Source organism: Coleofasciculus sp. D1-CHI-01, from assembly GCF_040218875.1.
Taxonomy (GTDB): domain Bacteria; phylum Cyanobacteriota; class Cyanobacteriia; order Cyanobacteriales; family Coleofasciculaceae; genus Coleofasciculus.
On the sequence record NZ_JAVJQP010000197.1, the window covers coordinates 1 to 57,671 of the forward strand.

The following is a 57,671-nucleotide window of genomic DNA, read 5'->3' on the forward strand; positions in this document are numbered from 1 at the left end:
TAGTAGCCATTGATTCGACCTCTCAATGTTCGTCTTATTTTATATCACCTCAGTCAACTCTCTCCGGATAGAACCTTACCAATAAATGGGCAACAATGGGTAGATGTGTCAAGGGTTTTGGTTACAGTTACTCACCCCAATGGCGTGACCATGAGGTGAAGGATCTGGAATTTCCAGATCTGAGTACAGAGTAATTACTGCAAACCATCCCATTGCCTTTTTGACTACCCGTACTTGCCTAACCACAAATCCGTCAGGGATAGGTCGATGCAAGTTGATTTCCACTTTCCCTAATTTTGGCAGTTGGATGTGCCAACCTGTAACTGGGTTGGTCTTGAATTGTGGGAATAACATCGACTTCATTTGTCCCACTTTCTTGAAGCGGGGGAATCCATAACCCCTCTCCCTAAAGAAGTCCCAAGCATCATGTAACCTTCTAATGTTAGTCTGCAAGACTTGGGAGGGAACAGATTTGAGTCGTGGAAATTCCTTCTTAGCTTTAGGTAGATTGTTTTGTTGTTGGTGGTAGCTAGGAAAGGGATAATCGGCACTCATGATATACTCAAACTCCAAACTACACCTATCCATTGGACACTTGCGAGAAGCAATCCAGTCTTTGATTTCCCGCAACGCATAGTTGTAGGACACCCGCAATGTTTCCAACCACTCATCTAGAAGTTGGGCTTGTTGGTTATCAGGATATAGGCGGTAGGTGTGGTTTAGAATCATAGGTAGGTTCTACCACATTATCATTGAAGTGGTAAATGTCAATTTCGGGGATATTGAATCCCACTCAATTGACTTGGGGAATCCATGGTGTTGCTGAGCTTGTCGAAGCATCCCAACGCTAATCGTGGGACTTATCGCTCCCCAAACCCCTCAGCAGTTAAACATCTGCCATTCTCCTGCACGTTAATCCTGAAAGATTTCCCAGACGAATGTCAAACTCTTTAAACACAATGTCTCAGTCATTATCTTGGTTATACCGAGGTGTTAGTGACATTTTTCCCAACCAACCGGATTCTCAAGACCCGAGTGAGAACCTAGAGCAACGGATTCTCCAAACTGAGCATCCCTTGCGGATCAAGTTGGGAATTGACCCGACGGGGACAGATATCCACTTGGGTCATAGTATTCCTGTACGGAAATTACGGGCGTTTCAGGATGCGGGTCATACGGCTGTCCTAATTATTGGCGATTTTACCGCAAGAATCGGTGATCCAAGTGGTAAGTCGGAAGTCCGGAAGCATCTTTCTGACGAACAGGTGCAGCAAAATGCCCAAACCTACTTGGATCAGGTGCGTCCGATTTTAGATTTTGAAACACCAGGACGCCTGGAAATTCGCTATAACTCGGAATGGTTAAGTAAGTTGGATTTGGCAGAGATTCTCGATTTGTTAGCCACGATGACGGTGGGGCAGATGCTAGCGAAGGAGGGGTTTGCGGAACGATTTAAACAGGAAAACCCCATTTACCTACATGAGTTTCTCTACCCCTTGATGCAAGGGTATGATTCGGTGGCGGTTCAGGCGGATGTGGAGTTAGGCGGAACGGATCAAAAATTTAATATTGCGGTGGGGCGAGATTTACAACGGCATTTTGGTCAAACCCCCCAGTTTGGATTACTGCTGCCGATTTTAATTGGTACAGATGGCGTGCTGAAAATGTCGAAGTCGCTGAACAATTATGTGGGGTTGCGGGAGGCGGCTCAACCCATGTATCAGAAGCTGGAAGGGACGAAGGATAATCTGTTGGAGGAGTATTTTGAGCTACTCACTGACTTACCCTTAGCGGAACTCCCGGCAAATCCCCGCGATCGCCAACAACTCCTGGCTTGGACAATTGTTACCCAATATCATGGTCAAAAGGAAGCAGATGAGGCAAAAGGCGGGGGGGCTATCCCCGAATTTTCCCTCTCCCAAGTCGAGTTTCCCGCTAAGTTGTTTTATATTCTTAATGTCAGTGGGTTGTGCAGTAGTAGTGGCGAAGGGCGGCGACAGATTAAAGGTGGCGGTGTGAAACTAGAGGGCGATCGGATTACGGATGTAGACTGCTCCTTTGATTCCCCAGAGGCTTTAGAGGGCAAGGTTTTACAGGTAGGGAAAAAGAAATCGGTGCGGTTGACATCCTCAGCAGCTAGCGCATAACAGCAAAAGTTTTTGACCCGGGCGTGCAAGCAGGAGGAGCGGGGGAAGCTGGGATGTAGCGCAAATTGACAAATTTGTCAATTTAATCCGTGGAGCAAGTGGTATTATAAAGATAATCAGACTGTGTGTTCCAGAGGAGGTTCGCTCATGTCACCATTATTGCCGCTAATACTGCTATGGGTTTTTCTAGGAATGGCTTTTTTATCGAGCATTTATGCAGAAGGCAGAGCCATTACTTAGCGCTAAAAAACATAGAAAGAACAGCAAAAAGCATAGATCCAACTATCTTTGCTATACTGAGAAGAGAACGAACGTCCGAGGGAGTCGGATTCCTGTAAAGCGGTGCCTCGGAACTGAGTATCGTTCCTCAATAGTTTCGTACAAAACAGGCTATATGCCTGTGGGTCGGGAGAAGTCTTTTCCCTATTAGGGAGAGACACTTCACGCATATAACTACCAAAAAAGGGGAAAGAAATTTCTTTCCCCTTAAACTATCTATGGGTGTAAATTGTAGGGGCGGGTTTAGACGCTCCGGTCTACAACTCACCAATAACGGCTCAACAAAACCCGCCCTTATTCAATTGTAGGGACGGATTTAGCGATAACGACTCAACAAAACCTGCACTGATTGCTCAAAAGTGCTTCACCAAGGTGGTCAGAACGCCTTTTGAGATTGCATAAGTTGCGCGGTTAAATAAAAATGGGATAATCTGTGGCTACTTATCAACAAGCATTTTCCATGTCAGTAGCCGAGCGGATTATCGTCCCCTTAGATGTACCAACCGAAGCCCAAGCGATCGCCCTCGTGGAACAATTACCGCAGGTGAGGTTCTGGAAAGTCGGACTGGAACTATTTGTCAGCAGTGGACCCGCGATTCTTCAGATTCTCAAAGATCGGCAAAGACGGATATTTTTAGATCTCAAGTTTCACGATATTCCCAATACGGTAGCTGGGGCAACACGGGCGGCTGCTGGATACGGGGTAGATTTACTGACAATTCATGCAGTAGCAGGGCGTATGGCGCTCAAAGGAGCGGTAGCAGCAGCGAAGGAAGGAGCAGAAGCCGCCGCTTGTTCACCACCGAAGTTAATTGCTATTTCCCTACTCACCAGTTTGAACTCACGAGATTTAGCCTTTGATTTAAAAGTTCCGATTGAGTTACCTGAATACGCCCTACAGATGGCACTTTTGGCACAAGAAACCGGATTAAATGGTGCAGTTTGTTCGCCTCAAGAAGTGTCTCAGCTTCGCCAAATATGTGGGGATGACTTTCTCCTCGTTTGTCCCGGCGTCCGTCCCAGTTGGTCGGAACAGGGCGATCAACGGCGCTCGATGACACCAGCAGATGCTCTGAAAGCGGGCGCTGATTACCTGGTGATTGGACGTCCCATCACGGCTGCGCCTGACCCCGTTGCAGCTTGGCAAAGAATTTGCGACGAGTTATAGCGCTTTGCACTGATATCGTTATAATCATAAGCTAGATACCTATGGCGTAATGAGTTGAACGGATGGAAAATATGTACGATAACGATTGACATCACGGGTAAGCAGAGGCATATTTGCTATGACAGCATGGGCACCGATATAAAAGTCAGGAAGTGGCGATCGCCGTTCACCTCCATGTCGCCGATATGCCAAAAAGCTTTGTCCTGCTAGAAAAGCGGCTGAATAGGGTAGGGGATCTCGACGAAAAAAATCTTCTGGTAAAGCGTCTTCAACTTCTTGGGGTTGATTGAACCCAATCGATATTTCGGCGTAAATGATCGGATTAATCACTAAATCTCCCTGATTGGCGTAGTCAGTTAGCATTTGCGATGACCAGTCAAACCATTGAGTATCTTCGGTGAGAATATCCAAAATGACATTACTATCTACCAAAATTTCGCTCATCGGTTTTCGCGAGTTAGTTGCATAATGTCATTAGTTGTCAGTCGGTTAGTGGCTTTACCACGAATGGCAGTAATTATTTGTTTTCCTCGGCTAAAGCCTTGAGGCTTGCGAATGTGCAAGGTATTCCCTATTACTTCAAATTGAATTTCTGTCCCTGGTCGAAACCCAAGCTTGTTTTGAATGTCTGGAGGGATAGTAATTTTCCCGTCAGTGTCAATTTTCATGCTTTTTGTCCTTTTAACTAAAGTAGCCGAATTATTAATGAATTCCCTGATCGTTTAGCGATCGCACTATTCTATTTTTTGGGTCGAAATAGTTTCTTGGCAAAGTCTCTTGTAACTCCTTATGAGTCTTAAGTTGCTCCAATGCTTAACAATTGCCTGTTGGCTGGGATTTCAGATGGATGGTGGGACATTTAACACCGATTATATCCTCGGCTCACAAACGCTGAGAATGAAACCGACAAAGCCAAGAGTCCTCCCCTGTACCCCTGCGCTCCTGCACCCCTGTCCCCCTACACCCACACTTCTAGCTCAATCGGCGACTTGTCCGGCTGATCTAGAAACCTTAACCTCTTTGATGCTGCGGGATTTACCTAACTACGCGAATCGGGTGATTCAGCGATCGCGACCTGTAAATGAGGACATCGATATCGATCTATATATAATCGTGGCAGGGCGAGCGGAATTTCAACCCCTGACCCTTGGTCCGGGTTCCTATAATTCTGTGACGACTGCAAACGTAGAACCCCCACAGCAAGTGTTTTTCACCACTCTAGAACGCCAATATGTCCAGGGAGGTGTGATCGAACGAGAGAGTTTTCACTGGCTATTTTTAACCAATACCGATAGTGGATGGCGTTTGGCTCTGATGTTTACGCGCCTAGGTTCACCTTCACCAGAACGCCCACCCACGCCGCCACGAGAGAGTAGCAATGGTATTATGGGTCGAGCCGTGCAGCTCTGGTTGCGAGATTGTCGGGCGGACGCAATTCGAGCCTCATACAGATAGGGGTCTATCTTACAATTTAAGTTAGTGCTGAATCGGTTGGGTTTGATTGAGGGCATCTTGGTAAATACCTCAACTCCAGTCTTTAACTTTCCTTTGCTAGTGCCAGATTAATGCCCGATAATTTGCGACAAACGATTGCTCTTTACGTAGAAGATATTGAATCGCCTGTGGGTAGGCGGGTTAATTTGCTGATCATGGGGTTAATTCTCTTATCTTCAGCAATTTTTGTGTCAGAGACTTATCCCATACCCCCGCTGCTTCGCCTAAGTCTAGATATTCTTGACCGAATTATCTTAATTGTTTTTGTTGCCGAGTATTTACTACGATTTTGGGTTGCTGACTCTAAACTTAATTTCTTTTTTAGCCCTGTTTCGCTTATCGATCTAATCGCGATCGTGCCTTTCTTTATTGGCGTGACGGATATCCGATTTATTTTAATTTTCCGTTGGTTTCGGATCTTACGGTTAATTCGTTTCCTTACCTTTAAAATTTATATTTTTAGACTTAGCAATCAAGATGCCATTATCTTAGCTCGAATATTATTTACATTGTTCACCATAATATTTGTTTACTCAGGATTAATTTATCAAGTTGAACATGGAATAAATCCTCAAAAATTCAAGACATTTTTAGATGCCTTCTATTTCGCTGTAGTAACGATGACCACCGTTGGATTTGGTGACCTCACACCAATTTCAGAAGGGGGTCGATTACTAACAGTGCTGATGATTTTGACAGGCATTGCTCTGATTCCTTGGCAATTGGGCGATTTAGTCAAGCACTTACTTAAAACGGCTAACCAAGTGGAGAAAGTCTGTGGCGGGTGTGGTTTACCTTTTCATGATTCTGATGCTCAGTTTTGCAAAATTTGTGGGACTAAGTTAGGGACTGCTGAATAAGTAGATTGGTAAGGAAAGGGAAACACATAGACAGATCCCCGACTTCTTGGAGAAGTCGGGGAACTTCAGCTTAAGGCTGTACCTCATAAACCTGAAATCTGCTGTAAGCCATTCAGAGTTAAAGAAATATTCCATCTGTCTATAGATATAAATATTTAATTTAAACTTGAAACTTGGGGTAGACGCTATGAATAGAGAATTAGGATTAATATACGGAGGCTAGGCAGAGCATATAGCCCAAAAAAGTGACTTTTATCAACAATAAAGATAACTGATATGCTAAAAAATAATTTGAATAACTTTAAAAAATTACTTAGCCCTATGGGAGTTGCGTATACAAGTCTTTTCCTGACTTTTCCAGCATTAATATTCCTGGTCTCTTATTCTAGCCCTTCATCTAACTATCAAGAATATCCTCAGTATAACACTAACTTAATGGTACAATTACGGCAATTTTTGGCTCAAAATCACCCTGATCATACACCATCCAATAAAATTCTTCTTCCCGGTAAACTCTCAGTTGAGAATGAGTCAGAGGCAAATACTCAGTTATAAATCTTCCATTTCTTGATAGAGTTCCTCTAAATCCTGCTGTTGAGTTCGCCGAGAACGCCGCCGATATTTCTTGGTTTGTAACTTGGGTTCGTACTCAGTTTGTCCCTTTCCTTTTGTTTTTGCCTTGAGAGTTGACTCTGGATCAGCTTGTTGGTTCAACCGTTCTTGACGTGCGATCGCTTCGGCTAAGAACCCCAGATAATGATCATAGCGTTCCCAGTCTCCCTGTACCGCACAGTTAGGTTCATCGCGATGTAAGCAATCACTAAATTGACAACTGGCTAAGGCTAACCGTTGTCGCGCTTCGGGAAAATAATGAATTAAATCAGTGGGCGTACAATCCAAGTCAGGCTGATTAAATCCCGGCGTATCTGCCAATAAACCCCCTTGGGGTAACTCAAATAATTCCACATGGCGGGTGGTGTGGCGTCCCCGTCCTAATTTTCCGGTTACTTCTCCCACGCGCAGGTTAACGTCAGGGGCAAGTTGGTTAATTAAACTGGATTTTCCGACTCCAGACAATCCAGCTAAGACGGTAATTTTCTGGTTTAAGCGATCGCTAAGTTCGGCTAAACCGATATTATTGTAAACGCTGATAAATAGGGGTTGGTATCCCCAGGCGTTCAAACGCTGTTGCCACTGCTGTTGGGCTTCTGGGGTGACTAAATCACTTTTATTGAGACACAAACATACCCGGAAACCCGTCGATTCTGCCTTGACTAAAAAGCGACTCAGTTGATAGGCATCCAAGTTAGGTTCTGCTAAAGCAAAAACTAAGAGAATTTGTTCAGCATTGGCAACAGGAGGACGATCCAGTTGAGTAATCCTAGGAAGAACTTCTGCGATCGCACCTCGATTTCCTGTCCAGTCGGGTTCCTCGATGACCACGCGATCGCCCACCATCACCCGTTGACCAATTTTTTTCAATCGGGAACGACGGGTACATAATAGTGTAGAGACGTAGCATGCTACGTCTTCTTGATCACAATTAGACTCTAATCGAACCTGATAGAAATTCGCCTGAACTGCTAGAACTGTCCCCAATAAGGGGGCAGATAATTCATACGGTGGGATATCGACTACTTCGCTCATGCAGAAGCTTGCGGACGCCGTACTCTTAGGGCAAAGTAGTCTGTGTGATCTTCGAGTGCCTCAATCGGATACCCTGCCATCGTCAGACTATCGGGAACCTGTTCAATGGGTTCCCCTGGATCAAGCCAGACTTCTAATAAAGAACCGGGCGTCATTTGTTCTAGACGTAGCTTAGTCCGCACAAAGTTAATCGGACAAGGTGTTCCTCGCAAATCCAGTTGAGCATCAGGTGTCTGATTAATTGTCGATCCCGTGGGCTTACTCATCCGCGAAACAGTCCTCCCAAAAAGTCTTCTAGCCCTCCTTTACCCGTGCGATCGCCTTTAATTTTTGCCAGCTTCTCCAGCAACTCCCGTTCCTCCGCTGTGATTCGGCTGGGAATATCAATTTGAATCGTAATCAAATGATCACCCCGACTCACCGGATTCCCTAATTTTGGCACCCCATTATTTTCCAACGTTAATACCGTATTCGGTTGGGTTCCGGGGGGAATCTTCAACTCCACCGGACCATCAACAGTATTAACCTGGAGGCGACAGCCCAAAATAGCTTGTAAATAGCTAATTTTCAGATCCGACAGAACATTAATTCCATCCCGCTGAAATTCCGCATCTTCCTCAACAAAGAGGTAGACATATAAATCGCCTGGAGGACCCCCGCGTAATCCAGCATCTCCTTCTTTAGACACCCGTAGCCGAGTGCCATTATCCACACCGGGCGGAATCGTAATTTTTAGCTTTTTGGTTTCTTGTTTGCGACCTGCTCCCCCACAGGTTTCACACTTATCTTCAATCACCTGTCCTTCGCCGTTACAGGTTGGACAGACTGACACTTGCGTGAAACTGCCAAAGGGGGTACGAGTAGCGCGACGCACTTGTCCTGAGCCGCTACAGGTCGAACAGGTACGGGGTCGAGTTCCCGGTTTAGCCCCCGTACCGTTACAGGTATTACAGTTTTCCAGGTGAGGAATGCGAATTTCCTTTTCCCCACCGAATACAGCTTCCCGAAATTCTAGCTTCAAGTCTAGGCGTAGGTCATCCCCTCGCGTCGGTCCACCACGCCGACGTCCCGTTTGCTGACCCATACCCCCAGCAAAACCGCTGAAGAAGCTTTCAAAAATATCAGCAAAACCCATATCCCCAAAATCGGCATAGCCGGCTCCAGCACCAGCACCTGAGGATACACCCGCTTCGCCAAAGCGGTCGTATCGTGCCTTCATTTCGGGTTCGGAAAGGATTTCGTAAGCTCGATTAATTTCTTTAAATCGCTCTTCCGCTCCTTGTTCCTTGTTAACGTCGGGATGGTACTTTCGGGCAAGGCGACGGTAAGCCCGCTTTATTTCTTCTTTGTCAGCGTCGCGAGAGACGCCGAGAGTCTCATAGTAGTCAGGCATAGAGCAATGCGGGAGGGTTGGATTACGTTATGGAGGTGGGTTAATCGGGATAGTTTGTACAGAGAATCGGCTTTATCGCCACCGAGGGCTGATATCCGGATCACCTGCATGTCTATCCATTTTGGATAAAAAACCAGCGAATTACTACTTACATTTAGGTAGGCATTGCCTTAGTCAACTGTTTCATAGTCAGTATTATTTACTGTTTCATCATCAAAGTTCAGAATTAACTCTTCTTCTTCGGGTTCCGACTCAGAAGGTTCACTCACTTCTACAGGTGAGGCAAGTTCCTCCTCGCTTTCGCTAATCTCATCGGGTTCCAAATCGGGCGCACTCTCTTGGTAGACGGCTGCACCAATGGTAAACAGGGTTTGTTGGAAATCTTCCAGTTGCTGTTTAACGTCCTCCACTGCAATCGAGGGGTTTTTGAGTGCAGCTTGTAGCTGTTGCTTTTTCTTCTCTCCCTGCGCCTTCAAGTCCTCGCGTACCAAATCGGCATTGTCTTTTAGGGTCGATTCGTAACTGTAGAAGAGGCTTTCGGCTTGATTTTTCAGTTCCACCAGTTGCATCCGACGGCGGTCTTCTTCGGCAAATTGCTCGGCTTCTTGGCGCATCCGTTCCACTTCACCAGTATTTAATCCACCAGTGTTGGTAATCCGGATGCTTTGCTCTCGTCCTGTGCCTTTATCCGCCGCTGAGACGTTCAGAATTCCATTAACATCAATATCAAAGGATACCTCAATTTGAGGCACACCCCTGGGAGCCGGAGGAATGCCTGCCAGTAGAAACTTACCCAGGCTCTTGTTATCACGAGCCATCGCTCGTTCACCCTGGAGGACGTGAATTTCCACAGAAGTTTGTCCGTCCGTCGCCGTGGAAAAGATTTGCGATTTACTGGTGGGGATCGTGGTGTTACGCTCGATAATTTTGGTGAAAACTTCGCCTAAGGTTTCAATCCCCAGTGACAATGGAGTTACATCCAGTAGCAACAAGTCTTCAACTTCACCGCCCAAGACACCCCCTTGAATGGCTGCACCTAGGGCAACCGCTTCATCGGGGTTGACCGATTTATCGGGTTGGCGACCGCCGAAAAACTTACTAATCGCTTTCTGGACGGCGGGGATGCGAGTCGAACCCCCGACCAGCAGAATCCGGTCAATATCATCAGGCTTAAGTTCGCAATCTTTGAGCGACTGTTTTACGGGTTCAACTGTGCCTTTGATTAAGTCACTCGCCAGTTCTTCAAACTTCGCTCGCGACAATTCCATCTCTAGATGTTTAGGACCTGTTTCATCTGCGGTAATAAACGGCAGGTTGATCGAGGTGTTCAACATGCTAGAGAGTTCAATTTTTGCCTTTTCTGCGGCTTCTCGCAAACGCTGTAGCGCCATTTTATCTGCGCCGATGTCGATGCCTTCTTGTTCCTTGAACTCCTGAATCATCCAGCGCACGATTACGTTATCGAAGTCATCTCCCCCTAAATGGTTGTTGCCAGACGTGGCTTTGACTTCAAATACGCCGTCGCCCAGTTGCATCACCGAGACATCAAACGTACCGCCGCCTAAGTCAAAGACGAGAACTTGGTGTTCTTCGTCTTGCTTGTCCAGCCCATACGCCAATGCTGCGGCGGTTGGTTCGTTGATGATCCGCAGCACTTCTAAACCGGCGATGGTGCCGGAATCTTTGGTCGCTTGCCGTTGAGCATCGGTAAAATAGGCAGGGACTGTAATCACCGCTTGTTCTACGGGTTCACCGAGAAAGTTTTCGGCATCCGCTTTCAGCTTTTGCAGGATCATGGCAGAGATTTCCTGCGGGGTATATTGATGGGAGCGGATCTGGACATCAACCGTATCGTCGCGACCCTTAACACAGTTATAGGGAACTCGCGATCGCTCCTCTACCGTGTCCTCCCATCGACGACCAATAAACCGTTTAATACTATGGACAGTATTTTCTGCATTGGGAACTGCCTGACGCTTCGCTAGTTGACCAACCAAGCGCTCATTCGATTTACCAAATCCCACAATACTCGGTGTGGTTCGTCCGCCTTCCGTACTGGAAATGACGAGGGGCTTACCTCCTTCGAGGACAGCCACGCAACTATTTGTTGTGCCCAGGTCGATGCCAATGACTTTTCCCATAGCGCTTCGGCCTATCTGATCGGTAAGGTTTTCTTTTTAAGGTGATAATCTGTGGCTACAGAACTCACCTGACGTGCGCTCAACCGTTGTTTGGGGTTGATTGTTTTAGAGATGGACACCCAAGGGGGGAGTATCCCCGTGCCGCTTAACTTTCTGGTTCTGTCGAGGTGTCTTCCTCTGAGGTTACCACGGGCTCTGGAGCCGCAGCAACTTTAACCATGGCATGACGCAATACGCGATCGCCCAAGAAATAGCCACGCATCAGTTGTTCGATGACGATTCCTTCGTCATATTCCTCACTCGGCTGTCGCATCACTGCTTCATGGAAATTGGGATCAAACTCTGTTCCTTCCGGACGCATCGGCGAAACCCCAAGACGTTTGAAGGATTCCACCAGTTGTTTGTAGATCCCCTGATAACTCTTATGCACCGCCATCTCCCCATCATTTTGAGGTTTGATTTGCGATCGCGCCCGCTCAAAGTTATCGACCACGGATAATAACTCGCCCAGAGTATTACGCTTTACTTGATGGTCTAAATCTTCTTTTTCTTTAGCCGTCCGCTTGCGGAAGTTATCAAAATCGGCAGCCATCCGCATCGATTGGGTTTTAAAGGCTTCAAATTGCTGATTAACTTCCTCCAGTTGAGCTTTGAGGAGTTCATTTTCCTGCTGCAAGGTTTCGATAACCGCGACATCCTCCTGCTGACCGGGCAATCCGGCAGAGTCCGATTCCGCAGACTCACTCTCCACGCCTTGTCCGGCCGAAGTTTCTGCCGCTTCCGTTGTCACTTCAGCGGTTGCCGCTTCTGCCGTTGATGGTGACTCGACATCGGGTTGTGTGCCAACCTCCTCCTCAGAAGTTGCCTCATTTAAATCGGGGTTATCTGAATTCACGGCCTTCTGCTCATCTGTTTGTTGCAACGTAGTATTTGGTTGTTTGTCTTCGTCACTCATAATTCACTCGCACTAAAAACTCAATCAATCTCCTGCTCCTTCAAGGGATGGCAACATTTACCTTGCCCAGATTAACGGCAAGATTTTGGGTAGGCTAAAGTCCCAGGCATCAAGTCCGGATTGCTACCTCCTCAAATCCTAGTACATACTGGGGAAAATTGTCTGTTGTTAATGCGTCTATTGATTCAATCACAGCTAAACAGGAGTTCTCGCCGTAGAGACATAGCCTGTTACGTTGAGGATTTGGGGGCGGAGGCACTCTAGGAGTCCGAGGAAACGGTTAAGATAAAACTTGAGGCGGTATCCCCATCTATAATAAGGAATAGAGTATTCTATCAGGGTTATAGAGGACTAATTTTGAATTCAGTCAGAATTCTATCACATTTAGATTATCTGAAGACTTGCATTTCACCCTTGCCAGGATATTGGTAACTCCAGCATGTTGGCATCCAACCTTATTCACGCCTCAAAGTGTTTCCCAGCATGGGTACTCTGATCCAAACCCAGTGAGCAGGGAGCCATTCTGAGAGCCGTCAAGCCCTTTTATTCAAATTGGCGGCAAGGCAATGGGGTTACCGTTGTCGCTTCCTCCAGTACGACAAACGCTAAAACTTTTAGGAATTCTGTAATCAAGGAGATAGTCTCACCCACTATGACTCAATCCCCATCATCATCAGCAAGACGTGCCCTTGTTGTCAAAAACGATTTTTCGCCCTTTGGAAATAAACTCGTTCAATCGGGTTATGTTGATGACTCTCAAATGCGGCAGGCATTGGCGGAAAGCCGTAAGTCAGGACGACCTCTGACCGATGTCGTTGAATCAATTACCGGGCATCAGTTGCCACCCGACTTAGTGCGCCAGTACAAGAAACAGCAACTGTTTGAACTCAAAATACTTTACGGTGTTGAATCTCTTGATCCGGAACTTGGTGATATTTCTGGTCACCAAGTCAAGGAACTCATCGAAAGCCTAATTCCCATTGATATCTGTAGTCGCTATCGCTTAGTGCCTTTATCCAGGAATGACACACAGCCGCCATCGGTTCTGGTGGCAATGGTTGACCCGGATAATCTCGATGCCCAAGATGATCTAAACCGGATTCTGCGCCCTCAAGGCGTTGGGCTACGACGGATGGTGATTACCCAGGAAGACTATCAGCATCTGATTAATCAATATCGGGATCACAAACTGGCACAGGAGAAGGAACAGGAAGCTGCCAAGCAGACAAACATCAGTCAGGATCTTGATAATTTAACCCTGTCTGATGCACCAGAGGAAACGACGGAAGAAGACATATCGAAAGTCGCGGGTGATGCCGGTGGTGCCCCGGTAATTAACTTGGTGAATAAAATCCTCGCCAAAGCCCTACAAGAAGACGTTTCTGACATTCACATCGAACCCCAAGAAGAATACTTGCGGGTTCGCTTCCGCAAAGACGGCGTACTGCGGCAAGCCTTCGAGCCCTTACCTAAAACAATCAAAAATGCCGTTGCTGCTCGCTTCAAAATTATGTCAGATTTGGACATCGCTGAACGCCGATTACCCCAAGATGGCAGAATTCGCCGTATGTTCCAAGGGCGCAAGGTTGACTTCCGAGTCAGTACCCTACCCAGCCGTTATGGTGAGAAGATTGTCCTGCGGATTTTGGATAACTCTAGCACCCAACTCGGTTTGGATATTTTGATCACTGACCCAGAAAGCTTAGAAATGGTCAGGGAAATGACAGCACGACCCTTTGGGCTGATCTTGGTCACGGGTCCGACGGGTTCCGGGAAATCCACAACCCTCTATTCTATGCTGGCTGAGCGCAATGACCCAGGTGTCAATATCAGTACCGCAGAAGATCCGATTGAATATTCCTTACCTGGTATTACCCAGGTACAGGTACTGCGAGAAAAAAACATGGACTTTGCCTCGATTCTACGCTCATTTCTACGCCAAGACCCGGATGTAATTCTGGTGGGTGAGACGCGAGATAAGGAAACGGCAAAAACCGCGATTGAAGCGGCGCTCACTGGACACTTAGTCTTAACCACGCTCCATACCAACGACGCGGCTGGCGCTATCCCCCGCCTGGATGAAATGGGAGTCGAACCATTCATGGTGTCGGGTGCGCTTCTGGGAGTTTTAGCCCAGCGCCTGATGCGGAAGGTTTGTACTGAATGTCGCACACCTTACCAACCTACTGCTGCTGAACTGGCTCGATTTGGTTTAGCCGCTTCCAGCGAAGGGGAAGTCACCTTCTATAAAGCCAATACCCTACAACCCGAAGAAATTACCGACGCTCGCTCCAAAGGAACACTCTGTCAAAAATGTAATGGGGTCGGGTATAAAGGACGAGTGGGCGTTTATGAAGTCATGCGGAACACCGAACGACTGCAACTCCTAATCAATGAAGGAGCGCCTACTGAACGGATCAAAGAAGCAGCAGTTGAAGAAGGGATGAAAACCCTATTATCCTACAGTTTAAACCTGGTGCAGGATGGTCATACAACATTGGAAGAAGTTGAACGAGTCACGTTTACTGATTCCGGTCTTGAGGCAGAAATGAAAGCCAAACGTAAGCAATCCCTCTCCTGTAGCACTTGCGGCGCTGGGTTAGAACAGGAGTGGTTAGACTGTCCGTACTGTATGACCCCACGTTTTTGAGACTAAAAGCTGGGACTATTCATCAATTGTTGTTGGCTTCAACCCCCAACAACAATTGATTAGGTAACGAACACTGACAATTAACAACTAATTCTTATTGGAGACAACGCCATGCCAATGGATTTAATGATTGAAGACTTGATGGAGCAGCTCGTTGAAATGGGTGGCTCAGATATGCATATTCAAGCTGGGGCACCGGTCTATTTCCGCATTAGTGGCAAACTCCAACCCTTTGGTGAAGATCCCCTGAATCCCCAAGAATGTCAGAAGCTGATTTTCAGTATGCTCAATAATAGCCAGCGCAAAGAATTAGAGCAGAACTGGGAATTGGATTGCTCTTATGGCGTTAAGGGATTGGCTCGCTTCCGGGTCAATGTTTATAAGGAGCGTGGCTACTACGCCGCTTGCTTGCGAGCGTTGTCCTCCAAGATTCCTAACTTTGATATGTTAGGTCTACCGGATATTGTGCGGGAAATGAGCGAACGTCCTCGGGGATTAGTACTGGTAACAGGACCCACGGGTTCAGGAAAAACCACCACACTGGCGGCAATGATTGATTTAATTAATCGCACCCGACCCGAACATATTCTCACCGTCGAAGACCCGGTGGAATACGTTTTTCCCAACATTAAAAGCTTAGTTCACCAACGTCAAAAAGGTGAAGATACCAAAAGCTTTGCGAATGCGCTCAAAGCCGCCTTACGGGAAGACCCGGATGTAATTCTAGTCGGCGAGATGCGGGACTTGGAAACCATTTCACTGGCGATTTCAGCCGCAGAAACAGGTCACTTGGTCATGGGAACCTTGCACACCAGTTCCGCCTCTCAAACCGTGAACCGGATGCTGGACGTGTTTCCTCCTGAACAACAAGCTCAAGTCCAAGCTCAACTATCCAACTCCTTGGTCGCCGTCTTCAGTCAAACCTTGGTTCCCAAGAAAAACCCGAAACCTGGTGAGTTTGGTCGGGCAATGGCACAGGAAATTATGATTGTCACCCCCGCTATCTCTAACTTGATCCGTGAAGGAAAAGTGTCCCAAATGTATTCCGCCATCCAAACCGGGATGAAAATGGGCATGATCACCATGGAACAGACATTGGCAAATTTAGTCAAACAAGGAACGATTTCCTTTGAAACAGCCGTGTCCAAGAGTTCTAAACCTGACGAATTGCAGCGTATTCTCGGCGGTGCTGCTGGAATGGCTGGTGCTGGTGCCAAAGGCGGCAAAGTTGGTGCTAAGACTCGTTAAGTTATCGGGGTTAGTTCTCTCGTGAACTGGAAAAAATATCACCGGACAACTAACCCTTTCCTTCAACCCTTTTTTCATTCAGACGCAAGCTATGCCTACCTTCATTGCTGAGGTTCGGGATTCCAAAGGAAATGCCAAAAAAGAGAAAGTTAAAGCTCTTTCTACGGATCAAGCCCGTGCCCACTTTCAAAATCAATATCCTAGTGTTGGCAGTATTCAGAAAGCGTTTAGCCTGGAAGACCTAAATTTAGACGCACTCCAGGAAAAAATGACGAGCGTCAGTGTCAAAGACCGAGCCGTTTTTTCCCGGCAATTTGCGGTAATGGTTAATGCTGGAGTCGCCATCGTGCGTTGTCTGGGTATCTTATCGGAACAATGTGACAATCCTAAGCTGAAAAAATCACTGACAGTAATCAGTAGTGAAGTTCAGCAGGGAACCAGTCTCTCAGATGCCATGCGTGAACATCCCGCCTGTTTCGACCAACTCTATGTCAGTATGGTGCAAGCAGGGGAGGTTGGGGGTGTCCTAGATGAAGTTCTCAACCGATTAGCCAAGCTGCTCGAAGATATGGCGCGGCTGCAAAACCAGATTAAGTCGGCAATGACTTATCCTCTGGTGGTTGGTGGCTTTGCTGTACTGGTGTTTTTGGGAATGACCATTTTTCTCATCCCTATCTTTGCCGGGATTTTTGAAGAAATCGGCGGAACATTACCAGCCCTGACTGCCTTTATGCTCTGGTTGAGTGGTGTTCTCAGAAGCTGGTACGCTCTGATTCCAGTTGGGGTGATCATCGTTACCACATTTGCCATCAAGCAGTACTACAAAACCCCACCCGGTCGCCTGCAAATCGATGCACTCCTATTGAAAGTACCTCTGTTTGGTGAACTGAATGAAAAATCATCAGTCGCCCGGTTTTGCCGCGTCTTCGGTACGTTAACTCGTTCGGGAGTTCCCATTCTTAATGCGTTAGATATTGTTCGGGATACCTCAGGAAACCAAGTGATTGCTAACGCGGTGGAAGCTACCAAGCAGGAAATTCAGCAAGGGGGTTTGATCAGTGTTGCCATGCAAAATGAGCAAGTTTTCCCCGGTCTAGCTATTCAGATGATTAGTGTTGGTGAAGAAACTGGGGAATTGGATTCGATGCTGATGAAGGTTGCCGATTTCTATGAAGATGAAGTTGAGCAAACGGTAAAAGCTTTGACCAGTATTTTAGAGCCTGTGATGATTATTGTCATCGGGGGAATGGTTGGTACAATTCTGGTCTCTATGTATCTGCCCATGTTTAAAGTGTTTGAAACCTTGGGTTAAATTGGTCAGCATTTCCCGGATATGGGGCGTCCATGCCTACAACCGTTTGATGGTAGAGGATTTGCCGTGTTGATTCAGCTAATCGTACAGCATGAGGGAAAAAACTTATCCTTCACGCATTACTGAAACGCCGATAAGGAAAGCATTTTGAATGCGTGAATTCCCAGGGAACGGTACTAACAACCTGAGCAACCTCTACTGATTCTCCACTACGGTTCATGAATAGTATTTAAACTAGTCCATAAGACGTTAGTAAATCGCCACTTATTTAAAAATGCCAGTTAAATCCTCTAATTACGAAACAAGTTTAGCCGAATATAGCCACCATGAGGGGGCGTTGGCGCTTCTGAAGCAATATCGACCTTACTTGGAAATGATTCCGAGTATGCGCCGCCCCTCAGAAAGTGTGATCACGATTCCTCTACCGATTGTGCGCCTACGCCATCTCCAATCATCAACAGGACATTCTAATCTAAACAGCTTGAATGGAACGGTTGGCTTACCTTGTGATGTTGCCATGTTGATGTGTGACCCGGAATGGAAAATAAAAATGGGGGTGGAAATTATCATTTTCATTCATCGCCCTCATGAAGATTTTTCAGATTTATTGAGTCGCTGGCGTCAGACGCAAGTGTTGCTTGATAAAGATTATGAGTGGTTGATGCCTCCTCGCCATCAACATGTTCTCAGTGAAGGCGTTGACCGGATTTATCCCTTATTTGTAATCTTCCCGGAAACACCCCAACGGATTCAACAGGGGTTATCGGGTGCTTGTTTACCGTTTGTCATGCAAAGTCCAGATTATGTGACGGAAGAGGAAAAATCAGAAAGCTTCTCTACTGAACGTCCACCTGCTTAGGGATGTAGAGACGTAGCATGCTACGTCTCTACATTCGGTCTTCCCCAATCCCCAATCGCCATAGACTATCGAACAAAATGCGGCATCACTTCAGCCGCCGTCAATAGCCCGTAAATACCTCGTTGATGTAGTGATATCCCGGTCTTCAGGTAGCCAAAGGCTGGACCACAGACATTAGCCGCCATACTGGTTTCATCACCAAGGGTAAAGGTATGGGTTGAGGTTTTCCCCTCAAAGGTGCGTCCGGTTATTTGAACATTTGTGCTTAAGGGTTTTTTGGGATTGCGGGTATCAACAATGCCGCCGACAGTGACGCGATCGCGCGAACATATCCCAGCTAATTCCAACATGATATCATCGGCATGTTCCATATTCTCTAAGGTGAGGATGCCGTTGGTTTGATCCAGAAGCGCTTCCACATCGGCATCGCTCATTTGTTGTGCCTGTTCCACATCGTAGCCCGGAAGGTGGGCAATATCTTCTCGAATCGTGGCGCGATAAGCTTCCCAATTGGCAATACCGACACCAAAGGTAATTTTAACGCTGTGTATTTCAGCATAGCTTTGAGCCGCGATCGCAGCCGCAGCCGTTAACAGTCCTGGTGTAGCACCACATCCCGCCATGTAGGTGATTCCCGCCTCTTGGAGTTCGTCTTTCATGGCGAGTAACTGTTCTACCGCACTGGTGCGCTTCAGGGCGTCTACCAGTACTCCACGCCACCCCGATTGGATAAACTGACGGGCAACCGATGCCATAAACGTATTCGGCAAATTGGGTAGGGCGAGGAAATAGCCATCTACTGCTGCGTTTTCGATTAAGTCGGCAATCGTGTTGTGGCTGAGAGTGCCGGAGGGTTCGAGATACCCCAGTGACCCTTGATTATGATACATTGCGATCGCGCGATCGCAATCTAATCCAGTCCCATTATATGCCCAGCCTTGTTTATCAGCAGCAGCAACCCAAATCATTTCCTGTTTACCAGCCAGCACTCTAGCCGCCGCTTGTCCTAATCCGCCAAAGCCTAAAATCCCGACTCGAATGGGTTTGTTTATGGTATGGTCCATCAAATTCATCAGTTGCATCTCACTCAACAACCTTCCATTATCTCCCCCATCTTCCCCATCTATGAAATAGGGTTTGGAGACCAAACCCCTACAACTCCCATCTTCCCCATCTCCTGATAACTGGTAACTGATAACTGGCAACTGGTAACTGGTAACTGGTAACTGATAACTTCCCCAACGCTCCTGGCGCTTGACTGGGAAGGCAAGATACGCGAAACTTAACAGAAGGTTAGTGTATGATACTAATCAAGTATTAATTTCTGTTACGGTTTAATTCGCTATGATGCGAATAATAACGATAGACTGCTCAACTGGCGAGATAGCTGGTTGTGTACACTCAGAGGCTGTCGCTTAATTGGTGTTACAGCCCAGAACCGGAGGACTGACCCAACCGTTAACAAACTGATGGAAACCTTAGAATTTGTCATTTATCCAGATGGTCGAGTGCAAGAGAAAGTCACGGGTATCGTTGGCGCCTCTTGTGCAGAAGTGACTGCTGCCATTGAAGCTCAGTTGGGGCAAGTCGTCTCAATGGAGCAAACATCGGAATACTTTACCCAACCGACTCAGCAGTCGGCAACGGCAACCGCTCAAGCGACCTACAGCGCTTGGTAAGTTTTTTTGTTCAATTCGCTTTCTTTAACCAAAATGTCACATTTCAGCAACATAAAAACTCAAATCCGCAACCTGACCTCTTTACAATCAGCGTTAACAGACCTTGGCGTCGATTGGAAAGCCGGTCCTAGTCAAGTGCGTGGGTATCAGGGTCAAACCAGAACCGCCGAAGTTGTCATCGAACAAGAGAATAACTACGATGTCGGTTTTGCCTGGAATGGCAAAGAATACGAGCTGGTTGCCGACCTCCAATACTGGCAACAGCCGTTATCTGTCGAGGGTTTCCTCAACCGAATCACCCAGGGGTATGCCTTTCATACCGTGATGAGTGAAACTGCCAAGCAAGGGTTTCAAGTCGCCCAACAAGAAAATAATCAAGACGGTTCTATCCGTTTAGTTGTCCAACGCTGGAGTGCGTAATGTCTGATTTCTCCCCAACACCAGAGCGTTCAGGGTTAGAACCCGAACTTGGCGGCGTCTTCCGAGATGCACCAGAGCGTTCAGGGTTAGAGCCTGAACTCGGTGGTGAGCTGCGGCAGAAAGGTGTTTATGTCGATGAAATCACTTGTATTGGCTGTAAGCATTGCGCCCATACCGCTCATAATACGTTTTATATTGAACCTGATCATGGGCGGGCGCGTGTTTTTCGCCAAGATGGGGACTCAGAAGAGTTGATTCAAGAAGCAATTGACACCTGTCCAGTCAATTGTATTCACTGGGTAGATTACACCGAACTTAAGCAGTTAGAAGACGAGCGACAGTTTCAGGTTATTCCCGTGGCTGGGTTTCCGATTGAGTCGGCTGTCGTGGCTACTAAAATGCGTCGCAAAAAAGCGCTTAAACAGTATAAGTCAAAGTCAAACCCAAAACAATAGGGTGTTTATTACAGTCTTTGGGATATAAATCCTCGATGGTTATTTCCATTGAGGTTTTTTGTTATGTTCGTAGGGGCGCACGGCGTGCGCCCATGGACGGCTTGCGCTGTGCGCCGATAATCTCAGCGTACCTTTAAGCTGTCATGCATTTAAATTGGGTATTAGTAGTGAGCAAGATGCAAAGCCTGCGGCATGGCTTCGCTTAACGCACTACCATCCTTTCGCCGTTATTGATATTAAGGTTTAAATACCGAACAGCTTAGCCCAGTGTATATATAGCAATTCTATTTGAGTCGTGTCCAAAAATCTGATGATTTTCGGGAATGGAGAATGGGAAAGAGTTTCAAATCTTTTTTCTATTTTTTGATTGTACCGCAACCTATTTAGGATTTCTATATAGCAACCGCCATAGCGGTTAGGACACATCATTTAGTAGAGAGACGTTCCGCCGGAACGTCTCTACAATAGTTTGTTCTAATCAATGTGTCTACTACTATAAAAATAATCTGTGTGTAATCGCACAACCCCTACAGGGCGCAAGCCTTGCGCCCCTACGGTATGGGTTAATTTGGAACTGGAAATAATCTACATCTCCCCCTTATTGAAGCGGATGATTTTCGTTGAGCAATTTTTCGATTCTTGCTTCATCTACTCTGGAGATAATCCGTTTTGATTCGTGAATATCGCGGGTGGTTTTGGAGAGGCTAATGGTTGAGCCAACGGAGAAGACTAATCCCATTCCCATAAAGCCTTTTGTCCAACTATCGACGGGGAGATATAAAATCCCGATACTCATAGCCGAGACAGAAATAATAAAAGAAGCCCAGGCTTGAAATACCCAAGCGTTACTGTGGATTTGGTTGTTAAATGGTGATTCCATAGTCCCTTTCTTCATCAAAAAGCGGTGAATTCGATTTATTCAAGAATAGGAATCGCTTGGCTGATAATTTAGGGATAACGGGACAGTTTTTGGAACTGCACAGGGATTGGATAACGGAAAGACTCGGAAAATCGTATCAAGGATTCGTCTATTATTGTGCCAGTTGAGAAATTGTTTAATTGTGCATCGCGTACATAAAAACAATTGTAGGGGCGACCCGCCGGATTCAATTAACATCACCTAACCCTTAATTTTATCGGGTCGCCCGCCGCCCGGTATCGATGTGACACCGAATTGAGAAAAGGGCGAGTCGATATAGGTTAATTCTCACACCGAACAGGTTTTGCAGCGACTCGCCCCTACAGCACTGCTGACTTCAATGGTGATGGGAATTCAGACTTAATTGTCCCCAACGTCTCCTCTGATAATGTTTCAATACTACTAGGCAATGGTACTGGTAGCTTCAGCAATGCTACCCACTTCGGGGTGGGAGATAATCCTCATGGCATCGCTGTGGGAGATTTCAACGAAGATGGTAAACCTGACTTTGTTGTAGCTAACTATAACTCCGATAACATTTCCTTACGCCTCAATACCACCAATTTCCCGCCTGTCGCGAATAACGATACCTTCACCACAACTGAAGATACCCCGATTTCCCTGAATCTATTGGCAAATGACAGTGATTTAGACACCAACGACACTCTCATAATTAGCGCTGTCGATACCGCCAATACTCAAGGCACCGTCCAAATTAATCCAGATAACACCGTTACCTACACTCCCGCTACTGCGTTTCAATCCCTCGCTGTAGGCGAAAGTATCACTGACCAATTTACCTATACCCTGGACGATGGCAATAACCATACCGCTACCGCAATAGTTTCTGTAACGGTTAACGGCATCAATGATAATCCCATCGCTAACAACGATACCGCCACCACCGATGAAGATACAGCTACGACTATTGCCGTTCTCGATAACGACAGCGATATCGAAAACGATACCGTAATAGTTTCTGGCGTTGATACCAATACTACTCAAGGTAGCGTTATCGTCAACGCTAATGGCACAATAACATACAATCCGAATACAGCGTTTCAAGACTTAGGCGCCGGGGAAACAGCAACAGATACCTTTACCTACACGATTACGGATGGCAATCAAGGCACTCATACCGCTACTGTCACCGTAACCCTTACTGGGGTGAATGATGCGCCGATTCTCAGCACTATTAATAAACTGGGTAACGAAGATACTGCAATTTCTTTTAGTCAAACTGATTTTAGTAACGCTTTTAGTGACGTAGAAAGTGACAATCCTAGTCAAATCAAAATTCAATCCCTTCCTGATGCGGGTATCTTAACCCTAAATGGCATAGCGGTTACGGCTGGACAAACAGTTGCTATTGCGGATGTCAATAGTCTCAGCTTTACGCCTAATCCTAATTTTAATGGCACAACTAGCTTTGGCTGGAATGCGTCTGATGGTACAACTTATGGTGCTGGAGAAACGGTTAATATTACGGTCAATCCGGTTAATGATGCGCCTGTTGCTCAAAATGATAGCGTTACCACGGCGGCTGATACCGCGATTGGATTAAATCTGCTCAGTAATGATAGCGATGCCGATAATGATAGCCTGATTATTTCTAATTTAGGTTGGGGGACTGGGGGTTTGGGAACCAAACCCCTACAAAATATATGGGGAACGGTTAGCCAGAATGCGGATGGCACGATTATCTATACGCCTAATCCTGATTTTCAATCTTTAGCTGTTGGCGAAACGGTTACGGATACGTTTGAGTACACTATCAGTGATGGGAATGGGGGTACAGATACAGCTAATGTCACGATAACGTTGACAGGGGTTAATGATGTACCGATTGCCGTAGATGATAGTGCGACTACCAGTGAAAATGGGGCAATTACGCTTAATTTATTAACGAATGATAGCGATGTAGATGATAGCGATACTCTCAGTATTAGCAGTATAGATACAACTCAAACTCAGGGAAGCGTCACCTTAAATACAGATGGCACAGTTACCTATAATCCAGGTACAGCGTTTCAGTCTTTAGTAGCTGGGGAAACGGCGACAGATACATTCAGTTACAGCCTAAGTGATGGGAATGGTGGAAGTGATACGGCGGTTGTAACGGTGACAGTCACCGGAATTGATGAACCGGATATTCCCGTTTTTTTTAGCGATGCCACAAATTTTGCTGTGGGGGATAATCCCTATGGTGAAGGTATGGGGATAGCGGATTTCAATTTAGATGGGAACTTGGATATTGCTGTAGCAAATCTGTCTTCCAACAATGTTTCAGTTCTTTTAGGTAATGGTAATGGTAGCTTTAGTCCGGCTAATAACTTTGGTATCTCCAATAATCCTTTCTCTGTGGCTGTTGGAGACTTTAATGGTGATGAAAAACCGGATTTTGCTGTCACTCGCACTATAGATGGCAAAGTTTCTGTGCGTCTAGGTGATGGCGCTGGTGGATTTAGCTCGGCTGGTGATTTTAATGTAGGGACGAATCCCCACCAAGTTGTCGTAGGAGACTTTAACTCAGACAATAAATTAGACTTAGCCGTTGCTAATTGGGGTTCTAAAAACGTTTCAGTTCTATTAGGCAATGGGTTGGGCGGCTTTAGCGGTGCTACAAACTTTGGGGTAGGGACGAATCCCCGCCAAGTTGCCGTGGCAGATTTTAACTCAGATAGCCACCCCGACATAGTGGTGTCAAATTGGGGTTCTAACACCGTTTCTGTACTATTGGGGAATGGGTCGGGTAACTTTAGTCCAGCCACTAATTTTACTGTAGGCACTCATCCTGGAAGTGTGGCTGTCGGAGACTTTAATGCAGATAACCAACTCGACCTAGCTGTTGCTAATATTGGTTCCAATAATGTCTCCATTTTGTTAGGAAATGGGTCAGGAGGTTTTGGGGTGGCAACTCACTTTGCCGCAGGAACTGGACCCCGTGACATTACTGTTGCCGACTTTAATGCCGATGGGAAGTTAGATATAGCCACAACAAATCAAGATGCAAATACTGTTTCAATCTTGTTAGGAAATGGGTTGGGCAATTTTAGTGAAACCCTTCAATTGGACGTAGGTAGTAATCCTATAGGTATGAATATCGGAGATTTTAATAACGACAGCAAACCTGACCTCGCTGTTGCTAATTTTGGTTCCGATACTGTCTCAATTATCCTCAATACCAGTAATTTTCCTCCCATCGCCCAAAACGATACCATTACCACGGATGAAAATACGCCCCTAATTTTCAATCCCCTCACCAATGACCAATAACCCGATGGCGACAGTCTCACGATTGACCGAATCGAAACCAATTCTACCCAAGGAATTGTCACCCTTAACCAAGATGGAACAATTACCTACAATCCCGATACCGCGTTCAACTATTTAACCACACAAGAAACAGCGACTGACACATTCAATTACGTGGTGAGTGATAGCACCGGACGCACGAATACCGCTACGGTTACCGTTACTATCACCGGAATTAATGATGCGCCTACACTGACAGCCTTTAACAAAATTGGAGAAGAAGATAGTGCGATTACCTTCACCGATACTGACTTTATCAATGCCTATAGTGACCCAGAAGGCGATAACTTTACTGCCATTAAACTGCTTTCCTTACCCCAAAACGGCACATTAACCCTGAACGGTAATCCTGTTGGTGAGGGCGCAAGCGGTGAGGGCGCAAGCCTTGCGCCCCTACAGAGTGGGTATATCTCGATTACTGACTTAAATTCCCTCACCTTTACCCCCGATGCTAACTATAACGGTAATACCAGTTTTGTCTGGAATGCTTCCGATGGGACTAACTATTCCACAGGAACAACGGTTAATTTAATCATCAATCCCGTTAATGATGCGCCTGTCGCTATTGCTGATAACGCCACCACACCAGAAAATACTCCAATTAGTATTGATATTCTCAGTAATGATAGTGATACCCTCGATGGCGATACCTTATATATCGATACTTTTGATATCTTCTCCACCAACGGGGGTACAATTACTCGTGATCAACGGGGAACTCCTAATGATTCAACAGACGACTATCTTCTCTATACTCCCGCCGCTGGATTTAGTGGCGAGGATTCCTTTAATTACACGATTACTGATGGACAAGATACAGATACCGCCACCGTTACTATTACCGTTAATTCAGTTAGCAACTTAACCTTATTTGGTACACCTAATAACGACACCCTCACCGGGGGAAATGGCGAGGATCTCGTATTTGGCGAAGCCGGGGATGATGAATTACACGGGGGTACAGCCAATGACTTCCTCAGTGGCGGCGACGATGATGATCAGCTTTTTGGTGACGCCGGAGATGATATCCTCATGGGAGAAGCTGGACGCGATCGCATTGAAGGGGGAGTCGGACATGATACGGTAGAAGGCGGCGATGGAAATGACCAACTATTCGGCAATCCCGGCAATGATATCCTATTCGGTAATAGCGGGGAAGATATCATACGCGGTGACGAGGATAATGATATCCTCTATGGCGGAGACGATCGCGATCGCTTATTTGGTGATACCGGAAATGATTTTCTCCTGGGAGAAGGTGACGCGGATATCCTGGTTGGCGGAGACGGCGATGATACCCTTGATGGCGGCGCTGGCGCGGATAAAGTCTATGGAAATAATGGGGCGGATCAGTTTATTTTACGAGTCGGTGAGGGAAGCGATACTATCTTTGACTTTAACCCTGGGGAAGATATCTTAGGGTTAGCCGGGGGAGTAAGCTTTAATCAGCTTAATCTGATGGGTATGGGGAGTACCACCTTAATTCAGATGAATGGGAGTGGGGAAGTCTTAGCCCTGTTAATCGGCGTACAAGCCAATCAAGTCAGTGTAGCCGATTTTGTCGTGGTTTAGGAATTATGCGATCGCGCCGATTCTATCAAAATTGACACACCAACCCAAACCGTAGGGGTTTGGTTTCCAAACCCACCAAACCCCAAACCCACCAAACCCCAAACCCGCCAAACCCCAAACCGATTTTATCGTGGTTTAGGAGGAATGCGATCGCGCTGATTCTATCAAAATTGACACAGAAACCCAAACCGTAGGGGTTTGGTTTCCAAACCCCTTGTCTTTACAATAGGATTGAATGAATCTAAAGCTTACCCGATGGCTGTTGTTATTCCCGATGAAGTTCTGAACATTGCCCAACTCTCGGATGTAGAGATGTTACAAGAAATTGCCATTCTGCTGTTTCAGCAGGAACGCTTGACATTGGCGCAAGCCAGTCGATTGGCAAATTTGCCCCGTTTGCACTTTCAAAAGCTGCTCGCAAGTCGTCAGATTCCTGTACATTATGATGTACCGGAATTAGACGCTGAGGTAACAATGATGCGGGAGATGGGTTATCTTTGACTATTGTTAGTAATACCTCCCCGATTACCAATTTAGCCGCGATCGCACAGCTTGATCTACTCTACCAACTCTACGGCACAATTCTGATTCCACAAGCTGTTTACGCAGAACTGACAAGGTTTAATGTACCAGGAACTATAGAAGTTCAAACGCTTAGTTGGATAGAAACTGTCACTGTAGTCAATCAGGAATTTGTCGTTCAATTACAATCGGAACTCGATCCGGGTGAAGCGGCGGCTATTGCACTTGCTGTCGAACAACAAGCGACTTTAATCATGTTAGATGAACGTCGGGGAGTACAGGTTGCTAGGCGTTATGGCTTACAGGTACAAGGTATTTTAGGTGTGCTACTTCGGGCAAAAAACCAAGGATTGATTCCAGTCGTGCGTCCTTTTTTAGATGCTTTAATCAATGAAGCGGGTTTTTGGATGACTAATAATCTTTACCAACGAATTTTACAAATTGCTCAAGAATAATTGCCTACCCAAAAATACTGTAGGGGCGACTTGCCGAATTTAACGCTCTATAATACATCTGCAAACGCGGGACGCAATTTCTGATAACACCAAAACCCTACGCCAAACATTACCCCAGAAATGCCAAAGGCGACTACCCATTCTAACCCATGTTCTACTGAGCCAACTAATACCAAGTCCCGATAAACTTGAGCAATCACCGCCAAAGGATTTAACCAAAACACCCAATCCCGGAAACGTTCGGGAATCACCGACGCGGGATAAACAATTGGCGTCAGATAAAACCAAAGATTTAAAATCACCCCTAACGTTTGGGGAATATCTCGCAAAAATACGGTTAATCCGGCTGCTAAATATCCTAATCCGGCAGTTAACAACAACTGAGTTAACCACACTAAAGGCAATAACGCTAACGTGGCATGTAATGTTCCTGAAGATATAGCCACTAACACAATCAAGGCGGCTAACCCCAAGGCACTTTCAATAAATGTTGATAAGACCGGAACCAGTGGTAATAATGTCAAGGGAAATACAACTTTCTTCACCAAATTGGTTTGTCCGACTACCGAACCCGCCGATTGAGTCAACCCGCCAGTAAAGGCAATCCACGGCAATAAACCAGCAAACAACCATAAACCAAAGGCAATATTGTTGTCCGCAGGTAATCCCTTGAGACTAAGTTTCACCTTCAGAACAATGGAAAACACGTAGGTATAAATCAGCAACTGAGACAGTTGATTGAGGAGGGGCCACAAATTCCCCAATACTGAACCCTTATACCGTGCTTCCAAATCCCGGCGCACTAATGTCCGTAGTAGGTCAAATTTGACCCACCACTGTTCCTTTATGGGCAACCAGCGTCTAATTTTACCAGCTTTTGTCATTGGTCTTATGTCTTATGTCATTGGTCTTATGTCATTGGTCTTATGTCTTATGTCATTAGTCTTATGTCATTGGTCATTAGTCTTATGTCATTAGTCATTAGTCTTATGTCATTTGTCATTTGTGATCATTGAACGGCTAGGTAGGGGCGGGTTTAGTTACATCTGGATGTAACCGAAAAGATAGTAGTGAAACCCGCCCCTACATAATTTTCCCCATCTTCCCCATCTTCCCTATCTCCCCCATCTCCCCCATCTTCCCCATCTTCCCCATGCCCCCAGAAAAAGGCGAAAGTTTCTGGTTAAGTGCTACAGTCCTGGCAACAGTGGCGGTAAAATACACATCTGGTGTTTCAGGAGAAGCCGTAAGCCTTGCAGCAATTATTACAGATTTCTAGACTCATTGATGCCTTTAACGAATGGGTGGGTCGCTTAACCTACTGGCTAGTATTACTGATGATCGCGATCGGGACTTGGAATGTTGCCGGACGCTATATTGGCTATTTTGTCGGTCAAAACCTGAGTTCCAATGCCTTTATCGAAGGTCAATGGTATTTATTTGACCTGGTATTCCTCTTGGGTGCCGCCTACGCCCTGCGCCATGATGATCATGTGCGGGTGGATGTGTTCCATAAAAGCTGGTCCCCGAAATGGAAAGCCCTAGCTGATTTAATCGGCACCGTGTTATTCTTAATTCCCTTTTGTTTAATGGTGATTTATTTCTCCTGGGAAACCATTCTCAATTCCTGGGCAATTCGGGAAATGTCGCCTGATCCGGGGGGATTACCCCGCTATCCGATCAAATCCATGATTATTGTCAGCTTTGTCCTCCTGATTCTGCAAGGAATTTCCCAAGGGATTAAAAACTGGGCAATTTTCACAGGCTATCTCACCCCCCAGGAGGAACATCATGATGCTGGATTATGAATGGTTAGGTCCTCTGATGTTTGTCGGGGCGTTGGTATTTCTGTCTCTGGGTTATCCTGTGGCATTCTCTCTGGGAGGGGTTGCGATCGCGTTTGCGATTATTGGTGTGAGTTTAGGTGTCTTTGACCCCATCTTCCTGACTGCCATGCCTCAGCGCATTTTTGGGATTATGGGAAATTATACCCTATTGGCAATCCCTTATTTTATTTTCTTGGGTTCCATGCTGGAAAAATCTGGCATTGCTGAACGCCTGTTAGAAACCATGGGGATTTTGTTTGGACGCCTGCGGGGGGGACTTGCCTTAGCCGTAGTATTAGTGGGGGCGCTATTAGCCGCCACTACTGGGGTTGTCGCTGCAACGGTGGTGGCAATGGGACTGATTTCTTTACCGATTATGTTGCGCTACGGCTATGATAAACGGTTAGCAACGGGGGTTATCGCTGCATCGGGGACATTGGGACAGATTATTCCGCCGAGTGTGGTTTTAGTTGTATTAGCGGATCAGTTAGGAATTTCGGTCGGGGACTTATTTATTGGTTCCCTAATTCCCGGCTTATTAATGACCACAGCTTTTGCGGTACATGTACTGATTGTGGCATGGCTTAAACCTAGTGCTGCACCGGCTTTACCTGCTGAGGTTCGCGACATTGGTGGGAAAGCCTTAGGACGCCGGGTTCTGTTTGCCATGTTCCCACCGTTATTATTAATTCTTTTAGTCTTAGGCAGTATCTTTTTTGGCTTTGCCACACCAACCGAAGCCGGGGCGGTGGGGTGTGTTGGTGCGATGATACTTGCGGCGGCTAATCGTAAGTTAACTTGGTTATCGTTACGCCAATCCTGTGACGCTACGCTACGAATTACCAGCATGGTAATTTTTATCCTACTGGGTTCTACGGCGTTTAGTTTAGTCTTTCGCGGGTTAAATGGCGATCAGTTTATGTTTGATATTCTCGCCAATTTACCCGGAGGTCAAATTGGCTTTCTGGCAGTGAGTATGATAACGGTGTTTATTTTAGGCTTTTTTATTGACTTTTTTGAAATTGCCTTTATTATCGTTCCTTTATTTACTCCTGTGGCGGAATCTCTGGATGTGAATCTTGTCTGGTATGGGGTTATTTTGGGGGCGAATCTGCAAACCTCCTTTCTCACACCACCCTTTGGCTTTGCCCTCTTTTACTTACGGGGTGTCGCCCCACCGGAGGTGAAGACGACAGAGATTTACTGGGGGGTAATTCCATTTATTTTGCTTCAGGCGCTAATTGTTGTCTTAATTATCGCGTTTCCGGAGTTAGTTAGTTTTCTTCCTTCGTTGAGTCGCTAATACTTAGGGGCTGCTGAATAAGTGTTGTGGTGAGGGGGAGCAGGGGGAGCAGGGGAAGCCGGGGAAGCTGGGGAAGCCATGATACATTTTCCCTGATAGCAGTTGTCAAGACTCAACTGTAGCGAGCAAGATGCTGTAGCGAGCAAGATGCTGTAGCGAGCAAGATGCTCGCACTACAACCCGGATTTTACCATTCTTGACATTAAGGTTTAAATGCCGAATAGCTGATTAAGAGGAACACAGCAACTTGATCAGGGATTGGGGTAACTCTTCAAAATGCTCTAACAAAAAGTCCAGGATTGCCAGATGGCGTAAATCTACGGGTTGAGGGGGGTAGTATCCTTTACCTCGTTTGAACCAACACTGCACTGTCCCCAGGGAACGGGAACAGATATGAGACAGTTGTTCATAAGTCACATCCCATTTGCTATAAAACTGCCTTGGCGTCATCCCTAATTCACAGTAACAATAAAGGTCAATGATGTATTTTTCCCGCTGGTTGATCGGGCGAAGATTGTGTCGCCGTCGGGGATTATAGCGTCCAGTTGAGCTATGCACAGATGGGGATGCGATCGCGCCAGGAGAATGGGTGGGATAACTGTAGGGGTTGCTATTATCTTCGGTTGGTTCAACGGTATCCGGCATTTTTTCTAAATCCGCTTCAGACGCTGTATCTGTGCTTACCCATGCTGCACTGGGAGAATCCGGGGACAGTTGGATGATGTAGTAAACCATCCACTGATTGTGATGGTGGTTGTAGTCATAAAAGCGTCCCAAAATTACGCCCCAGTCTGTTTTATTTGTTTTCCACTCAACGCGATCGCCTTCTTGGTAACGAGGAGTAGGAATTGGCAAAGTGTTGAATTGTGTGTAGGGGCGGGTTTCACTATTATCGTTTCTTTTTTCCCCAGATGTAACTAAACCCGCCCCAACTAAGTGTTGAGTCTCCATCTCTTCACCGTGACGCAGGGCGTTTAAGGCGCCAGCGATGAGTTTTCCGTCGATGCTTCGAGTCAACTCCTGGATAAATAGTTTCGCGATCGCATTCACTTCAGCATCGGTTAGGTGCATTTGCGACGCATCGAAGTCAATGTCGCGGTAGTGCTTGATCCGATCGAGGAATTGGGTCATACCAAATTCCGCTAACGCTTGCTGGGAAGTGGTTTCAGCGGTCGGAAATTTGTCGAATTGAGGGAATAAAGGTTTCATTTGCTTCTTCTCCTTGTGTTGGGTTTAGCCTATCAGGTGCTTGTAATAATGTTATAACAAAACAGTCAAAATAAAAACCCCTTTGTCTAAAAAACAAGAGTAGAGACGTTGCATGCAACGTCTCTACAATGGTGCTTAGATTTCAAAAACGTAGGGTGGGTTAGGCGGGTTTTAAACCGAAGCGATAACCATTCAATGAACAATCAGCCGTAACCCACCGATGTTAACGGAGAGGTGTATTATTTAAGGGTTGCTGAATTAATCGGGAAGCTATACTACACAAGAGTAAGCTGTCATACATTTAAATTGGGAATGGGTAGCGAGCAAGATGCGAATGGGTAGCGAGCAAGATGCTCGCACTACGGCAAGGATTTCGCCATTATTGACATTAAGGTTTAAATGCCAAACAGCTTATAAAACTCCCTACAGCAGCCCCTATCTACTTTTCCGTTTCTCGCCACAGGAATCGCTCTAAGGGAACTAAGCGCATCAATTCTCGCCCTAAACGTTGGTACAGGGGAATCTGTTCTGAGTAGATTTTGGCATATCCTGTCGCTCCCGGATAGAGTTTACCATCACTATTATCCACAACAATTTCCACTTGGGCGATGGGTTGGGGTTGGGAGGGTTCATGCTGAATTTGGGGCAGAATTCGTTGTACGGTGGCGGTGTAGGGTCTGAGTTTAGCTTGGCGGGGACGGAAGGTAACAGGTTTATGGTTTTCTACATATTCTAAGTCTTCTTCCTTAATGTCTACCGTGGCGGTGAGGCTGCTGAGTTCAGCGATTTCTAGGAGGAAGTCTTCGGTGGGTTTGAGTTCTTGATTTTGCCGTAAGTCTAAATCATTGGTGAGGATAACCCCGGCGATGGGAGAACGTAGGGTAAGATTTTGTTTAAGGGTTTTTAGTTCAGAGAGACGGTTTTTTAGGGTCGCGATCGCTTGTTGTTGAGTTACCATTTGAGATTCCGCCTGGGCAATCATTTCAGAGGCGTCAATGGCGGCAAATTGAGACGCGGTTTCGGTTTGTAAGTCACGGGCGGTGTCGGTTTGGTTTTGTTTGGCGGCGGCGATTTCTTGGGTTTTGGCGACTAGATTGCTTTCAACGTTGTGGAGTTCACTTTCGACTTCATCGCGGCGGTTGCGGGAAATCGCGCCTTGTTCGTAGAGTTGGTGATAGCGTTGTAGTTTTTCCTGGAGTTCGGGGATGCGTTCTTGCAGGCGTTGGCGTTGGGTGTTTAAGACTTGAATTTCGGGGGTGAGTTGTCCTTGAGTGACGGCTTTTGCGCGTAAGCTTTCTCGACGGGTTTTTGCCATCATCGCTTCGGCTATGGCTTGGACTTCTACGAGTTGGGCTTCGGCGCGGATGCGTTGTTTCTGGGCGGTGTCTAAGACTTGGTGGGCTTGGACGAGTTGTTGTTCGAGGGTGGCGATTTCTCGGTCTAATTCTAAACTGGATAATTGTGCCAGAATTTGTCCCGGTTGGACGGTTTCTCCAGGTTTGACGTAGATTTTTGTAATTACTCCGGCTATGGGTGTGCGGACGATGGCTCTAGCGCCTTCACGGGTTTGGAGTTCGACGGAACCTCCGACGTCAAAGGAGGTGGGGATGAGGCTGATTAGGGTTAAGCTGGTGGCGATGGTTAGGAGGATGGCGATTCGCTTTAGGGGGAGGTGGGGTTTGCGGGTTGGGGGGGCGAGTTGTAAGGGTTGGGAGGGGTTCATGGTGGTTAGGGGTTGGGGTTGGGGCTTTTTTTGAAACGCAGAGGTTCGCAGAGGGAAGCGCAGAGGTTCGCAGAGGGGTTTAGAGGGGTTTGTTTGTTTGTTTTTTTTGTTTCCTTGTACCTCGGCTGGTTTTTGGGGGAGGTAGTAGTAAATTGCCCAAAGGGTGAGTAGGGTGATTGTCCAGAAGGGGATGTTGGTTAATGTCCAATTTGTGATTAGGGTGAAGATGCTACCGAAGACGAAGAGGATATAGAGGAGGCTGAAGGGGGCGTATGTGGCGAGGATGAGGCGATTGTGGCGGGGTTCGCGGTTGGGGTTTCGGTGTAGGAGGTTGCTATAAAATTGGAAGGAACGACTGCGGAGATTGTTGATTCCGGTGAGGGCGACGGCGAGATAGTAGCCGTCAAATTTTGCCAGGGGATTCAGGTTGAGGGCGATGGTAAAGAGTGCGGCTACCATGAGGAGATAGCTGGCGGTGGCTAACCAATTGGCTGAGGATTGCCATAACCAGAAGGCGGTGGCGGCGATAATTAATTGACAAATAATACCTGCACCTACGACTAAGATTCGTTTAAATCGCGATAGGCAATAGGAATCTGTGGTATTGGTATAAGCGGCTGGCATTAAAAACATGAATAGTAGCCCGAATTCGGGGACAATGCCGTTGTAATGTTTCAGGGTAAAGGCATGTCCAAGTTCGTGTAGAGTAACGACTAACATGGCGAGTAGGGCAAAGGGGAATAGGAGAGAAATGCCCTGATTTGCGACTAATTTTTGTCCGGTGAGGAGAATTTCGGGACGTTGGGATAAACCAATAAATAGAGAAAAGGCTAAAAAAAAGCACAGGATGAGACCAATTGAACGAGTCCAAATCCAGTGCAGTTTAGTGATATGTCGAGTTAACCAAGTGTCGGGATTAAAGAGGGGAACTTTGAAAAAGAGGAGTTGTAGGGGGGTGAATTTTCGTTTGGGTGGTTTGGCGGGTTGGGTTCCGGCTAACATCCCGGTGGCGGTGAGGAGTTGTAGGAGATAGCGGAGTTGTTCAAGGGTTAGGTTATTGTTTTTGGCGATATCGGCGGGGGGATGTTTTCCTAGTTGGTTGATGGCGGCTTTACTGGGAGAATCAACTTGGAGAAAGGTGACATCTTCGGGATTGCGTAATATCCAATAACCATCGGAGTGGGGAATCCATTGAACGCAGGATTTGAGTTGAAGTTTGCCGGAATTGGCGGGGTGAGAATTTGGCTGGTGTTCTGTGCTGTCGGTGTCTACTATCTGATTATCTAGCGGTGGCTGAGAATGGGTTGAATTGGGAATTTCTCTCCTATTGTTTATGTTTTGCCCTCTGTCGGCTGCAACGGGTGGGTTAGGTGGAATCGATTTATCTGATCTGAGAATGCCAATTGTAATCAGTTTTTGCAATAAATCTAGGATAAAATTCGGGGAAATTGCTGAACTATATTTTTTCTGACATTGCTTTTGAAGTTGAGTAACCGTGAAATTTCCGGTGAAATGACTGAGGGCGTAAACCTCGGCTGGAGATAGAGGAAACTGACGATTATCGTGGCGCGATCGCAGAGTATACTGTTTGGATGACGCCTGTTGGCTGAGTTGCCAGTGGGGACTGATGTCTGGGCATATCCAGTCGGGTTGTTCTGTGAGTTCGTTTCCAACCTGCATGATGTTTGTAGTAGATGCCTATTTGTAGGGTAAACGGAAATGTTAAGGGAAATCAATCATTTTTTAATAACTTTATTAAATCTTTAAACAGAGAGTTATGGGGTTCTACGCTAAATGGCTGAAATGGGGAGTTTACCATTTCCGTAATTTCACGGAGAACAGGCTGATGTGTGAATTGTGTAGGGGCGGGTTTCACGACTATATTTTCGGTTGCACCCAGATGTAACTAAACCCGCCCAGACGCGCCATGGCGCGTCTCTACAATGGTGCTAAGACCGGATTAATCCATGACAGCTTGGTTAAGGGGGGTTAAGTTTAAAACTGTCACATTTACGCCCTATTGCTGATAATCAGGAAAAAGTTCCCAGCTTTATGAAAACTTAATAAAAAACTACAGACAAAGTTTATTATTTCGGTATAGGATAGTGAACAAGCTAGATTTACGTTCAGGTGATTTCCCCTTCAACTTAATAGGTTTTCTGTCCGAGTTTGCTGCTGGCAATTGCTGCTCTATTCAGTAACAGAATTTGCTGGAGGACTTGTTTCCATTGACTGGCAGCAGCGTTTGGGTTTCAGCGTGCTTATCCAGTGTTTCCTTAATTCATCGTCATAATTGTGGGCTTGGCTAGAGTCGAATTTGCCTACCAATTTGAATGGGGTTAACCCCTTAGCAACTCATAGCATCTGATAGATTTTGCCCCTTGGCTGAATCTGTAATTTTACCTGCACTATTCCACAAGAGGGTCATCTATGTCTTGGTTTAATTTTTCCTCAAAGAAACGTCCTGCTGCTCAAGGCTTTACGTCGAAAAAGAAGCGTCAGGAGTTACCGCAAGCCTTTATATTAGAACCGATTTTAACGCCTAGTGGTTTATTGGATGGCACGGATAATCCTATAGATATCGTGGATATCGATATCTCGGCTGACCAAATTGCTGATATTGATATTCCGGAGATGGAGGAAGGGTTTGACACTATTTCAGATAATAATTTAGAGGAGATTGCTTTTGTCACGTCGGTTGAGGGAGAGGAAACGTTAGAAGAGATTCCCTTTGTTACCTCACTGGATGACGTGGCGGAAAGTGAAGCGACAGATGAGGCGCTGACGGACGAAACGCTGTTAAATGAATCGCTATTAACTGGGTTAGATAGTTCCAGTGTGAGTTTTGAATCCGGCGTGTTTACGGTTGGGCAAACTGGGGAAGTTAGTGTTGATTTCCTCTTTGATGGTGGGGGATATGAAGGTGAACTCGCCGTCTTTAGTTTAGAGGGGATGGAGGAGTTTGAACCGGGTTCGGAGGCGTTTATTCAGGAAGCGGCGTCTCGTGCGTTGAGTGATTCGGAGTTAGGTCATATTGTGATTAGTGACCAAACCGAAGGGGCGCGGTTCGTTGGTGAATTAGGAGAAAGTGACCGAAATTCTGGAGAGTATTTGGGAGTTAAGACAGTCCAAATGCGTCCAGGGGATGAGTTTGGTTTTATGCTGGTTCCCAATAATACAGTGCAACGGGTGTTTGATAATCCCGATGTGGGAGGGGCGGCGCGTCCCCTATTTTCCATGGCGACAGCGAATCCAGAAGATGCGTTTCATGTGGGGCAAATTGCTGATGTCACGGGGGATGGAAGTACCTTTGTGATGGAAGATTTGCGGGTGGATACGGAGTCGGATGGGGATTATAACGATGTTATTTTCCAAGTACGCGGGGCGACGGGTGAAGCGGCTTTAATGGATGAGGTGATTGAGTCTGGAAAGGATTGGCGGGAGACGGATTTGGGTCAAGCGTTGATTGATTATGCTGAACCTTATATTACTCCAGATACGCCTGATGATGGCGAACTATTAACCGATGAATTAGTCGGAGAATCTCCAACCGATGACATCCCAGTCGATGAGGCTGAAATCGTCACCGAACCGACAACTGAAGAATCAACGGATGTTGTTATCGATGAATCTGTTAACAATAGTGAAATCGTCACCGAACCGACCATAGATTCTGAACTGGATGAACCTGTCCAGAATGAGTTTCCTCCAGAAAATCAGCCGTTAGTCGGCATTATTGATACAGGCTTCAGTGACAATAATCCTGATATTGACTATAGCCGAATCAGTTTAGGGCAAGACCGGATTGATGGCGATAATAACCCTCTGATGGAAGCGGGTGAGGGGAATGAACATGGCACTCATGTATTAGGAATCATTGGGGCGACTCAAGATAACGATATTGGCGTTGAAGGAATTAATGATGATGCGCCGCTTTGGGTTGGGCGTGCTGTGGGTTCTGGTCAATGGGCAGAATCATTAGTCGAATTTGTCGATGCGGCTCAAGAATCGGGTCAACCCAATGCTGTGGTTAATCTGAGTATGGATTTGACTCAAATTGATGCAGATGGAAATGTTACCACTCGTTATGAGTTTACCCCTCAAGAACGATCCGCGATTGAATATGCCCGTCAAAATAATGTGATGTTAGTAGTGGCGGCTGGCAATGATGGGGATGTGATGTCGGTATTAGGACAGGCTTCGCAGGAGTTTGACAATATCCTCACCGTGGGGGCGGCGGAACAGTTTGACCCGGAAACGTCGGTTTGGAAGGGGGCTGACCGCACGGATTATTCCAGTTATGGTCATGGGTTGGATGTAATGGCTTATGGCGGGACGGTGGATAATCCTCAATTGTCGTTAGCTGAAGAAGGAACCAGTGCTATGGCTGGGACTTCCGTAGCCACGGCGAAGGTGACGGGGGCGGTGTCTCAAGTTTGGGCGGCGAATCCTGAGTTGAGTTACCGCCAGGTGGCTGAGATTATTAAGAATACAGCCACGGATTTGGGCAGTACGAGTCATGATGCTGAAACGGGTGCTGGCTTGTTGAATATAGCAGCGGCGGTTCATTTAGCGAAAGCTACGAAGCCAGAGGAACATATCACACCCAATCTCTTAATTCCTGAAACTTGGAGTGGTGAAGGGGTCTTTACAACAGGCGATCGCGCTGTCAATAGTAGCGCTCCCACTCTGACAGTGCATAATCTTCATGCCTCGCCTAATGAAGTTATCCCTGCTGCCAACTTCTTCTCAGTGACGCATCAAGAGGGTAATCCTATTCTGCAATACAAATTTTATTCATCTGATCGAATGCCTGGTAGTGGCTACTTTACTCTAAATGGGGTTAAGACGGGTGTCTCTTTTACTATCAATGCAGACCAACTCAAGGATTTGCAATTCGTGAGCGGTAGCGAACTAGGAAAGACTCAGACGTTTTCAATTCGGGCTTCTGATGGCAAGGTCTGGAGTTCAGTGATTAATGCTGTCATCAATCCTCAGACCATTAATGGCTCTATCCAGGAAAATAAGCAACCAGAAATTATTGTACATAATCGCGCATTTAAGCCAGAAGAAACTGTACCACTCTCTACCCTATTTAGTGTCAATGATGCTGATGGCGACGCTATGCAGATCTATCACATCTACGACCGAGATCATGGTGATAACAGTGGCTACATCACGCTTAATGGTGTAAGGCAATCTGGCTCAATTTATGTGAATGCGAGCCAGTTGAAAAATATGCAATTTGTGGCGAGTAGCGAAGCAGGAAAGACTGAAACTCTTGCTATTCGGGCTTTTGATGGTAAGCACTGGAGTCAATACGGTAATTTTGTCGCCAATCCACTTCCTATCAATGGCTCCGCAGCTACTAACCATTTACCCGTGATTAGCATCAACAACGTTACTTTATCCCCTGGTGCTACTGTTCCTGGAGCAAGCCTCTTCAGCGTCCAAGATTCTGACGGCGATGATATGCAAAGTTACTACTTCCATAACCGAGATTCTGGTAGTAACAGTGGCTATTTCACCTTGAATGGTGTGAAACAACCTCGAACCCTGTACATCAACGCTAGTCAACTTAAAGATTTGCAGTTTGTTGCTGGAAGTGAGCCAGATAAAGAACAGTCAATTGTCATTGCTGCTTTCGATGGCAAACACTGGAGTGATGATTTAGTCGTTCCTATCAAGTCATCAGGATCAGCACAATCTCCTACTGATTCTTTAAGTAGTGTTGCTCAAAAAGCAATTGACGATGTTTATAAAGCCAACAAAGTTAAATTGGGACAACCCATTAGTGAGCCTGTTGATTTAGGTAATGGATTCCTTAAGCAAACCTTTAAGAATGGTCATATTATTTGGAATGGTCAGAAAGCAATTCCTTATTTCACTGGTAGCGGATTTCCAGTAAAAGAAGTTCCTGGGAATATCCCGGTTTGGAGTCAGATTGGATTTGATGGAAAAATCACTCATTCGGGCTTCATCCAAGCATTTAATCGGAATGGTCGTTTTGAGGGCGTAGGACTTCCTACAGGTTATGTTGAGCCTTGGGAAGGTGGTCATACGCAACAGTTTACCGGGGGGCGTGATGGTCAAGGCGCAATCATGAAACCCGATGGTAGCTCTAATGCTTACTGGGTTGGTGGAAAGATTTGGCAAGAGTTTTTGAATCGGGGTGGTGCGGAATATGTCGGTTATCCCAAAACTGATGCAATTCGGGTTAAAGGTGGCTTAGATAATAGTGGTGGTAAAGTTCAGCACTTCCGAGGGGCTAAGGGAATTCCCAGTAAAATTTGGTCGTCTAAGCATGGCGCACATCCCACTTGGGGAGCTATTGGTGGACGTTATGACAAAATGGGTGGTTCTTCGAGTTGGCTTGGTTTCCCCACCAGTGGTGAAAAAGGAATTGGTAATGGTTGGGTGAAGCAGAACTTTGAAGGGGGATATATGCTATGGCATCCCCAACATGGAACGACTGTTTACAACACAAAAGCGGTTAATTCTTTACCCCCGGATAGTGGTCACGGGAGTACCAATGAATGGACAGTTAAATACTGGAATAATACCAATCTTTCTGGTGTTCCTGCGTGGACAATGACCGAACCGCCTGGAGAAATTCGCTTTAATGCGGGTTTGGGTGCGCCAGTGGGAACGCGAGGGGTTAAAGAGGATAATTTCTCTACCCGTTGGGAAACGACCAGTCATTTTGAGGGGGGCTTCTATAACTTTATCAGTCAAGCTGATGATGGAGTGCGGGTTTATGTCGATGGCGTGAAAGTGATTGACAAGTGGAAAACGGGTGAACCTTGGTCGCGCCGGGATGCTTATATTGCTATTCCTGAAGGCGAGCATAATATAGTCGTTGAATATTTTGAAAAAGGTGGCATTGCGGGTCAAACCTTCAAGTGGGAACCTTCGGGTTTATTGAATGACTGGACGGGAGATTTTCGTCCGGTAGGTTACGATGGGCGGTCGGTTCATAGCACCTATGTCAATACCTATCAACGCAATGGCGCAATTCCCAAGTTAGGCTATCCCATCAATAATGTTCATGTGTGGGAAGACGGTCATACTCAAGATTTTGAGGGCGGTTCTCAAGGTCGGGGAGCCATTATGAAGTCCAACGCCAATGATAACTCCTACTGGGTTGGGGGTCAGATTTGGACGAAGTTTATGCAGCTTGGTGGTGCCAGAAGCGTTGGCTATCCCAAAACTGATGCAATCCCGGTTCAAGGTGGCTTAGATAAAAGCGGTGGTCAGGTTCAACATTTCCGGGGCGGACGTGACGGGATTCCCAGTAAAATTTGGCTGTCGAAACATGGCGCACATCCCACTTGGGGCGCGATTGGCGGGCGTTATGACAAAATGGGTGGTCCTTCGAGTTGGTTGGGTTTCCCCACTAGCCGAGAGCAGGGTATTGGCAATGGTTGGGTGAAGCAGGACTTTGAAGGGGGATATATGCTATGGCATCCCCAATATGGAACAACTGTTTATAATACGAAAGCGATCGACTCTTTGCCTCCAGATAGCGGCAACAGCAGCACGTCCAATTGGCACGCTCAATATTGGAATAACAAAAACCTAACGGGTTCTCCTCAGTGGTCGAAATATGAAGAAATGAGCGATTTGCGCTTCCATGCAGGAGGTGGCGCACCTGTGGGAACGCGAGGGATTAAGGAAGATCAATTTGGGGCGCGTTGGATTACCACCAGCTATTTTGATGGCGGGATTTATAACTTCATCAATCAGGCTGATGATGGGGTGCGTGTTTATGTGGATGGCAAGTTAATTATCGACAAGTGGAAAGATTCGCCCTTTGAGGAACGACGAGCTTTTGCTGCTATTGAACCGGGTTATCATCAGGTGATGGTTGAGTACCATGAAAATAAAGGCAGTGCTGCCAACTTACTCCGGTGGGAACAGGCTAATCCTCCAAAAGAATGGGCTATTGAATTTTTCCGAGGCAAAGACCTAAATCCTAAGAATTTGGCGGGTTATCGTAGCGGAGGAACAGGTTTCCTGAATAAAGACTGGGGGCAAGGTCATGAATGGGGTATACCCATTGGTGATAATGACTTTTCTGATCGATCAACTACAACCCGTTATTTCAACGAACCTGGCGTTTATGAGTTTACGAGTAAGTCGGATGATGGGGTCAGAGTCTGGATTAATGACCAGTTAGTTATTGATCAATGGAAGTTGCAAGCCTTGACGACGAATAAGGTCTTACTGGCTTTGGATAAGGGCTATCACCGGATTCGCGTCGAGCATTACGAAGACTGGGGAGGTGCGGCAATTCTGTTTGACTGGAAAAAGGTAGCAGGAGAACCTATCTATACCTATCAACCATTGGATCTTGATGGGGGTAATTCATCGGGTTCGGGGTGGCTTCAACCTTGGGTAGCTGAATATTATAACAATCGGGACTTGCAGGGTGCGCCCGTGGTTACGCGCATTGTTAACCCAACCCCTTCTGGATGGTTGGGAGATTTTGACCTGAATTGGAGTCAAGGAAGTCCAGATTCTAAAGTTTCCCAGGATAATTTCTCCTCTCGTCTGACCACTCATCGTTATTTACGCGAAGGAACTTATAACTTTAAGTTAAAAGGAGATGATGGAGTTCGTGTCTTTATCAACGGGGAGAAAGTCATAGATCGCTGGAGTAATCCCCCCTATGATACGCCTCATGAAGAAGAAATCGTTCTGCCTTCAGGTATTCATCGGATTGAGGTAGAACATTCGGAAAAATATGGACGAGCTTATGTCGGTTTGGATTGGGATTATCTATCTGATAGTTCGGGTGATGCGGTTGCACCCCAGTTAGCTACAATTCATGCTGAACTAGAGCAACAATTAGGGGAGGGAGCCGTTGGTGTTCCTGTTGACAACTTGCAGCAAAAATACTATGCATCACCTATTCCATCTGGTTCCTATGGTCCAATGTGGATACTACCTGCTTTTTATCAGGAGTTCCGAGGCACTCAGGGACGTGGGGCGATTTTTGCTGATACGGGTCACTATGTTTTTGGTAAGTTGTGGGAAGCGTATCAAAATGGAGGAGGTGTCACTCAGTTTGGTCCTCCTGTAGCTTCTCAAAAGGATTTGGGCAATGGAGCCTATGAATTGGAGTTGCAGAATGGACGCTTGTTCTGGGCACCGGGAATGACGAATCCCACCTATTACGAATATGCCCTGGGAACGCCGAAGACGCTGACGATTCCCGCAGATGCGTGGCGAGGTGAGTATTTTGATAATCGAAATTGGGCGGGCGATCCTTTGGTGGTAAGCCAAGATAGCGGTTCTCGTGGCAATTTAGATCGATACTGGAATTCTTCTCAAAGTCCGGCTCTGGGAATGCCGAAGGATAATTTCTCGGTACGTTGGACGACGAATCGACCGTTTGACCGGGGAACGTATCGCTTTAAAGCGGATCACGATGATGGCTTTATTGTGTCGGTGAACGGTCAAAAGCCAATTGACAAGATGAAGGAAATCGCCACCCAGACCACGGGATATGCCACGTTTACGAAGGGGGGACAGTATCCGGTTGAGGTGAAGCATCGGGAATATGGTGGTGGTGTACGAGCCAAACTAGGAATGGAGAAGGCTTCCAAGTATGTTGTTGGCTTGGATGCTAACAATAATTTGAGTCGAGAACTCCCTGGAGCGTTCCAGAAACATGGTGGTTATGACCGAGTTGGGCTACCGATTAATGATGTTCACCTCTGGCATCATGGTTATGTCCAAGATTTCGATCATGGCAAGAATGGTCGTGGGATTTTGATGCGTCGGCATAATACAAATGCTTTCTACTATATCCACGGCAAGATTTGGGATACTTATTTGAGCAAAGGAGGACCAAGGAAGTTTGGTTATCCGACTGGGGATGCGCGTGATATTGGGAAGGGCATTACTTACCAACCGTTCCAACATGGATATATTCAGATTATGGGTGATGGTTCAGTTCGGGCGCATACCTATAACTACAAAGAGTTTGTAGGTTGGGCGATGCCTAATCGTGGAACGGCTCATCGTCACACGCCTAATTTGCATCACCGGACGGGAGGTGCAACGGGTTATAAGCAGTGGTTGACGTTTGATGCTTGGACGCATGGGGAGACGGCGACTGATACCCAGTTGGGAACTCCTGATAATCGCTGGTTCCGCATTAAGGGGACGGATACTTGGGTGCCGAGTGCGTATACTTTCGGGAATCCTGAAGGGTTGCCCGGTGGTGACGGTGGTGATGATGGCGGTGGGAATAATGGTAATGAGCCTGATCTTCATTCCAATCCAACAATATCTAATCCTTTGAAGGGTTTCTCTCACCCACTTGAAGGAAAAGGATCGCTAACTCAGGGATGGAACACGGACTTCTCTCATAAGGGTTCATCAGCCTATGCAATGGATTTCGATGCATTTAAAGGCGCTCCCGTGTACGCTATGCGTTCAGGAACGGTAATAAAGGTCATCAGTCACTTTGCCGATGATGGAAAAGATGATCCAGCGTGGGCAAACAGGGCGAATCTTGTTTATATCGATCACGGTAACGGGTATGTCTCTCGTTATCTTCACCTAAAACAAAGCTCAGTTGTAGTGCGAGAGGGTGATCGGGTTAACGCTGGACAAAAGATTGCTGAACAAGGACACTCTGGATGGAGTACAGCTTCTCATTTACACGTAGCCGTTCATAATGCTCAAGGAAATTCTGTTCCCTTTGAAATTCCTGGCATCAATCCTTAGCCGTAGGGTGGGCATTGCCCACCAGCCTTAAGTCAGTACCATTCCACCTAAGAGCGATCGCCTAAAATACACCTCCATTTTGAGTCAGGGCGGGTTTTGTTGAAACCTTATCACCAACATCAAAATTAAACGCCTAAACCCGCCCCTACAAATACCTGGACTCCCACGCGATCGCACCTCCTCTATCCCCAGCGTGCGATCGCCCTCTCCCTCCCGGTTAGCGCCAATCCCTGATCAAAAGAGCGATCGCCTAAAATACACCTCCATTTTGAGTCAGGGCGGGTTTTGTTGAAACCTTATCACCAACATCAAAATTAAGCAGCTAAACCCGCCCCTACAAATACCTGGACTCCCACGCGATCGCATCCCCTCTATCCCCAGCGTGCGATCGCCCTTTCCCTCCCAGTTTGCACTAATTCCTGATCAAAACAGCGATCGCCTAAAACACACCCCCATTTTCAGCCAGGGCGGGTTTTGTTGAAACGTTATCACCAACATCGAAATTAAGCGGCTAAACCCGCCCCTACAAATACCTGGACTCCCACGCGATCGCATTCCCTCTATTCTCAGCGTGCGATCGCCCTTTCCCTCCCAATTTGCACTAATCCCTGATCAAAAGAGCGATCGCCTAAAACACACCCCCATTTTTAGCCAGGGCGGGTTTTGTTGAAACCTTATCACAAACATCAAAATTAAACGCCTAAACCCGCCCCTACAAATACCTGGATTCCCACGCGATCGCACCTCCTCTATCCCCAGCGTGCGATCGCACCTCCTCTATTCCCAGAATGCGATCGCCCTCTCCCTCCCAGTTGGCGCAAATTCCTGATCAAAAGAGCGATCGCCTAAAACACACCTCCATTTTGAGTCAGGGCGGGTTTTGTTGAAACGTTATTACAAACATTAAAATTAAACGACTAAACCCGCCCCTACAAATACCTGGACTCCCACGCGATCGCACCTCCTCTATTCCCAGAATGCGATCGCGCTTTCCCTTTCCCCATCGAAGCTGTTTGATCAAAAGGTGCGATCACATGATAGAGATTCAATAAAAGTGCAATCACCAGGGAAATGGATTGAGAGTGCTACCTGGATGTAAAATGAGGATATGTCAGATATATTAATTGTGATTCGCAATGAGGCAGCAGTCGCCATGACCTCAATTGACGGTGTAGCCGTTATCGCACTTGTCAAAAAAGACGGACTAATTTATGACGAACAGTCTGTCAATCTTCGGTTTGCGGATGCTCATTTCTATAATTTGCCATTAGGCAACTATATAGCTGTTGCCAAACATCCAGCACTCAATCCGCCTGAAGCCGAACAGGAAGTGGAACTCTTAGCTAGAGAACTTTTAGAAGTACGATATATTTATTCAGAAGCCGAACGTCAACTTCTGAGAATCCAAGTCACATCACATAGCCTGGATAGTTAAACCGATGAAATACGCGATCGATTCAGAATCTATCGAAGCCTATAGAACGAGAGTTTTTACCCTCTCCCAAGAACTGCGTCGCGAGAATGACCCCTCAATTCGAGCCATGACTGCACTCTATCTAGCAGAAGCTGCAACTACTCTAGCACGCATGGAAGTCCTAGAAGCCAAAAAATTAGCGGCGAACCAAACAAGTTGACATATTTATCCACAGGTAAACTGCGTAAACTAGGAGCGAGTTCCTGACGAGAACGTCCCATTTCCGGAAAATCCGCTAATAAACAGCATTTTTCCTCAAAAGCATCAAGAAAACGACTAGCTGCACTTAAACTAAACTGTGCCATATAGTTTTTTATTTGCCTTAAATCTTGACGAGCTGGCGCACTAAAACTATAGTTGCTCATTATGCACCCTGTTCTGACTGCCGAATTTCTTGTCTGAGTTCTTTAATCACTTCTTCTCCATCGAATATATCTCCTTGATCTGAATGTTCAATGCCAATAGCAATTTCCTTTCTGAGTTCCTCTAATCGCAGTAAACGTTCCATCTCGCGTTCCTCTAGCAATCGTAACGCCGCCTGAATAACTTCACTAGGGGATGAATACCTACCCTTTTTGACGGTTGAATCAATAAATTGCTCGAGTTCAGGTGTCAAAGATATGTTCATCGATTAAACTGTCCGAAAATGAGACGATAAATACTATTTTGACATGGAATCAAAGCCTTGGGGATGTTTGGATTGGCACAGAGCGATCGCCTAACAACACACCTCCATTTTGAGTCAGGGCGGGTTGGGTTGAAACGTTATCACAAATATCAAACAAATACCTGGACTCCCACGCGATCGCATCCCCTCTATCCCCAGCGTGCGATCGCCCTTTCCCTCCCGGTTTGCACTAATTCCTGATCAAAACAGCGATCGCCTGCTAAACAAACCAATTTTCAGAGGAATTTTATATTCATCACCAGCAAGGTTTTTCAGGAGTCGGGGTGTAGTCCCGGACATTGGCAAAAATTTCATCGCTATCTAAATCCATTCCTTCTGAAATGATCCTGGAGCGAAAAGCATCAAAAGCATCTGAAATCCCCTCAGATTTAGCCGAAATGATTTTTGCAATCGGTTGGTTTGCTTGAAAAATCACAAAACTTTCTCCAGCCTTAACCCGTTGAAGATAATTGATTAAATCTTGAGTGATTTCTTCTACAGTAACCTTATTCATTAATGAACCTCTCGCTAAAATTGTACGACTGACTTAGTCCAACTATATCTTTACCGTGAGATAAACCATTCTGATGATAATCTCCCAAGTGCGATCGCCTCCCTTTTTTACCCTAAAATACCTAGGCGATCGCGAATTCCGTCAACTTACGATCTTCAGGATGATAAAACGCCAAAACAATATCCTGATGAGGAACACCTCGATCCAGTAAATCCTGGGTGATGCCTTCCTCTGTTTCATCCCGTTCTAACCAGAACTTATCGTCAACAATTCGCAGATGTAAAATTACACTGTGAACCCGTCGCTCCCCATTCCAACCAAAACTAATCAGTAAATAGGAATCTTGAGCCGCGATCGCTCTTAGCTCAATATTCCCCTGACTCGGTTTATAACCTGCATAATCATTGATAATATCTTGGGCAATTGCTTGATATCGCTCTAACTTACTTAGTGAGTGATCCATTTGACAATCTCCTCCTGTTCTGGGTTAAAAACAAAAAAAGAAATTCTACGTTCTTTGATAAACACCTGAATCGACAGACGCTGGAAAAAGTTAAGGTAAGTTCGTTCAGGAATCGCCAGATAAAGAGCGCGATCTGGCTCCTGTTTGGCAATAAAAGTCAAATATAAATAGTATTGTCCAATCGCTCGCTCTAACTCGGTAACAGGTGAAGGTGTGCGAAATACTTTGATTTCTACAGCGATTTTTTGCTCACACCGTTGAGCCGCAATAATTTTTTCTGCACCGAGATCAGCATAAACTGTCAAATCCTCAAATTCAATCGTCAATGGATCATGAGTAATTGTCCAGCCATCTTTAATCAGGGCAACTTTGACGACATCATGATAAACATCAAGGCGTGGCATCTAAAAAAATAGCAAGTTTCAAGCTTCAGTGTACTAAAACATTATGCTGATCGCCTTTGGGGTATGGGTAAGGATTGCGATCGCACCTTCTCTATCCCCAGAATGCGATCGCCCTTTCCCTCCCGGTTTGCACTAATTCCTGATCAAAACAGCGATCGCCTAAAACACACCTCCATTTTGAGACAGGGCGGGTTTTGTTAAAATGTTATCACAAACATCGAAATTAAGCGGCTCGCGCCCGCCCCTACAAATACCTGGACTCCCACGCGATCGCACCTTTTCTATTCTCAGCGTGCGATCGCTCTTCGAGTAGAGCTTACAGCAGATCGCGTCTATCCTTTCCCCCAATACACCCTATTACTCTGAATTAAATGGACACAACTGGACTCGAACCAGTGACCCCCACGATGTCAACGTGGTGCTCTAACCAACTGAGCTATGCGTCCAAACGAACCAAACAGTATATTAATGTAGCACGAACATTAGCCAAGTGGCAAGCAAGTCGGATCAAGCCAAAATAGTTTTTCTCTCCCCGCCCCCCTGCACCTGTACACCTCCGCCACCTTTTTGCGAGCTAATAGTTCTAACTGTCGCTGGTTTTGCTAAAATACCTAGGTTGTTCAGCCTAAACCAGCATCTTTGAATCAATCAGTAGAAATCTCCGGTGTAGATACCTTAGCGCAAGAACTTGCGACAATCCAGCAAACAGGTTCTAAGCGGATTGCCCTGTTAGGATCGCGTCATGTACCCATTACCCATCAACATCTGATCGAGATGATGAGTTATGCCTTGGTTCTAGGTGGCAATCGTCTGATGACCTCTGGCGCAACAGGTACGAACTCAGCCGCGATTCGCGGTGCGATGCGTGCTGACCCGAATTTGCTGACGGTCATTTTGCCCCAAAGCTTAGAACGTCAGCCACGGGAGTCGCAAGTTCAACTCCAACAAGTGATGCACTTAGTAGAAAACCCAGAAAATGATCATCTGTCTCTGGCAGAAGCCAGTGCGTTGTGTAACTCCGAAATCATTTCTCGATGTCAACAGCTTGTTTGCTTCGCCTTTCATGACAGCAAAACCTTGCTGAGAACCTGTGAGGAGGCTGAGGAACAACGCAAGGTGGTGACCATTTTCTATTTTGATTAACCGAAAAGCACGTCCTGTACCCGATGCGATTTATCGCATCTAATTTATCGCCCTAAATCATGCAAAGCATGAATAGCAGCTTGACACCTCTGAGTCACGGCGGCTAAATCCGGTCGTTTCGTCGAAGCTGGGGGGGCAATGGGTTGACCAATTCGCACGGTTACGGGTACAGGACGCGGTATCGGTGATTCTTTAGGAAAAATGCGATGAGTCCCCCATAAACTCACGGGTAATAGAGGGGCGTTTCCCTTCGCTGCAATTAATGCCGCACCTAACTTGGGTTCCGGAATACGACCATCCGGTGTGCGTGTGCCTTGTAAAAAGACACCCACAGCCCACCCCTGTGATAAACACTCAATCGCCGCACGAATCGCACTTCGGTCTGCTGCACCCCGCTTCACTGGGTAAGCGCCGTATAACTGAATAGCTTGTTTGAGTCCCGGAACCCGAAATAGTTCCTCTTTTGCCATAAATGCCACTGGACGCCGCACGCAATTGGACAAAATCGGCGGGTCAAAGTCACTGGCGTGGTTACTAACTACGACGAGTGGACCATCCATCGGCACATTTTCTGCACCATGGATGTGACCTCGTAGGTAAATGTTAAGCACTGGGCTTACTACAGACCATTTAAAGGCGTGGTAGAGAATTAGGCTAGCAAAGGGTTCGCGGTTTCTAGTCACAGAACATCCTAAGTAGATGGGAAAAATTCAATTAACCGTGGAGAACTCGCTCCCTTGAGAAGCAAGCTACGTCTTATGTCATTGGTCATTCGTTATGATTTACGGACTAATGACAAAAGGTAATTGATTTGGGTTTATTGCCACAAATCGACTTAAACATAATCCCTAGATTTGGGGCTGTTGTATTAGAGTATCAGTTATCAACAACCAATAGGTTAACCGGGCAAATCTGATAAGCTACCGATATTTTCCAAGGCGGCATCCCGACACATCCGTTTAATTAAGCCTGTGAGAACTTTCCCCGGACCAATTTCTACCACCTTCTCAATCCCTTCCTCTGACAGGTGTAAGGAAATTTCTCGCCAGCGCACACTTCCAGTCATTTGATGTTGGAGACGTTCCTTGAGAACAGCCGCTTCTGTGGCGGGTATGGGTTCTGCATTAGATAACACGGGAATCTTCGCGTCACTAAAGGGAACAGACTCTAACACCCCTTGAAACTCCGTCGCGGCTGATGCCATGAACGGTGAGTGAAATGCCCCAGATACATTTAAGCGTACTACTCGCTTGGCTTTCACTTGACTCAATAATGCTTCTACCGCATCGGGGGTTCCAGAAATCACGACTTGCGTTGGACTATTATCATTAGCTAATACCACATCATCATGCTGCTGGATGTATTCGTCAAGCTGCTCTTGATTAAATCCAATTAAAGCCGCCATCATACCACCTGAGACACTATCCATTAGTTCAGCACGACGTTTGACCAGATTTAACCCCGCCTCAAAGTCGAAGACACCCGCAACGTAGAGTGCGACATATTCGCCCAAACTGTGACCCGCGACGAGGTGCGGTTGATGTCCTCGTTCCTGGATAATATCGGCTAGGATGCTTTCGATGACATAGAGACAGGGTTGAGTATAGAGAGTGCGAGACAGTTTCTCTTCAGAACTCTGGCACAGTTCTAGCACGTCCCAGCCTAAGATTTCCTGGGCTTGGGCGAATTTGGCTTGAGCCAAGGGTAAATCGGCTAAGTCGGTTCCCATACCGACAGCTTGAGAACCCTGTCCCGGAAATACCCATGCAGTTTTAGTCATTTGTTATTTGTTCTTCCTTCGTGTTGGTCAGGGTATTCATTATCTCAGGAGAAATGCACAAAATGCATATCTCATTGACCCATAACTCCACGTTGTCCCACTGTCAATGCTCAATAGACAAATTCCCACCGCCTGCGTTGGTGGCGTCACTCTATATCTACTCATCCGTAAAAATCCTTAAAAATTTCTTTACTTCTTCTAGTACAGGATGTTCTAAATCCCAAATATCAACTAGCAAACGTAGAATCCTGAGACTTAATAGTTTTTAGGACAGTTTCTAATTCACCTTTCCCATCTACATTGGTAAAATAGCAGGATAACTTGATTACCTCTCCAGTAGCCGTACCTGTGTCGTTTAGCGATCGCGCTCTTGGTGGGTATATAAACTTATATCGAATGGTACGCTCCTCGTATTCTGGTGGGCAATGCCCACCCTACGGTATATCAAGGGTTTCGGTGATAAAATGCACGCTTTTCAGTGCGATTAAACCTATATCGTTTGGCGCTATTGGTGGATGGGTAGATCATCATCTGAGGACGCCCACCGAATCCGCTTCATCTCATTTAGGATCAACGCGAAGTTTTCCGGCTGTCAACGCATCTAAGGGTGCTTGAAATAAATACCCTTGAGCATAGTCACAATCGAGTCGCCGCAGTTGTGTCAATTGCTCTTTTGTTTCTACCCCTTCAGCAATGACCTTCATTCCCAGACTATCTGCCAACATGATAATTGTGCGGACAATTTGCAGGGGTAATCCTTTGGTGCGATTGATCATGCCTGCTTCACAATGCTCTTGATCCTCGATGCTAATATTACTAATCAAAGACTGATCAATCTTAATCGTATCAATGGGAAATCGATGTAAATGACTTAAGGACGAATACCCCGTACCAAAGTCATCAATACATAACCCAATTTGGCGATCGCGTAATTCTTTGAGCCGTTCTTCCGCTATCTCTGGGTCTGCCAGTAAGCAGCTTTCAGTAATTTCCAACTTCAAATGACTCGGATGCAGATGCGTCTCATGCAGAATTTTGTCCAGGTGTTCTAGGAGTTCCGGTTGTAAAAACTGCTTGCTGGAAAGATTGACATAAATCGTCAACTGATCAGCCAATTCTTGACTAAGTTCACTGTCCTGAACCGTATCATGCCAAAGTTCTAACTGACGACAGGCTTGGCGCAACATCCACCACCCCATGGGAATAATTAATCCCGTTTCCTCTGCCATGGGGATAAACTCACCGGGATACACTAATCCTCGGCTGGGATGATGCCAACGCAATAGTGCCTCAAACCCAGCAATCTGATGGGTTGAGAGAGAGACTATCGGCTGATAGTAAATCTCAAATTCCTGGTTTTCCACCGCCCGCCGCAATTCGGTTTCCAACTGCAAGACGCTGAGGGCATTTTGGTGCATCGTCAGGTCAAATATCTCATAGCGGGAGCGTCCTAATGCTTTTGCCCGGTAGAGGGCGGTATCGGCATCCCGCAACAAATCTTCAGGACAATCATAGTTGGTGATATCCCCTTCCTTTCGGATCTCCCGACTTAAAACAATCCCGACACTCGCCCCGGTAAAGACTTCATGTCCATCTAAATTAAATGGGGCGGCTAATTCTTGCTGAATTCGTTCCGCTACGCGGGTTGCGTGGTGAATATCTTCAATATCCTCCAGCAGAATGGTAAACTCATCTCCACCCAATCGAGCCACTGTATCCTCTGTCCGCAAACAGGATTCTAAGCGACGGGCAATGCCAATCAGCAGTTGATCCCCAAGCAGATGCCCTAAACTATCATTGACCACTTTAAACCGATCTAAATCCAAAAAGAGTAGGGCAAAGCGATAGGTGGGATGGCGTTTGGCTCGCTCTACGGTATGAGTTAAGCGATCCATAAATAACGCCCGATTGGGCAATCCGGTCAATGTATCGTAAAATGCCCGGGTTTGCAGTTGGTCTTTTGCCAATTTGTGTTCGGTGATATCTTCGACTGTGCCTTCGTAATACAGCAATTCTCCGGTCATCATATCCCGAACAGCACGGGCATTTTCGGCAATCCAAATCACGCTGCCATCTTTGCGATAGACTTGGGACTCAAAATCAGCTACCGCATCATTTTCTTGCAATAGCCGACTAAACTCAGCCCGTCGCTGGGGATCAACATAAAGCTGATGTTCGATATCTGTCAGTCGCACCATCAATTCATCGGGAGAGGAATAGCCGTATAAACGGGCAAGGGCAGGATTGGCGCTAATATAATGCCCATCAGCCGTGGATTGGAAAATCCCTTCCAAGGCATTCTCAAAAATACTGCGATATTTGGCTTCTGCCTGTTTTAATGCCTGTTCTGCCTGTTTCCGTTCCGTAATATCCCGTGCTACCCAAACCACGGAGTCTTCTAAGGTGGGGGAAATCGTCGCCGCAAACCAAACCTCGCGATCGCCTACGGGTAAGCTATACTCAATATTCAGACGCGAAGATGTGGCGATTGCCTCCTGAATATAGGTCAAGAACTGATCGGCTTGAGTAGGGGCAAAGAATTGATGCAGGGTTTTGCCCACAAATTCTTTGGCATTTTTCGGCAACAACATGGGGTCAGGATTCGTCGGGGCAATTTTCAGGAAATATCCCTGACTATCCAAAACAAAGATAGAATCCGTCATCGCTGCAAATAATGCCCGCAACTCCGCCTCAGAGGAACGCAACGCCACTTCCGCCTGTTTGCGCTCAATCGCTACCCCTAATTGGGCGGCTACGGTAGAAATCAAGTTGACCAAACGCCGCTCCGTTTGCCGCGATTCAAACCGGAAAAACGTTAATACTGCCAGAACCTGGTCATGAGCGCTAATTGGCACCGCAAAGCCCGCTTTAAGACCACAAGCTTTTGCCATAGAGGAGCGCACGAAGGAGGAATGAGGCGCACGGGAAACATCGGGAATCCATTCTGGGCGGCGGGATGCCCAAACTCGTCCGGGTAGTCCACAGCCTAAAGCAAAGGTAAAGGCGGGACTGTAATGGCAAAAGTCTTGCCGGCTGGACGCCTCAGACCTTAAGACAGGGGGATAGGGAGACGCCGCGCCTTTATCGGTGTGAGTAGATGTCCGATCCTGTCGGTCTAAACTGTTATCATTTCCTTTTACCGTTCCACCTTGCTCCTTACCGTCTGCCTTCAAAGGCTGTTCCTCTTCTCTGCGCCAAATTGTGGAACATTCTAAAACCTTCCCATCAGCACGTTTGACCCAAGCTTCGCCCAAATCCCAATGGGTGGCTTGTCCCACTTTGCTCAAGGTGACATACAAGGCGGACTGAAAATCTGGGGCTTCACCAATCGCCTGGGTCATGGTTTGCAACAGTTCTAGGGCGTCTGTTGCCCATTTCCGTTCGGTGATCTCCGTAATAAAGCCCTCTAAAGCCTGTAATTCTCCGTGGCGAGAAAAAATGCCGCACCCTTGTTCCCACACCCATTTCTGAATCCCCGTGGCTGTAGTAATCCGATATTCGAGTTGATAGGGTCGTTTTTTGGTAACGGCGGCTTGCACATCCTGCTTCACCCGTTCTCGGTCTTCTGGATGAATCACCTCACTGAACATTAATGCCTGATTTTCCACCAAATCACGGGGATTGTAGTGCAGCAGATTAAAACAGCCCTCACTGACAAACTCCATCGTCCATTGACTATCCGCTCGACACCGATACGCCATCCCTGGCAGATTGCCCATCAGTGTGGCTAGGGTGCGCTGACTTTCTTGCCAAGCCCCTTCAGCTTGCTTGTAATTGCTGATATCAAAGGCACTTAAAAGGATGGCAGGTTTTCCTTGAAACTCAATAATCCGGGTACTCGTATCCAGCCAGCGCCTATCACCGGTTTTGGTCAGGATTTGCACATCATAGCGACGTTTTTCTCCCCTCTGCGCCTTTTCACTCCGGGATGCTTTGGGCATGAAGGCGTGGCTACTCGGATGCAGCAAGTCCGATAAATGCATGGTTAATAATTCCGATTGGCTGTATCCTGTAATTTCACAGACGGTGGAATTCACATAGACTAACTGATTGCTTTGATAGATTAAGACAGCAGCGGGAATGGTTTCGGCTAAGGTACAAAATTTGACCTCCTGTTCACACACGGCATTCGCTATTAACTGGCGACGTGTTGGTTGAGGTGATGTGGCTGTTTCCTGAGGTAATGGGGGTAAGGATTGGAGGGATTCGTGGTGATGCGAGTCGTCCGTAATCGGCTGGAAAATGGCAAGAAAGGCTGATTCCTGCTTAAAGGTTAACCGTTGCAGAGAAACTAGGCTCCAAATCGCCTTGCCATCGTGACTCGGCATTTTGACTGCGTAATCTCGCAAATAGCCTTGGCTGACTAAAACCTGTAATAGTCTCTGTCGTTGGGCAAAATCGTGATATAAGGATAGAGTTTGGCGATCGCAAACCTGTCTATTGACTCTAGAACGCTTCTGTTGCCCGGACTCAAAGGTTGAGTTGTAATGCTCATTAGCATACAGGATAACACCATCGGTTAAGCGGGCAATAACTAAGGGTAGGGGAATGGATTGCACTAGCGTTTGCCACAATACGGTGTCACTGTCTCCTAGCCGGGTGGATTGGGAATGGGTGGGGATACTGAGAAGTTCGAGTACGGTGGTCTCTAGTTCAGTTTGTCTATCTTTTTCCAATAAATGGCTGTAGCTTACTTCTATAGGTTTCACGGCTACATAAAACTCCAACGTATTGTGCGGGGAAAGTCCCTCAGACTAAATTCGGGTTCATTCCTCATTGGTTTGGTAGGGACAAAGCAGATGGCAGATGGTAGAAGGAATAGAAGGAAAAAGTACCCCCGTTTGGGGTAACTTCCTCGGATTAGGTATCACCGAGACGCGATGCGAGAAGCTTCTTGAGTTCAACCCTAACTCCCGGAATTGTCCTGGCTTCCCAGCGTGAATATCTGGTCTCCTTATCCGTAAGTTCCCACCCACTCAAGTTCAATCGACAGGAATTCTTTTCCGGTCATCTAGAGAGGAATGCCAGCGTTAAGTTCGGTGGGTTTAAGCTTAAGGTGGGAAGAAAACGACAGGTGCAATATTTTAAACGCAACTCCTAATCAGGTGTCGCCGAACCTGGTTTACCTCGCCCAAGCCAATAATCGGGTTGATGATAGATAGCACCGTAATATCTCACCCCCCCAACCTTGTCAACTTAGATAAGGGAATATTGGGTTATAGTGAGGTAAATAATAAGATTAGACTAAGATTAAGAACAAGAAACTGTTAGCTAGGCTACAGTATGATGTTAAATTTTTATTTTCCCTAACAATTTGGATCTCAGATGTCAAAGGATTCGTTTGTCATCCCGCCTAAGTTAACCCCGTACCTCTTTTTACTCCCAGCCCTAGTTATCTTGGGATTAACCGTATTTTTGCCCGCTTGTCAAGCCTTTTACCTGAGTTTTACGCAATACGACTATGATTTGACCCAAACGCCTGAATGGGTGGGCTTGGCGAATCTGCAACGTTTGGGGAAAGACCGAGTATTTTGGCAAACGGTGGGGAACACGGTGTTATATCTGATTGGCGTTGTGCCAATTTTAGTCGCACTCCCCTTAGGATTAGCGATTTTGGTCAATCAGAAACTGCGGGGGATTAGCTGGTTTCGGGCGGCGTATTACACTCCTGTGGTGGTTTCGATGGTGGTGGCGGGAATTGCGTGGCGGTGGCTTTATGCGGAAAATGGTTTATTTAATCAGATACTTAGTTGGATTGGGTTTAAAGAGGGCATTCCCTGGCTGACGAGTCCAGATTGGGCGATTTTTAGTGTTATGGCAGTAACGGTGTGGAAGGGGTTAGGCTACTACATGGTGATTTATCTGGCAGGTTTGCAATCGATTCCTGACCAACTCTATGAAGCGGCGGCGTTGGATGGTTCGGATGGGTTTGGGAAACATTGGGATATTACGGTTCCCTTAATGGGTCCCTATTTGGCTTTGGTTGCGGTCATTTCGGCTATTTCGGCGACGAAGGTGTTTGAAGAAGTTTATATCATGACCCAAGGGGGACCCCGCAATAGTTCCAAAACGGTGGTGTATTATTTGTATGAGCAAGCGTTTGCGGATTTGGAAATCGGTTATGCTTGCACGATTGGATTAGTGTTATTTTTAGTAATTCTGGGATTATCCCTGCTTAATCTTAAGGTATCACAACGGCGCGATCGCATTAGTTAAATAGTAAATAGCTTAAGCCTAGAACTAAAGTTCTGGCTAAAAGCTGAAACCCGTTAAAACGGATTCAGATTGGGGGAGTATTCGGTTCCCCAACCGCCCACACAATTAAATCGGGGTTTAGCTCTAGTCGTTGAATTTTATAGTTAGGGTCTACATTTTCATCTAGGAGATACTTGAGCATTCTTCTTTTTCTTTCTTTCTTTGTTCTGCTCTAAGTTTCCGCATCCGAATAGCCGTAGGCGATGGGTTAAGGTGTTGTGCTTTAACTTGCTGGTGATTCCACTCTAACCAGTCGGCTAAATATTTACTAGAGGAAATTAAAATAATCTTCGAGTTGCATAAGTAGTTGGATGACGATACAGAAGAAGCAATTTTAGCCGAGTTCATCCTAGCAGATAATCGCCCGTCAAGCGGGTGGGCATTGCCCACCCTACTATATCCCTGTTCCCTCGGTTTAAATGATCTAGACTTGAGTTGAGGTATAATAGTGCCTTCTTCAAGATCATCTACCATCTAACGGATATGGCAAGCCAGGGGTTAGGGCATAAACCATGGGAGTTAAGCCTGATTTTAGCAGGATGGGGCGCGATCGCATCCGTCGCGGCACCCGCATTGGCGCAGATTCAACCGGATACCACTCTAGGTGTTGAATCGTCTATTGTGACACCGAATGTGGATATCAAAGGTTTGCCAGCCGATTTGATTGAAGGAGGGGCAAT

Annotated in this window: 45 protein-coding genes, 1 tRNA gene and 4 pseudogenes (1 of these 50 running past the window's edge); 26 read left to right on the plus strand and 24 right to left on the minus strand. The window is 46.4% G+C overall.

Annotation, left to right across the window (positions count from 1 at the left end):
* Window positions 1–132: 132 nt before the first annotated feature.
* Window positions 133–729 (minus strand): annotated as a pseudogene (locus RIB93_RS32790) (RNA-guided endonuclease InsQ/TnpB family protein); the annotation flags it as partial.
* Window positions 730–959: 230 nt separating this feature from the next.
* Between RIB93_RS32790 and tyrS the strand changes: the two are divergent.
* On the plus strand, window positions 960–2,147 hold the full coding sequence (gene tyrS / locus RIB93_RS32795; protein WP_446379563.1) for a tyrosine--tRNA ligase: 1,188 nt from the start codon (window positions 960–962) through the stop codon (window positions 2,145–2,147).
* 739 nt (window positions 2,148–2,886) lie between these two features.
* Window positions 2,887–3,594 carry an orotidine-5'-phosphate decarboxylase gene (gene pyrF / locus RIB93_RS32800; protein WP_446379634.1) on the plus strand — a complete coding sequence of 236 codons (708 nt, stop codon included), beginning with the start codon at window positions 2,887–2,889 and terminating at the stop codon, window positions 3,592–3,594.
* Between the two features lie 39 nt (window positions 3,595–3,633).
* Here pyrF and RIB93_RS32805 read toward each other — a convergent pair whose 3' ends face one another.
* Both RIB93_RS32805 and RIB93_RS32810 read right to left on the minus strand, forming a co-directional pair.
* Window positions 3,634–4,038: a type II toxin-antitoxin system VapC family toxin gene (locus tag RIB93_RS32805; protein ID WP_446379565.1), complete on the minus strand. Its 405-nt coding sequence runs from the start codon at window positions 4,036–4,038 to the stop codon at window positions 3,634–3,636.
* Entirely contained in the window at window positions 4,035–4,262 is a 228-nt protein-coding gene (locus RIB93_RS32810; RefSeq protein WP_446345873.1) for an AbrB/MazE/SpoVT family DNA-binding domain-containing protein, read from the minus strand. The genes RIB93_RS32805 and RIB93_RS32810 overlap by 4 nt, the downstream gene beginning before the upstream one ends.
* A 121-nt stretch (window positions 4,263–4,383) precedes the next feature.
* Here RIB93_RS32810 and RIB93_RS32815 point away from each other — a divergent pair, with 121 nt between their 5' ends.
* Together RIB93_RS32815 and RIB93_RS32820 are read left to right on the plus strand one after the other, a co-directional pair.
* Window positions 4,384–5,049, plus strand: coding sequence for a hypothetical protein (locus RIB93_RS32815; RefSeq protein WP_446379567.1), 666 nt, complete (start codon window positions 4,384–4,386; stop codon window positions 5,047–5,049).
* A gap of 110 nt (window positions 5,050–5,159) precedes the next feature.
* Entirely contained in the window at window positions 5,160–5,948 is a 789-nt protein-coding gene (locus RIB93_RS32820) for an ion transporter (protein WP_446379569.1), read from the plus strand.
* A 549-nt stretch (window positions 5,949–6,497) separates the two neighbouring features.
* Here the strand turns inward: RIB93_RS32820 and rsgA are convergent.
* From rsgA to grpE, 5 genes are all read right to left on the minus strand, one after another.
* Window positions 6,498–7,595 carry a small ribosomal subunit biogenesis GTPase RsgA gene (gene rsgA / locus RIB93_RS32825; protein ID WP_446379571.1) on the minus strand — a complete coding sequence of 366 codons (1,098 nt, stop codon included), beginning with the start codon at window positions 7,593–7,595 and terminating at the stop codon, window positions 6,498–6,500.
* On the minus strand, window positions 7,592–7,861 hold the full coding sequence (locus tag RIB93_RS32830) for a sulfurtransferase TusA family protein (RefSeq protein ID WP_446379573.1): 270 nt from the start codon (window positions 7,859–7,861) through the stop codon (window positions 7,592–7,594). Before RIB93_RS32830 ends, rsgA begins: the two co-directional genes overlap by 4 nt.
* Window positions 7,858–8,988 carry a molecular chaperone DnaJ gene (gene dnaJ / locus RIB93_RS32835; RefSeq protein WP_446379575.1) on the minus strand — a complete coding sequence of 377 codons (1,131 nt, stop codon included), beginning with the start codon at window positions 8,986–8,988 and terminating at the stop codon, window positions 7,858–7,860. Before dnaJ ends, RIB93_RS32830 begins: the two co-directional genes overlap by 4 nt.
* A gap of 170 nt (window positions 8,989–9,158) precedes the next feature.
* Complete coding sequence (dnaK, locus tag RIB93_RS32840; RefSeq protein WP_446379577.1) at window positions 9,159–11,129, minus strand: molecular chaperone DnaK; 1,971 nt, start codon at window positions 11,127–11,129, stop codon at window positions 9,159–9,161.
* Between the two features lie 145 nt (window positions 11,130–11,274).
* Entirely contained in the window at window positions 11,275–12,024 is a 750-nt protein-coding gene (gene grpE / locus RIB93_RS32845; RefSeq protein WP_006102976.1) for a nucleotide exchange factor GrpE, read from the minus strand.
* A 712-nt stretch (window positions 12,025–12,736) separates the two neighbouring features.
* Here grpE and RIB93_RS32850 point away from each other — a divergent pair.
* From RIB93_RS32850 to RIB93_RS32865, 4 genes are all read left to right on the plus strand, one after another.
* Complete coding sequence (locus RIB93_RS32850) at window positions 12,737–14,734, plus strand: GspE/PulE family protein (RefSeq protein WP_446379579.1); 1,998 nt, start codon at window positions 12,737–12,739, stop codon at window positions 14,732–14,734.
* Between the two features lie 117 nt (window positions 14,735–14,851).
* Window positions 14,852–15,982 (plus strand): type IV pilus twitching motility protein PilT, encoded by a 1,131-nt coding sequence (locus tag RIB93_RS32855; RefSeq protein WP_446348308.1) that lies wholly within the window; start codon window positions 14,852–14,854, stop codon window positions 15,980–15,982.
* A gap of 91 nt (window positions 15,983–16,073) precedes the next feature.
* Window positions 16,074–17,294: a type II secretion system F family protein gene (locus tag RIB93_RS32860; RefSeq protein ID WP_446379581.1), complete on the plus strand. Its 1,221-nt coding sequence runs from the start codon at window positions 16,074–16,076 to the stop codon at window positions 17,292–17,294.
* A gap of 274 nt (window positions 17,295–17,568) precedes the next feature.
* The gene (locus tag RIB93_RS32865) at window positions 17,569–18,153 is read left to right on the plus strand and encodes a hypothetical protein (RefSeq protein ID WP_446379583.1); all 585 of its coding nucleotides are present in this window, start codon (window positions 17,569–17,571) and stop codon (window positions 18,151–18,153) included.
* 65 nt (window positions 18,154–18,218) lie between these two features.
* Here RIB93_RS32865 and bioU read toward each other — a convergent pair whose 3' ends face one another.
* Window positions 18,219–19,235, minus strand: coding sequence for a (S)-8-amino-7-oxononanoate synthase BioU (gene bioU, locus RIB93_RS32870; RefSeq protein ID WP_446379637.1), 1,017 nt, complete (start codon window positions 19,233–19,235; stop codon window positions 18,219–18,221).
* Window positions 19,236–19,622: 387 nt separating this feature from the next.
* On the opposite strand from bioU, the gene RIB93_RS32875 reads away from it, so the two are divergent.
* The 3 genes from RIB93_RS32875 to RIB93_RS32885 are packed head-to-tail and all read left to right on the plus strand — an operon-like array spanning window position 19,623 to window position 20,707.
* Window positions 19,623–19,832 carry a DUF2997 domain-containing protein gene (locus RIB93_RS32875; RefSeq protein ID WP_446368251.1) on the plus strand — a complete coding sequence of 70 codons (210 nt, stop codon included), beginning with the start codon at window positions 19,623–19,625 and terminating at the stop codon, window positions 19,830–19,832.
* A 33-nt stretch (window positions 19,833–19,865) separates the two neighbouring features.
* Entirely contained in the window at window positions 19,866–20,252 is a 387-nt protein-coding gene (locus RIB93_RS32880; protein ID WP_446379585.1) for a DUF1257 domain-containing protein, read from the plus strand.
* Window positions 20,252–20,707 (plus strand): ferredoxin, encoded by a 456-nt coding sequence (locus tag RIB93_RS32885; RefSeq protein WP_446379587.1) that lies wholly within the window; start codon window positions 20,252–20,254, stop codon window positions 20,705–20,707. The genes RIB93_RS32880 and RIB93_RS32885 overlap by 1 nt, the downstream gene beginning before the upstream one ends.
* A 598-nt stretch (window positions 20,708–21,305) precedes the next feature.
* Here the strand turns inward: RIB93_RS32885 and RIB93_RS32890 are convergent.
* Window positions 21,306–21,587: a YiaA/YiaB family inner membrane protein gene (locus RIB93_RS32890; RefSeq protein WP_006102895.1), complete on the minus strand. Its 282-nt coding sequence runs from the start codon at window positions 21,585–21,587 to the stop codon at window positions 21,306–21,308.
* 384 nt (window positions 21,588–21,971) lie between these two features.
* Here RIB93_RS32890 and RIB93_RS32895 point away from each other — a divergent pair.
* From RIB93_RS32895 to RIB93_RS32920, 6 genes and pseudogenes are all read left to right on the plus strand, one after another.
* Window positions 21,972–22,154, plus strand: a pseudogene (locus RIB93_RS32895) (FG-GAP repeat domain-containing protein); the annotation flags it as partial.
* A 9-nt stretch (window positions 22,155–22,163) separates the two neighbouring features.
* The gene (locus tag RIB93_RS32900) at window positions 22,164–24,902 is read left to right on the plus strand and encodes an Ig-like domain-containing protein (protein ID WP_446379639.1); all 2,739 of its coding nucleotides are present in this window, start codon (window positions 22,164–22,166) and stop codon (window positions 24,900–24,902) included.
* A 12-nt stretch (window positions 24,903–24,914) separates the two neighbouring features.
* Window positions 24,915–25,790 (plus strand): annotated as a pseudogene (locus RIB93_RS32905) (tandem-95 repeat protein); the annotation flags it as partial.
* Window positions 25,779–26,513: a calcium-binding protein gene (locus RIB93_RS32910; protein ID WP_446379641.1), complete on the plus strand. Its 735-nt coding sequence runs from the start codon at window positions 25,779–25,781 to the stop codon at window positions 26,511–26,513. The pseudogene RIB93_RS32905 and the gene RIB93_RS32910, both read left to right, overlap by 12 nt.
* A gap of 255 nt (window positions 26,514–26,768) precedes the next feature.
* Window positions 26,769–27,014, plus strand: coding sequence for a UPF0175 family protein (locus tag RIB93_RS32915; RefSeq protein ID WP_446353598.1), 246 nt, complete (start codon window positions 26,769–26,771; stop codon window positions 27,012–27,014).
* Window positions 27,011–27,490, plus strand: coding sequence for a DUF3368 domain-containing protein (locus RIB93_RS32920; protein WP_446379589.1), 480 nt, complete (start codon window positions 27,011–27,013; stop codon window positions 27,488–27,490). The genes RIB93_RS32915 and RIB93_RS32920 overlap by 4 nt, the downstream gene beginning before the upstream one ends.
* A 47-nt stretch (window positions 27,491–27,537) precedes the next feature.
* Here the strand turns inward: RIB93_RS32920 and RIB93_RS32925 are convergent, their stop codons facing one another.
* The gene (locus RIB93_RS32925; protein WP_446379591.1) at window positions 27,538–28,374 is read right to left on the minus strand and encodes an ABC transporter permease; all 837 of its coding nucleotides are present in this window, start codon (window positions 28,372–28,374) and stop codon (window positions 27,538–27,540) included.
* A 369-nt stretch (window positions 28,375–28,743) separates the two neighbouring features.
* Between RIB93_RS32925 and RIB93_RS32930 the strand changes: the two genes are divergently transcribed.
* Both RIB93_RS32930 and RIB93_RS32935 read left to right on the plus strand, forming a co-directional pair.
* Window positions 28,744–29,298 carry a TRAP transporter small permease subunit gene (locus RIB93_RS32930; protein ID WP_446379593.1) on the plus strand — a complete coding sequence of 185 codons (555 nt, stop codon included), beginning with the start codon at window positions 28,744–28,746 and terminating at the stop codon, window positions 29,296–29,298.
* Window positions 29,282–30,619, plus strand: a complete 1,338-nt coding sequence (locus RIB93_RS32935) for a TRAP transporter large permease (protein WP_446379595.1) — start codon at window positions 29,282–29,284, stop codon at window positions 30,617–30,619. Before RIB93_RS32930 ends, RIB93_RS32935 begins: the two co-directional genes overlap by 17 nt.
* 228 nt (window positions 30,620–30,847) lie before the next feature.
* Here RIB93_RS32935 and RIB93_RS32940 read toward each other — a convergent pair whose 3' ends face one another.
* A complete protein-coding gene (locus RIB93_RS32940; RefSeq protein WP_446379597.1) occupies window positions 30,848–31,828 on the minus strand; it encodes a hypothetical protein in 981 nt (326 codons plus the stop codon).
* A 439-nt stretch (window positions 31,829–32,267) separates the two neighbouring features.
* Window positions 32,268–35,231, minus strand: a complete 2,964-nt coding sequence (locus tag RIB93_RS32945; RefSeq protein WP_446379599.1) for an efflux RND transporter periplasmic adaptor subunit — start codon at window positions 35,229–35,231, stop codon at window positions 32,268–32,270.
* A gap of 750 nt (window positions 35,232–35,981) precedes the next feature.
* Here RIB93_RS32945 and RIB93_RS32950 point away from each other — a divergent pair.
* The 3 genes from RIB93_RS32950 (at window position 35,982) to RIB93_RS32960 (ending at window position 45,925) form a co-directional block, all read left to right on the plus strand.
* Window positions 35,982–44,291, plus strand: a complete 8,310-nt coding sequence (locus RIB93_RS32950) for a PA14 domain-containing protein (protein WP_446379601.1) — start codon at window positions 35,982–35,984, stop codon at window positions 44,289–44,291.
* Window positions 44,292–45,399: 1,108 nt separating this feature from the next.
* On the plus strand, window positions 45,400–45,726 hold the full coding sequence (locus tag RIB93_RS32955; RefSeq protein ID WP_446379603.1) for a hypothetical protein: 327 nt from the start codon (window positions 45,400–45,402) through the stop codon (window positions 45,724–45,726).
* Between the two features lie 4 nt (window positions 45,727–45,730).
* Complete coding sequence (locus RIB93_RS32960; RefSeq protein ID WP_446379605.1) at window positions 45,731–45,925, plus strand: hypothetical protein; 195 nt, start codon at window positions 45,731–45,733, stop codon at window positions 45,923–45,925.
* Here RIB93_RS32960 and RIB93_RS32965 read toward each other — a convergent pair.
* Window positions 45,864–46,130 (minus strand): type II toxin-antitoxin system RelE/ParE family toxin, encoded by a 267-nt coding sequence (locus tag RIB93_RS32965; RefSeq protein WP_446379607.1) that lies wholly within the window; start codon window positions 46,128–46,130, stop codon window positions 45,864–45,866. The two genes, RIB93_RS32960 and RIB93_RS32965, sit on opposite strands and share 62 nt — an antisense overlap.
* Window positions 46,130–46,393 (minus strand): type II toxin-antitoxin system ParD family antitoxin, encoded by a 264-nt coding sequence (locus RIB93_RS32970; protein ID WP_446379609.1) that lies wholly within the window; start codon window positions 46,391–46,393, stop codon window positions 46,130–46,132. Before RIB93_RS32970 ends, RIB93_RS32965 begins: the two co-directional genes overlap by 1 nt.
* A gap of 63 nt (window positions 46,394–46,456) precedes the next feature.
* On the opposite strand from RIB93_RS32970, the gene RIB93_RS32975 reads away from it, so the two are divergent.
* Window positions 46,457–46,633 carry a hypothetical protein gene (locus RIB93_RS32975; RefSeq protein ID WP_446379611.1) on the plus strand — a complete coding sequence of 59 codons (177 nt, stop codon included), beginning with the start codon at window positions 46,457–46,459 and terminating at the stop codon, window positions 46,631–46,633.
* A 55-nt stretch (window positions 46,634–46,688) separates the two neighbouring features.
* Here the strand turns inward: RIB93_RS32975 and RIB93_RS32980 are convergent, their stop codons facing one another.
* The 4 genes from RIB93_RS32980 to RIB93_RS32995 all read right to left on the minus strand — a co-directional run bounded on the left by RIB93_RS32980 (window position 46,689) and on the right by RIB93_RS32995 (window position 48,259).
* Complete coding sequence (locus RIB93_RS32980; RefSeq protein WP_446379613.1) at window positions 46,689–46,946, minus strand: type II toxin-antitoxin system Phd/YefM family antitoxin; 258 nt, start codon at window positions 46,944–46,946, stop codon at window positions 46,689–46,691.
* A 121-nt stretch (window positions 46,947–47,067) separates the two neighbouring features.
* Window positions 47,068–47,409, minus strand: a complete 342-nt coding sequence (locus RIB93_RS32985; protein ID WP_446379616.1) for an element excision factor XisI family protein — start codon at window positions 47,407–47,409, stop codon at window positions 47,068–47,070.
* A complete protein-coding gene (locus RIB93_RS32990) occupies window positions 47,394–47,813 on the minus strand; it encodes an element excision factor XisH family protein (protein ID WP_446379620.1) in 420 nt (139 codons plus the stop codon). Before RIB93_RS32990 ends, RIB93_RS32985 begins: the two co-directional genes overlap by 16 nt.
* A 372-nt stretch (window positions 47,814–48,185) precedes the next feature.
* Window positions 48,186–48,259: transfer RNA gene (locus RIB93_RS32995), tRNA-Val, on the minus strand.
* Window positions 48,260–48,452: 193 nt separating this feature from the next.
* On the opposite strand from RIB93_RS32995, the gene RIB93_RS33000 reads away from it, so the two are divergent.
* Complete coding sequence (locus tag RIB93_RS33000; protein ID WP_446341271.1) at window positions 48,453–48,956, plus strand: DNA recombination-mediator protein A; 504 nt, start codon at window positions 48,453–48,455, stop codon at window positions 48,954–48,956.
* Between the two features lie 44 nt (window positions 48,957–49,000).
* Here the strand turns inward: RIB93_RS33000 and RIB93_RS33005 are convergent, their stop codons facing one another.
* From RIB93_RS33005 to RIB93_RS33020, 4 genes and pseudogenes are all read right to left on the minus strand, one after another.
* Window positions 49,001–49,639 (minus strand): lysophospholipid acyltransferase family protein, encoded by a 639-nt coding sequence (locus RIB93_RS33005; RefSeq protein ID WP_446379622.1) that lies wholly within the window; start codon window positions 49,637–49,639, stop codon window positions 49,001–49,003.
* A gap of 215 nt (window positions 49,640–49,854) precedes the next feature.
* Window positions 49,855–50,736 carry an ACP S-malonyltransferase gene (gene fabD, locus RIB93_RS33010; RefSeq protein WP_446379624.1) on the minus strand — a complete coding sequence of 294 codons (882 nt, stop codon included), beginning with the start codon at window positions 50,734–50,736 and terminating at the stop codon, window positions 49,855–49,857.
* 233 nt (window positions 50,737–50,969) lie between these two features.
* Window positions 50,970–51,053: pseudogene (locus RIB93_RS33015) on the minus strand (DUF3226 domain-containing protein); the annotation flags it as partial.
* Window positions 51,054–51,296: 243 nt separating this feature from the next.
* Window positions 51,297–55,445 (minus strand): EAL domain-containing protein, encoded by a 4,149-nt coding sequence (locus tag RIB93_RS33020; protein ID WP_446379626.1) that lies wholly within the window; start codon window positions 55,443–55,445, stop codon window positions 51,297–51,299.
* 616 nt (window positions 55,446–56,061) lie between these two features.
* On the opposite strand from RIB93_RS33020, the gene RIB93_RS33025 reads away from it, so the two are divergent.
* The gene (locus RIB93_RS33025; protein ID WP_446379628.1) at window positions 56,062–56,952 is read left to right on the plus strand and encodes a carbohydrate ABC transporter permease; all 891 of its coding nucleotides are present in this window, start codon (window positions 56,062–56,064) and stop codon (window positions 56,950–56,952) included.
* 162 nt (window positions 56,953–57,114) lie between these two features.
* Here RIB93_RS33025 and RIB93_RS33030 read toward each other — a convergent pair whose 3' ends face one another.
* On the minus strand, window positions 57,115–57,339 hold the full coding sequence (locus RIB93_RS33030) for a hypothetical protein (protein ID WP_446379630.1): 225 nt from the start codon (window positions 57,337–57,339) through the stop codon (window positions 57,115–57,117).
* A gap of 135 nt (window positions 57,340–57,474) precedes the next feature.
* On the opposite strand from RIB93_RS33030, the gene RIB93_RS33035 reads away from it, so the two are divergent.
* On the plus strand, window positions 57,475–57,671 hold part of the coding region annotated (locus tag RIB93_RS33035; RefSeq protein WP_446379632.1) for a filamentous hemagglutinin N-terminal domain-containing protein (this coding region is incomplete at its 3' end). 562 nt of the annotated region lie beyond the right edge of the window; 197 of 759 annotated nt are visible.

Bases quoted from the DNA above. Each gene is read 5' to 3' on its own strand.
- RIB93_RS33030 (WP_446379630.1), bottom strand. From the start codon at position 57,339: ATGAACTCGGCTAAAATTGCTTCTTCTGTATCGTCATCCAACTACTTA.
- RIB93_RS32935 (WP_446379595.1), top strand. From the start codon at position 29,282: ATGATGCTGGATTATGAATGGTTAGGTCCTCTGATGTTTGTCGGGGCG.
- RIB93_RS32915 (WP_446353598.1), top strand. From the start codon at position 26,769: ATGGCTGTTGTTATTCCCGATGAAGTTCTGAACATTGCCCAACTCTCG.
- RIB93_RS32980 (WP_446379613.1), bottom strand. From the start codon at position 46,946: ATGAATAAGGTTACTGTAGAAGAAATCACTCAAGATTTAATCAATTAT.
- RIB93_RS32875 (WP_446368251.1), top strand. From the start codon at position 19,623: ATGGAAACCTTAGAATTTGTCATTTATCCAGATGGTCGAGTGCAAGAG.
- RIB93_RS32950 (WP_446379601.1), top strand. From the start codon at position 35,982: ATGTCTTGGTTTAATTTTTCCTCAAAGAAACGTCCTGCTGCTCAAGGC.
- RIB93_RS32990 (WP_446379620.1), bottom strand. From the start codon at position 47,813: ATGCCACGCCTTGATGTTTATCATGATGTCGTCAAAGTTGCCCTGATT.
- RIB93_RS32885 (WP_446379587.1), top strand. From the start codon at position 20,252: ATGTCTGATTTCTCCCCAACACCAGAGCGTTCAGGGTTAGAACCCGAA.
- RIB93_RS32960 (WP_446379605.1), top strand. From the start codon at position 45,731: ATGAAATACGCGATCGATTCAGAATCTATCGAAGCCTATAGAACGAGA.
- RIB93_RS32985 (WP_446379616.1), bottom strand. From the start codon at position 47,409: ATGGATCACTCACTAAGTAAGTTAGAGCGATATCAAGCAATTGCCCAA.
- RIB93_RS32820 (WP_446379569.1), top strand. From the start codon at position 5,160: ATGCCCGATAATTTGCGACAAACGATTGCTCTTTACGTAGAAGATATT.
- RIB93_RS32815 (WP_446379567.1), top strand. From the start codon at position 4,384: ATGAGTCTTAAGTTGCTCCAATGCTTAACAATTGCCTGTTGGCTGGGA.
- RIB93_RS32865 (WP_446379583.1), top strand. From the start codon at position 17,569: ATGCCAGTTAAATCCTCTAATTACGAAACAAGTTTAGCCGAATATAGC.
- RIB93_RS32975 (WP_446379611.1), top strand. From the start codon at position 46,457: ATGTTTGGATTGGCACAGAGCGATCGCCTAACAACACACCTCCATTTT.
- RIB93_RS32855 (WP_446348308.1), top strand. From the start codon at position 14,852: ATGGATTTAATGATTGAAGACTTGATGGAGCAGCTCGTTGAAATGGGT.
- RIB93_RS32965 (WP_446379607.1), bottom strand. From the start codon at position 46,130: ATGAGCAACTATAGTTTTAGTGCGCCAGCTCGTCAAGATTTAAGGCAA.
- RIB93_RS33025 (WP_446379628.1), top strand. From the start codon at position 56,062: ATGTCAAAGGATTCGTTTGTCATCCCGCCTAAGTTAACCCCGTACCTC.
- RIB93_RS32860 (WP_446379581.1), top strand. From the start codon at position 16,074: ATGCCTACCTTCATTGCTGAGGTTCGGGATTCCAAAGGAAATGCCAAA.
- RIB93_RS32890 (WP_006102895.1), bottom strand. From the start codon at position 21,587: ATGGAATCACCATTTAACAACCAAATCCACAGTAACGCTTGGGTATTT.
- dnaJ (WP_446379575.1), bottom strand. From the start codon at position 8,988: ATGCCTGACTACTATGAGACTCTCGGCGTCTCTCGCGACGCTGACAAA.
- dnaK (WP_446379577.1), bottom strand. From the start codon at position 11,129: ATGGGAAAAGTCATTGGCATCGACCTGGGCACAACAAATAGTTGCGTG.
- RIB93_RS32945 (WP_446379599.1), bottom strand. From the start codon at position 35,231: ATGCAGGTTGGAAACGAACTCACAGAACAACCCGACTGGATATGCCCA.
- fabD (WP_446379624.1), bottom strand. From the start codon at position 50,736: ATGACTAAAACTGCATGGGTATTTCCGGGACAGGGTTCTCAAGCTGTC.
- RIB93_RS32925 (WP_446379591.1), bottom strand. From the start codon at position 28,374: ATGACAAAAGCTGGTAAAATTAGACGCTGGTTGCCCATAAAGGAACAG.
- RIB93_RS32850 (WP_446379579.1), top strand. From the start codon at position 12,737: ATGACTCAATCCCCATCATCATCAGCAAGACGTGCCCTTGTTGTCAAA.
- RIB93_RS32940 (WP_446379597.1), bottom strand. From the start codon at position 31,828: ATGAAACCTTTATTCCCTCAATTCGACAAATTTCCGACCGCTGAAACC.
- rsgA (WP_446379571.1), bottom strand. From the start codon at position 7,595: ATGAGCGAAGTAGTCGATATCCCACCGTATGAATTATCTGCCCCCTTA.
- RIB93_RS32805 (WP_446379565.1), bottom strand. From the start codon at position 4,038: ATGAGCGAAATTTTGGTAGATAGTAATGTCATTTTGGATATTCTCACC.
- bioU (WP_446379637.1), bottom strand. From the start codon at position 19,235: ATGCAACTGATGAATTTGATGGACCATACCATAAACAAACCCATTCGA.
- RIB93_RS32955 (WP_446379603.1), top strand. From the start codon at position 45,400: ATGTCAGATATATTAATTGTGATTCGCAATGAGGCAGCAGTCGCCATG.
- RIB93_RS32810 (WP_446345873.1), bottom strand. From the start codon at position 4,262: ATGAAAATTGACACTGACGGGAAAATTACTATCCCTCCAGACATTCAA.
- RIB93_RS32880 (WP_446379585.1), top strand. From the start codon at position 19,866: ATGTCACATTTCAGCAACATAAAAACTCAAATCCGCAACCTGACCTCT.
- tyrS (WP_446379563.1), top strand. From the start codon at position 960: ATGTCTCAGTCATTATCTTGGTTATACCGAGGTGTTAGTGACATTTTT.
- RIB93_RS32830 (WP_446379573.1), bottom strand. From the start codon at position 7,861: ATGAGTAAGCCCACGGGATCGACAATTAATCAGACACCTGATGCTCAA.
- RIB93_RS32970 (WP_446379609.1), bottom strand. From the start codon at position 46,393: ATGAACATATCTTTGACACCTGAACTCGAGCAATTTATTGATTCAACC.
- pyrF (WP_446379634.1), top strand. From the start codon at position 2,887: ATGTCAGTAGCCGAGCGGATTATCGTCCCCTTAGATGTACCAACCGAA.